This window comes from Brevundimonas sp. M1A4_2e, from assembly GCF_053345555.1.
The window spans coordinates 52464-105571 of record NZ_JBKFAI010000004.1 but is presented as its reverse complement, the minus strand read 5'-3'; the positions used below and the strand labels follow the sequence as shown (position 1 = coordinate 105571).

Sequence of the window (53108 nt, the reverse complement as noted above, 5' to 3'; positions counted from 1 at the left end):
AAGCCGTCGCCACCAAGGCCAAGGACTACATGGGCCTGATCACGCCGGTGCTGAAGGCCTATCTGACCGACAAGGGATTCCACGTCGCCTCGCTGGCGATGCAGGTTCACGGCGGTTCGGGCTATACTGAACACTTCCCGGCGTCGCAGTATCTGCGCGATGCGCGGATCACCATGATCTATGAAGGCACCAACGGCATTCAGGCGCTGGATCTGGTGGGCCGCAAGCTGCCCGCCAACGGCGGCCGCGCCATCATGAGCTGGTTCGCCGACATCGACGCCTTCGTCAGCGAGAACGGCGATGACGAGGCGATCAAGCCCTTCGTCGAAGGCCTGGCCGACGCCAAGAAGAAGCTGCAGGAGGCCACCATGTGGCTGATGCAGAACGGCATGGCCAACCCGGACAACGCGGCGGCCGCCTCGACCGACTATCTGCACATCTTCGGCCTGACGGCCTACGCCTTCCTGTGGGCGCAGATGGCCAAGGCGGCGCAAGGCAAGATCGCCGCCGGGGACGCCGATCCTTACTACGCCAACAAGCTGATGACCGGCCGCTACTTCGTCGAGCGCATCCTGCCCGACGCCGGGGCGCACCTGAAGAAGCTGAAGTCCGGCGCCGAGGTGCTGATGCAGATGCCCGCCGAGGCGTTCTGAGCATGAAACTCTCCCTCCCCTTCATGGGGAGGGTGGTCGGCGCGTAGCGACGACCGGGTGGGGAGGGCATGGCGAAACACACGCCGCGCCCGTCCCTCCGCCACAGAGTTCTGCGTCACCTCGCCGCCCCCACCCGGCTTCGGCCTGACGGCCTCAGCCACCCTCCCCATGAAGGGGAGGGAGAATGCAGGAACGCCTTCCATGAACGTCCTAGGCAGCCCCGACCCCGATTTCATGCGCGAAGAGGAGATCGTCCTCTTCTCCGACTCCGTCGCCAAATGGATCGACGAGCACGCCCCGCAAGAGAAGTTCCAGCAGTGGATCGCCGCCTCCTCGGTGCCGCGCGAGCTGTGGAACGCGGCCGGCGACGCAGGCCTGCTTGGCCTGTCGCTGCCGGAAGAGGACGGCGGCTTCGGCGGCGACTACCGGCACGAGGTGGTGCTGATGCGCCAGCTGGGCTGGAAGGGCGCGGACCACTTCGGCATCTCGCTGCACAACGCCATCGTCATGCCCTACATCTGGCACTACGGCACGGCCGAGCAGAAGGCGCGCTGGCTGCCGCGCCTGCAGTCGGGCGAACTGGTCGGCGCCATCGCCATGACCGAGCCGGGCGCCGGGTCGGATCTGCAAGGCGTCAAAACCACCGCCGTGAAGCAGGGCGACCACTATGTGCTGAACGGCTCCAAGACCTTCATCACCAACGGCCAGCTGGCCAACTTCATCATCGTCGTCGCCAAGACTGACCCGGCCGAGGGCGCCAAGGGCACCAGCCTGATCTGCCTCGAAACCGACGGGGCAGAAGGCTTCGAGCGCGGCCGCAACCTGCACAAGATCGGCATGGAGGCGAACGACACCTCCGAACTGTTCTTCAACGATGTGAAGGTGCCGCTGGAGAACGTCATCGGCGACACCGAGGGCCAGGGCTTCGTCCAGCTGATGCAGCAACTGCCGCAGGAGCGCCTGAACATCGCCGTTCAGGGCGTGGCCGCCGCCGAGCGCGGGCTGGAGGCGACGCTGGCCTACGTCAAGGAGCGCAAGGCCTTCGGCAAGCGGGTCATCGACTTCCAGAACACCCAGTTCAAACTGGCCGAGATCAAGACCAAGCTGACCGTCGCCAAGGTATTCGTCGACCACTGCATCGGTCTGCACCTGAAGGGTCAGCTGGACGCCGCCACGGCGTCGATGGCCAAATACTGGGTGACGGACATCCAGGGCGAGACCATCGACGAGATGCTGCAGCTGTTCGGCGGCTACGGCTATATGACCGAATATCCGATCGCCCAGCTGTACAAGGACGCCCGCGTCCAGCGCATCTACGGCGGGACCAACGAGATCATGAAGCTGCTGATCGCGCGGACGCTGTAATCAGCGTAGCAGCAAGGCCCCCGCGATCAGGGCGCCGGAGAGCACAATCGAAGCGGCGATCCACCGCCCGGCCGAGAGGATCGACCGGGCGGTTTCCTTGTCCGCAGTCGCCGTCGCGGCGGGCTCGGCCGTGAGGCGGCGCGAGGCGGCGCGGATCAGGCGGGGCAGGTCGTCGCTGGCCGCCGACAGGTCCAGAAGGGCGCCGATCAGACGGTTGCGCAGGTCTTCCGGGCTGCGGCTGGAGAAGAGGGCGCGGCTCCAGGCGCCCTTCATCGTCTGGACCAGATCGAAATCGGGGTCGACGCGCGACAGCACCCCCTCGATCGTCACCAGCGCCTTGAGGATCAGCACCAGATCGGGCGGGGCGGCCACCCGTTCCTGACGCATCAGCCCCATCAGATCGGCGACGATGGCGGGCAGGTCGACCACGCCCTGACCGTGGCGGGCGATCAGCCGCTCGGCCCCGGCGGTCAGGCTGGAGCGCGAGACGTCCGTCCCTTCGGTCCAGTCGGCCAGAACCTCGGCCATGCGCGCGCCGTCGCCGGCGGCCAGAGACTGAACGAAGCTGATCAGCTCGGCGCGGCGGCGCGGGGTGACGGTCCCGACCATGCCGAAGTCCAGCAGGCCCACCCGGTCGCCCGGCAGGCCGCGCAGGTTGCCGGGGTGCGGGTCGGCGTGAAAACGGCCATTGACCAGCACCATGTCCAGCACCGCCTCGGCGCCGACGCGGGCAAGCCGGTGCGGATCGACGCCCGCCGCCCTCAGCCGTGCGGCGTCTATGGGCGCCACGCCGTCGAGATAGTCCTGCACCAGCACGCGGTCGGTCGTGTGCTGCCAATAGACGGCGGGGATGACCACGTCGCGGTTTTTGGCGAAGTCGGCGGCGAAGCGGTCGACGTTGCGGCCCTCGGCGGTGAAGTCCAGCTCGTCCAGCATGGCCTCGGTCAGCTGGGCGATCAGGGCGCGCGGGCGATAGCGGGCGATCTCGGCGCTGGACTGTTCGGCGCGGCGGGCCAGTTCGGCGATCAGGCGCAGGTCGGCCTCGACGCGCGGGCGCACGCCGGGGCGGCGGATCTTGACCACCACCTCGGTCCCGTCGTGCAGCGCGGCGCGGTGCACCTGGGCGATGGAGGCGGCGGCCAGCGCCGCCGCATCGAAGCGGGCGAAGACCTGTTCCGGCGGCCCGCCCAGCGCGGCCTCGACCTCGGGCCGCAGCGTCTCGAAGTCGAGGGTGGGTCCGCCGCTCTGAAGCTGTTCGAACTCGGCGATCCAGTCGGCGGGCAGCAGGTCCGAGCGGGTGGACAGGATCTGGCCCAGCTTGACGAAGGTGGGGCCCAGCGCCTCCAGCGCCTGACGGGTGCGGCGCGGCAGGGGCTCCGGCCCGCCCGCCTCGGCCTCGCCGCCGCCCAGGCCGAGACGCAGCAGCACGGCCTCAAGGCCAAAGCGGGCGGCGACGCCGGAAATCTCGGCCAGACGTTTTCGATCGCGCGCCGCAACGGCCAAGGTTGTGAACATGACAGACGAACGCGGGCCGAACACCCGGCGTTCCCGCCAAGCTCAGTCGATCGCCGAGGTTGGTCGTCGCCGTGAAAGCGCGATATGCAGGCGCCATGATCCGTCTTTACGTTCAGGGCGACCTCGCCCCCGGCGCCGCCGTGGCGCCCACGCTCGACCAGTCGCGCTATCTGACGCAGGTGATGCGGTTGAAGGCGGGCGACGAGCTGCTGGTCTTCAACGGCCGCGACGGCGAGTGGCGCGTCAGCGTCGCCGAGGTGCTGAAGAAGGGCGTCATCCTGCGCGCCGAGGAGCAGATGCGGCCCCAGACCTATGGTCCCGATCTGGAGCTGATCGTCGCCGTGGTGAAGAAGGCCCGCGTCGAGACCATTGTCGAGAAGGCCGCCGAACTGGGCGCCAAGCGGGTGCGGCTGGCGCTGACCCATCGCACCAACGCCGACCGGCTGCGGCTGGACCGGCTGGACGCCATCGCCGAGGAGGCCGCCGAGCAGACGGGTCGTCTGGACGTGCCGGTGGTGGATGATCCGGTCAAGCTGGACGCCCTGCTGGACGGCTGGGAGGACGGACGGCGGCTGATGTTCTGCGACGAGACGGGCGGCGCGCCCGCGATCACCGCCTTGACGCCGTTTTCTCCCTCCCCCTTGTGGGGAGGGGCCACGGGGGGCGTGCTGGATCGCCAGGCCCTCCCCACCCGGTCGCGCCTTGAAGGGCTCGACCACCCTCCCCGGGACGGGGAGGGAGAAGGTCGGTGGGCCATATTGATCGGGCCGGAGGGCGGGTTCTCGCCGGAAGAAGGCGAGCGGCTGCGCTCCCTGCCCTTCACCACCGCCGTCTCCCTGGGGCCGCGCATCCTGCGGGCCGACACCGCCGCCATCGCCGCCATGACGCTGTGGCAGGCGGCGGTCGGCGACTGGGATCGTTAGAAGTTTCCGCCGCCCCCTTGAGCCCGGCCGCTGGCTGGCCCATCTAGCCGCGACAGCAGAGGTTACAGATGTCCGACACGGCGCCCCTTTCCAGAGACCAGCTGATCCACGCCATGTCGAAGGGCGAGAAGCCCAAGGACCAATGGCGCATCGGCGCGGAGCACGAGAAGTTCGGCTTCGACAAGTCGACGCTGCGTCGCCCGGCCTATGAAGGCCCCGGCGGCATCAAGGCCATGCTGGACGGGCTGACCCGCTTCGGCTGGACGCCGGTGCTGGAGGGCGATCACGTCATCGCCCTGGAGCGCAAGAACGCCGAGGGCTTCAGCGCCTCGATCAGCCTGGAGCCGGGCGGTCAGTTCGAACTGTCGGGCGCCCCGCTGAAGGACATTCACGACATCTGCAACGAGACCGGCCAGCACCTGATGGAGGTCAAGCAGGTCGCGGACCAGCTGAACCTGGGCTTCCTGGGGCTGGGCTTCGACCCCCTGTGGCGGCGCGAGGACATCCCCGTCATGCCCAAGGGCCGCTATGACGTCATGCGCGCCTATATGCCCAAGAAGGGCAAGCTGGGCCTGGATATGATGCTGCGCACCTGCACCATTCAGGCCAACCTCGACTTCGACAGCGAAGCCGACATGGTCATGAAGTTCCGCACCTCGCTGGCGCTGCAGCCCATCGCCACCGCCCTGTTCGCCAACAGCCCCTTCACCGAGGGCAGGCCGAACGGCTTCGTCTCGGCGCGCGCCAACGTCTGGACCGACACCGACCCGGATCGCACCGGGATGCTGGACTTCGTGTTCGAGGACGGCTTCGGCTATGAGCGCTACGCCGACTATGCGCTGGACGCGCCGATGTATTTCGCCAAGCGCGGCGAGACCTATGTCGACCTGTCGGGCCAGTCGTTCCGCGCCTTCATGGACGGAAAGCTGGACGCCCTGCCGGGCGACCGGGCCACAGTTCAGGACTGGGCCGACCACCTGACCACCCTGTTCCCCGAGGTGCGGCTGAAACAGTATCTGGAGATGCGCGGCGCCGACGGCGGGCCGTGGAGCCGCATCTGCGCCCTGCCCGCCCTGTGGGCCGGGATCCTGTACGACGCGCCGTCGCTGGCCGCGGCCTGGGACCTGTGCAAGGACTGGGACATCGCCGACCACGAGCGCCTGCGCCGCGACGTGACGCGGCTGGGCCTGAAGGCCGAGGTGGGCGGCCGCAGCGCGCGCGACATCGCCGTCGACATGGTCAACATCGCCAAGCAGGGCCTGAAGAACCGCGCCCGCTTCAGCGGCGGCATGGTGGACGAGCGCGGCTACATCACCGAGTTGGAAGACATCGCCGACAGCGGCGTGACCTCGGCCGATCGCCTGCTGGAGTTGTACAACGGCGAATGGGGCGGCGACATCAGCCGCGTCTATCGCGATTACGCCTATTAAAGACCCAGCCAGCCCGCGATCATGGCCCTGAGCGGATTGGCGGGGTCGGACAGCAGCCGCGCCGTCATCGCCAGCGAGATCACCACCAGCAGCGGCCGGATCAGGCGCGGACCGAAGCGCATGGCCGCGTGCGAACCCAGCCGCCCGCCGATGAACTGACCCACCGCCATAATCCCGGCCAGCACCCAGACGATATGGCCGCCGACGGCCAGAACGACGATGCCGACGACACTGCTCATCAGGTTCAGCGCCTTGGTGTGCGCCGTCGCCCGCGTCAGCCCCATGCCCAGCAGCATGACGAGGCTCAACGCGAAGAACGACCCCGTCCCCGGCCCGAAGAAGCCGTCGTAAAAGCCGATCCCGCCCGCCACAAAGGCGTAGGCCAGCGGCGTCAGCCGGGCGTGGGCGTCCTCGTCCGCCGCCTTGGGTCCGAGCAGGAAATACAGCGCGATGCCGATCAGCAGGACCGGCAACAGGATCATCAGCCAGCGCGTATCCACCAGGGTCACGGCGAAGGCGCCCAGTCCCGATCCGATCGCGACCAGCGCCAGCGGCCAGCGGATCAGGCGGAAATCCACCCGCCCCTTGCGCCAGAAGTTCCACAGGGCGCTGGCCGTGCCGACGCTGCCTTGAACCTTGTTGGTGGCGATGGCGGCGACCGGGTTCAGCCCCACCGACAGCAGGGCCGGAAGCGAGATCAGCCCCCCGCCCCCGGCGATGGCGTCAATGAAGCCGGCGATCACCGACGCGACGCCCAACAGGGCGATGATTTCAGGCGTCAGTTCGAACACGCGCACAGCACTCCGGTCAGGCTGGCGCTATAGCCCCGCAGGCGGCGAACCGCCACGCTCTGGCGTTTAAATCGGCGACGAAGCCTTAGGAGCTCGAACCGGCCCTGGCCTGACAGGCGCTGGCGACGCCTTCGCGGATGTCGCGATAGCCGGCGCGCTGGGCCAGGTCCGTCGCCTGACCGCATTCATTGGCGGCGATCAGCTTGTCCAGCTCGTCGGCCAGCAGCCGGCGCTGATTGATCACGGCGGCTTCGTAGTTCTGTCGGACGCGCTCGCGGCGCATCTCGTCGATCATGCGGCGATCATCCATGTCCTGAAAGCGCCACATGGTTGGGTCCGCCCGGTCGGCGCTGGGGCGGATGACCTGATGGTTGGACGGCGGCGCGGGCTGGGCCCCCGTCTGGCCGCCAAACGCCGTAACGCCGTAGAACAGAACCGCCAACAACATGACCGACCTCCGTTTGTCGAGCATCACTATGCACGAGTTGGCGGGGAGGCCAACCTCTTCGCCACGGGGCGCGGCGCCGGGCCCTCATCTTTGGCTTGGACACAGACGCCTAGGCGGGCGCATGGTGGCGGTCCTGCAAGGAGGCTCATAAGCCTGTGTCGTTGATCGCCGCCGTGACCTCCGCCCTGATCGCCGTCGCCTCGCCGCAGGCGGCGACGGCGTCGCCCGCATCGCCAGCCACGACCGAAATGTCCGCCGGCCCGGCGCGGCCCCAGTGGCTGCTGTCGCGCGAGGGGCCGCGCGTGGTGTTTCGCGGGGCCTTCAGCCCGGCCTCGGGCGCCGCCCTGGCCCTGGCCCTGTCGGACGAAAGCGTCGAGGGCCTGGTGATCGACAGCGGCGGCGGCGACGAGAACGCCGCGCTGGACGCGGCCGAGGTGATCCTGGCGCGGCGCCTGCCGGTGACGGTGCGGGGCCAGTGCACCTCCGCCTGCGCCAACGCCATCTTCGCCGCCGGGGCGACGCGCACCATAGAGCGGGCGGGCTTCGTCAGCTTCCACCACTCCTCGCCGGTGATCGAGGCCAACTATCAAACGCTGAACGAGGCCGTTCCGGACGAGATCGCCCGGGGCGCGCGACGGCTGCGCGCCCTTCACGCCGCGCGAGGCGCCGACCCCGGCATTCTGGCGTGCGCCGCCGCCCAGATCGGGCTGTCGGACATTCAGACCCAGGTCACGATCCCCGGCGAGACGACGCCCCGCGCGGCCTGGCTGTCGCGCCATTCGCTGTGGTTGCCGCATGAGGCGACGCTGAGGCGCTACGGCCTGAGCTTCACCCGCTGGGGCCGGCCGCCCAGCCGCCGCGACGTGCTGGCCCGCCTGCGCCCGCCCAATCCGCGCGCGGTGGTCTTCGGCGCGGCGGGAGATTGCGTTTCAGGCTGAGGGGGGCGCGGCCCGTTTGGTTGGTGCGCTCAATGTCCGGAAGCTGGCTTGAGGCGGACTTCGCTGCAAGATCATTTGCGGACTTCCACTACGTGGGCCTTCGCGCCAATGTGATCACAAATCCCCGTCGGCAAAGGTTCGCACATCGCACCCAGCAAGGCTTCAGAGACCTATCTGCCCTGCGCTTCGCTAAGCCTAATTACCAAACATGATTCAACAAACATGAAAAATGACGAAAGTCGCATCGTTAAAAAGAAAGCAATAAAAGCCAAAAATCTCGCGTTTGACGCCCTTATTCCTCTCACTGCTTTTATCATCAGCACTTTTTTCTTTAGTGCAGAAGAGTCGCTGCTAATCGCAATATCCATTTCCATGATCTCGCTCCTCATAGAAACAAACTGGGATATCGCTTTCCATAAATGGTTTATAGCGATTGTAACCGCCACACTAGCGATCAACCTTAGTGCAATATTCCTAATCAAGATGCCCGGACGCATCCAAGCTCCTCTCGCCTTAGCCCCGATTTTTATCGCGGAGTATGCAATCCTGTATTGGATTGTAGAAGCGTTCAAACGACGTAACGCCTCTAGCGGTTGAGGCGAACGTACGCATCGCGTGTAGCCACACGAGTTAAGAGGCTTGGCAGCCTGCAAGTCGCCAACGAGCGGGTGCTCCCCCGAGGACCACCGGTAAGCCATCCTTCTCAAACGCTCCGTCCATCCGCTTCCCATAGCCGCCGCCGGTGATTTCTGCGATCAAAGCGGCCTGCATCAGGAGGCTAGGTCATGGCGGGATCCATCCATATCGGCGTCGGCGGCTGGACGTTCGAGCCGTGGCGGGGGGTCTTCTATCCGCAGGGACTGGTGCAGAAGCGGGAGCTGGAGTTCGCCAGCCGGGCGCTGACCTCGATCGAGATCAACGGCACCTATTATTCGACGTTCAAGCCCGACAGCTGGGCGAAGTGGCGCGACGAGACGCCCGACGGCTTCGTCTTCTCGGTCAAGGCCAGCCGCTATTGCACCAATCGCAAGGTGCTGTCGGACGGCGCCGAGAGCTTCGAGCGATTCCTGTCGCAGGGGCTGACGGGGCTGGGCGACAAGCTGGGGCCGATCAATTGGCAGTTCATAACGTGGGTGACTATTGTTTCACCCATGTTATGAGCGATTATGTCTATGAAACCCAAGGCTTACGCCTACAGCCGAATCAGTTCGCGCGCCCAACTTAAGGGCGATGGCCTTCGTCGCCAGTTAGCGGCGGCGTTGGAATGGTCAGAGAACCATCCCAACGTGGAGTTCGACCCATCCTACTCCGATCCGGGCCTGTCGGCGGCGAGTGGTCTACACCGTGAAACCGGCAAACTCGGCGTCCTTCTCGGTAAGATCGAAGCGGGGACCATTCGACCGGGCGACTATCTTCTGGTCGATGAATTCTCGCGACTGACCCGCGAGATCGAGACCGAGGCTCTTCACCTTCTGACCTCCATCGTCCGCAAGGGCGTGAACGTCGTGACGCTGGTCGATGGCGAGACCTACCACAAACATTCGTCCGCATTCGACATGATGCGCGCCCTCATGGTCATGTCGAACGCGCACCGGGAGAACAAGGAACGGACCCGCAAAGTCGCCATCGCATGGGCGGACAAAAAGAAGAGAGCGCGCGAGACCGGCGAGGTTCTGTCCAAGCGTGGACCGGCTTGGACGATCTACAATCCGACCACCAAACGGTTCGATCTGGACCACGACAAAGCCGACGTGATCCGCCGCATCTTCGCCGAATGTCTGGACGGCCTTGGGATCACCGCCATCGCCCAACGACTGAACTCCACGCCCGTCGAACCCTTCGTCAAAGGGTCGGACGGCTGGCACCAAGGCTATGTCCTGACCATCCTCCGGTCGCCTTCCGTGATGGGGTTCTATCAACCGACCCTGACCAGCCAGCGGGCGCATCAACGGATGCTTCGCCAGCCTGACGGCGATCCGATCCCGAACTACTATCCACCGATCATTGACGAAGCGACCTTCGACCGGGCGCAAGCCGTCATCGCCATGCGGAACAAGCGGGGTGGCGGCGCCGGGCGCAAGGGGAAGAGCTTCCCGAACCTGATCCAAGGTCTCGGCCGGTGTGAGGAATGTGGCGGGACGCTGGTGGTCCGCAACCATCCCAATAGCCGGGCCGTGCGCGCCTTCACCTGCTATCAGGCCGGGCGGAAACACAACTGCGACAACCGTCAGACCTACCTTTGCTCCGAGGTCGAAGAGAAGCTGACCAGCTTCCTCATGGTCGCGCGTCTGGAGGAAGAGCAACCCCTCCCCGATCAAACGGACCTCAACAACAAGATCGCGGCTCGCCATGCGATCCAGATCAAGATCGACGCCTTGCTGGATCAGATCGAGGCGGGTTCGGCGTCACTGGCTGAACGCCTTCGGCTTCGCGAGATCGAGGCGTCGAAGATGGACAAAGAGATCGAGCGTCTACGCCAAGAGTTGAAACACCAGACCCGCGTGGCGGGGACTGACGCCGTGGCCGAAGCCGCCGACTGGTTCGATGGCCTCTCGGACGAAGAGAGCGAAGACCTCTACCGGAACCGGGCGAAGGCCAACGGGATGCTTCTGGCGCTCTACGATACGATCATGCCGTTCAAGGGTGGCCTCTACGTTCTGTCGAACGGCAAAGGCTGGCTGATCAACGACGAAGTGTTCGTGGAACTCGACATCGAGGACAAGCGGCCGGTCATCCGCAAGGAACTGGAAATGACCTCGACGTGGGCGAAGGTGACCATGATTTGAGGGCGCTGGAGCGGTCAGGAAGGCTTGTCGGGTGCTACGGCGTCCGCGAGGTCACCAAGCTTGTCTGACGCCTTCTCAAGGGCTTCTACGGCCTGATCGCGAGTGTCCTCCAACGTCCCCGATGCGCCATTCGGAAGAGTGATGGTCACCTTGTCGAAACCCAACGACGTGACCACGATCACGGCGACCAGCGCGATCATCGCGAGGTTCTGGTTTGATAGAAGCGGGAGGACGGTCGCGGCCACCGGCGTCGTCGGGACGAACATCGCCGCGACCTGAACGACGTAGAGCGCAACGATCAGCGCGCCGAACATGATCCCGGCGGTCGTAGAGGCTCGCTTGGGGTCTCTTAGAAAACAGGTCGCCGCGTCCACGAACCGCTTGGACCACTTGGCGAACCAGCGGGAGATCGATTTCAGCATGAGCCGACCCCGGCCATGCGCTCGGCTCTCTTGCGGTCCCAATAGGCGATCTGACCCGCTCGCAGCTTTGCTTTCTGCTCTTCGGTCATTGGCTTTCCAGCGTTGTGAGATGGCTTTCCCCGGCGGGACGCAGCGGATTTCTCGATGGTCTCGCGAGACGGGCCGGGATGGTTCGCTTGTGCGGCTTTCATCCTTGCTTTGGTCTCTGGAGGCTTGGGGACACCCTTCATCGCGGCGCTGATTTTCGCTTTGTGGTCATCCGACTTCGGGCCTCGCGACCGATTGTTCTCTGAGATTTTCGCTCGGGTCTCCGACGTCAGTTTCTTTCCGGTGTGCGCGGCTGACAGTTTTGCCCGCGTCTCGGGTGATTTCACCACACCAACGCCGTTTGTGTTTCCACACATAGCCTTCGAAATATTCTCGCGATGCTGGTCGGAGAAATTCTCCGGCGACGCGAACCAGCGAGCCATGATGTTTCGATTGAAATAGGCACGGGAGCCATCGGGGAGCGTGGCCTTGAGGACATCGCGGGCGAACTGCTCTTCGACCTCGGCGTAGTTGGTCGCGGCCTTGGTCAGGCAAAAACAGATGATCCGGCGCTCCCAACCATCGTGGCCGTTCGCCTTGAACTCGGCCTTGAGTTCCTTCGAACTGGACCAGTAGCGGCGCCAATCGGACTCCACGGTTTTCTTCCCGCGCTTGGCCTTGAGATACTTCCGGCCGACATACATGCGACCAGTGGCCAGATGTGTGATCAGGTAGACAAAACCAGCGTAGAGCGGGAGTTGGCTTTCATCGAATAGGTCAGGGTAAATCCACGGCGGCACCGAGTATTTAGCCGCATCCGAGATGCGCGATATTCCAGACAAGCAAAACCCGGCCGGAGCCGGGTCTTACCTATTCTGGAGCGGTTGTGATGAATGTCGGGTCGAAAGATCAAAAACTCCCCGACACCCACAATCTACCAGCCGGAGGGTCTGGAGACGATATCTTTCAGAGCCAGAAAAGCTTGAAGAGGGCGGCGTCTTCCTGACGTTCGAACGACCAGTTGTGGAACTCCCAAACTTCGAAAGTCCAATCACCCACGGATCGTTTGCGGCGGATCAAATGGCCTTCGCTCCAAGGGCCGGTGATCGATTCTTCGCACCAATGTTTCAAGGTCTCGGTCGGGCGTTCGACGCTAACCATGATCGGAACAACGTGTGGGAAATCGGTCGGGGGCATACGGTTCATAAGCGCGGCGAACGGCGCGAACTCGCCTTCGTAATCGGTCACTGGCTCGCCTCCCACGCTTCCTTCGCCCGGTCATAATGCTCCCGAAGCTCCGGCCGCTCGATGGTCAGGACTTCGAAGGTGGAGGCGACGATTGGGAAAACGTCGGGGGTCCAGTTTGTGATCAGCCCGACCGTTGCGCGCAAACGATCCATATGGGTGAAAGCGGATCGAGAAAACTGGCGATAGGCTGTCGCACCGTTCGTCTGACCCTCCGGCCCCGGCCAATCCGGCGAGAGGTCCACGATCTTGATATCCGCCATCTTCGCCATGGTCAGGAAGGCTTTCTCGGCGTCGGTCAGGTTGCCCGGCGTGGGCGTGTTTGTGGTTGTCATTTTGGTTGGTCTTCATGGCCGCCATCCGGGCGGCGTTCGGTGTGTTGGGCGGCGGCGTCATCCGTTCCCGCGTAGTCCTAGTTCTCTTTCCTTCGACTGGAGCAATTAGCTCCGCATCGACCGAAGGGAGAGGCGCTAGGCGCGTAGCGCTGAACCCGCCAGAGGCGCATTACGCCAGATCGCGATATGTCGATCTGTAGTAATTAGTTTTAGTGTCTTCAATTACTACAGATCGACAATTTCCTCGAAGTCGTCGGTCGCCCATTCGTCATCGAAACCGATGATGTCGCAACGCGATTGCAGGATGACGTTCCCGCCGTGTTCATTTCCACGGCGGTCAGTCTTCGAGAACCGGGGCAGGACGCGAATGTCGTCACCGAGGAAGAGGACCATCCGTGTGTCCTCTCCATCCAGCCGAACATGGACCATCTGGTCGTCGTAGTAGATCGTCCCGAACTCGGCTTTTTTCTCACACAGAAGGCCGAGATATTCGTTCTGAGCCATGTTCGCCTGAAACTCGATCAAGCGTTCAAGGAAGTCGGCCGAGAGCGGGAACCGGCGCTTGTGGTTGGCGTCGATGGTCCGCTTGAGCCAAGACTTAAGGCCCTTCGCGTCCAGAAGGATCACGTTGGCCTTACGGTCGAAGTTCTTTTTCTTCACGTTGACGTCGGGCTTGGTCCAGAACTCGACGGCCAGCCCGTAGCGTGTCCCCCGGCCCTTGGGTGGACCGTTGTCGAAGACGGCGATCTGGATCGCGGTCAGGTCGCCCATGACCGGGAAGCTCCCGATGGGTTTTTCGTCTCGCAAATCCCGTGCGGCGATGGCCTCGCACAAGCCGACGAACTCCGGGTTCTTGATCTTGAAAGCGTTCAGCAAGGCTTTGTCGCCGGTGATCGTGGCGAGGTGGTTGAGAAGGTCGCGGGTGATCATTTGACGATCCTCCAGACCACACGACCATTCTCGATCCGGCATTTCACCGGCGAGGTGACGAATTTCTTCGCCGGTTCGGGTGGCGTCGGCGCCTTGGTGGAGATCGTGAACTCGTCACTCCAGCGCATCATGAACACCAGAGCTTCCGCGTCTTTCTCGAAGTGGATCGGTTGGCTCAGGATCAGCGGGTTAGGCGTCCCGTCCATCATCGCGTCGCGCAACTCTGTCTCAGTCATCGCGGGCGCCGGGATGACCCCCAACAAGGATTCAAACCAATGTGCAAGGCCAGTCGAAAGAGCGTCGTCTTCGTGACCCGCGTGATAAGCGGCTCGGCCAAAGGGTTTCAGTTCTTCAAGGTAGAGGTTCAGGTAGAGGGTGATCATCGGCCCGCCTCCCACGCTGCGATCTCTTCGACGCTGAACACACGGACGGGTCCACTCAGGCGAGCGGTTTTCGATGCGGACGGGCGACCGGCTTCGATGCGGTCTTTCCAATCCTGAACCCGGTGTTCGGCGTCCGTGGTCAGACGCTCGGCCTTGGTGATCGCGATCCGGTTAGGATCGACCTTGTTGCGGTGTGGGTTCGACCAGTTGAGAGCGCGGGCCATTAGGCGACACTCCCGCAAGCGTATTGCCAGAGATTACCAACCGACTGTTGCGCGACCCCGAAGCGATTGCCGATCTCGGTGAAGGTCAAGTTGGGGTTCGCGGCTGCGATCTCCACGATCTCGCGTCGCTGCGCGTAGGTCAGTTTCCCTTTTCGGGAAGACACGTCCCAACCCGGCTTGAGGTCTGCGGGGTCGCGTTTGATCCCCCCAAAAACGCCGTTGCGGCGGTTGTCGCCGACGTTTTCCGCTCTGGTCGCGTAGCGAAGGTTGAACGGGCCGTTGTTGCTCTTGTCACCATCCCAGTGACAGACCTCCATCCCTTCCGGGCGAGGGCCGAAGAACGTCAGCGCGACCAGCCAGTGAACGGTCTTGCAGATGATCGCCCCATCGAGGACGATTTTGACTTGCCAGTAGCCAGCCTTGTGGGGCTGCGGCTTGAGGATGCATTTCCGTGAGCGGATGCGACCGAACGTCGAAGCCTCGTATCCCTTGCTTCCGGGGATCGGCTTCCAGATTTCTTCTTCCATAATATTCCAAACAATAAGGCCCTGACGTCGAGCAAGAACGTCAGGGCCTCAAGCGTTGGATATTACAGAACGTCGAGTATACAACGATCCGTGGATATTTATCAACTTATCTCGCGGCCCGTCCTGTCGTCTTGCTCACGTCAGAAGCGGGTTACAAGTTATATTTAGGCTAGAAGTGAAAATGCCGTCCATATCTTTCGCACAGTCAAGCGAAAACGACTAAGTATCGACTTCAGACATCGATAAAACCGGCCCTGAACGTCTTGAATAATGCGGTGTGACACGACTTCGGGTATCTTGAATAAATAAAGATAGCTGGTCGAACAACAACACTCTCGACTGGCCGGGAGATATTCAAATGCATTACGACAACATGGCGCATACTCGCCAGAAGAAGACGCGGTTCAACAAACCGGTCAAAGACGTCACGCCCCGTCAGGGCCTTCGCGACATCAAGATCGAGGGGACCAAGATGACCCTCTACACCGACCCGACCAATGTGATCGTCGGCGAGGCCATGGTCTCGGCCTTCCAAGAGGCTCACGCGCTGGCGCTGGCTGGCCTGACTTCCGAGGTGTCGGAATGATCCTCAACGCCATCCGCAAGCTGATCACCGGCATCGATCCGGTGGAACTGAACGCCCGCCTCGCGAACATCGAGAATGGCGGCGCCTACGCCCGTGAAGTCGCCCATGGCGTCCAAGCCGAGGTCGTCCACGCTCGCGGCGGTCAGGAAAGCCTTCTGGACGCTCTGGCCTCCAAGGCGACCCGCGCCGACGTGGCTCAACTGCACACCCGCGCCGACCTGACCGAAGCCGACATTCTTGGTCTTCGTTCGGAGTTGATCGAACTGGCCAAGCCGCCGGTCTCGCCTCTCGAAGCACCGGGGACCACTCGGATCAACGGTCGCCTGATCGATGCTGACGGCAAGCTGGTCACCGACCTTCCGGCCAAGAAGACCGGCGAACCGAACCTCGGGTCCATGGTCTGGGACAACGGAACCCTGACTGTCACGTCTCCAAAGGTCACCAAGGCTCGCAAGCCCCGCGCTCCGAAGGGTGGTGGCAAATGAGCGGCGTCAAAACTACCGCCGAAATCGCGCGGGCCGTCTGTGACGCCTATGCGGTTTACGAACGAACGATCCTCGATTTCCTCAAGGCCAATATCGACCCGTCCCGCGTCCGCCACGGTGTGAGCGAAAGCGATTTGGTGGCGATGGTGGAGGCCCGCGCCCACGTTGAGGCCAACCCGGATCACTACCGCGCCGTCCAAGCGAGGTGTGAACGGGCGACCGTCTACGGACGACCCTACTCTGACGCGAAGCGTGAGGCTCGGGCGATGGAATTCCATGAAGAGAAAATCCGTCAGATCGTCCGTGAACTGATCGCCGAAACGAAGGCTGGTGACCAATGATCGTCCGTCTCCCCAAAGCTTGGAAGCTGATCGAGAAGAACGGTCATCTGGAGCTTCGCAAGATCGACCCGAAGACCGGCGAGGACATCACCGAGACGCCCAAGGCTCAGGCCGAGATCGACGAAATCCAAGGCCGGATCGTGGAGGTGGTGTCGTGAAGATCGCCCCGAACCTTGCGACGTGGATGGAAGGCTTGGTCTTCCTCCTGATCGCCTCGATCCTCTTCACCATCGGCGCTGGGCTGGTGGAAGCACCGGTTCACGGCCTGACGGGTTTCGGCCTCGATCTGGTCGGAGCCGCTTTCTTCGTTGGAGCCGCGTCCGCCCTCGGCGTCGCCGCCAACGATTTCCGCATCACCGCCACGACCGTCGTGTCTGGCGTCAAAACTTTCGGTCGTAAGTCGTGGGGTCACCGCCCCGCGCCGACCGCCAAAGCTCGAAAGGACGCCCAATGAGGACGTCTGCAAACGCCGAACTGGCCAAGAAACTTCTGACCGAGGGGAAGTCCCGCGATGAAGTGATGGCCGCCACCGGCCTCTCCCACTCAACGGTCCAGTATCACGCCGCCAAGCTCGGTCTGACCCGCAAAGTGTGGACCGATTGGAAAGCGGTCCAAGCCGCCTACGACGAAGGTTTTTCTCATGGCGAGATCATGGAACGGTTTGGCCTGTCCTCCAGCAACATTCGGACGGCTCGCCAGCGCGGCCACGTCGTTATGCCGAATAGCTACACGGCCAAGCGCAACCGCCTGACCAACTCAGAGCGGATCGCGATGCTGGAAGACTCGGTGATGAACATGGCGGCCCGCTTGGGCTGGCTTGAAATGAACGGGCTGGAACAATGACCCTTCGAGCCAAACTTGAAGCCGCACTGGCGAAGCCGATCATCCAAGATGACGTGACCTTCGAAGAGTTCGACCCGTGGGAAGACGTGATCGATGGCATCCACGGATGCTACGCCTCCCAAGCCGACGTCGTTTTCATTGCGGCTCTCGAAGCCCTTCGCGATCACACGACCTACGATTTCATCAAAGCCAACGGCTTTGCCGGGGAGTTCGCGCTCTACGTCCTCTCTGGTCATGGTTACACCGATTACGGGACGTCGCCTCGCGCTGGATGGTGGTCATCCGACCTCGACGGCCTTCTCCAACCTCTGATCGACAAGTGGAAAGCTTACTACTGTCACCAGTGGGATGGCGCCCAATGACACCGGCCGAAGAGAAGTTCGTCATCATGGCGAAGATGGCTGGTGTTCAGGATCATCCGCTGGCCGTTGGCTGGACTGGTCTGGACGCCAAGGCGGGATGCGTTTCGTTCAGGCTCGAAGACGCGGGCAATGGGAAGGTGTTGCTGACCAGTTGGCAGATGATCGCGAAGCCGACCGAGGAAGAGGGGGCGACGATCCTCCGAATGCTCCGAGTGTTCGAAAAGATGGACCCCTTCGATTTCGACGCCACCTTCCCCGAACTCTTCCCGTCCATGGCCATCGGTCGGACCCTTCTGGCGATCAGGGAAAACCCGTCGATCTACCCGATGGTCTCCGCAGCGCTGGAGGAACTGGCCGAGGAACAACCGGTCGTCCGCAAGGTCTACGACGCATGTAAGCACCATTGGGAGCTTCACCAATGATCGGTGTCGATCTCGCTTACGAAAAGGCCCGCGCCGAAGAACTCTTCGCCATCGCCCGCGCGATGACCTCCATCAACATGGCTGGAGCCGACCCCGATGAACCGTGGGTCGCTCGCTATCTGGCCAACGCCATCAACGCCACCGGCGGCGATGACGAAGCCCTCGCGGCTTACAATCTCAAGAATTGGAAGGGTCAATAATGCTGACCTTCAAACACACTCACTACGGGACCAGCGTTTTTGTCTACGACGGCGACGAACTGGTTCTCGACACGTCCGTTCGCCCGATCCGGGTGAAGAAAGACGCCAATCTCTCTGGCCTGACCGACAACCATCCGGGCGAAATCGCTGTCTATGATGACGCGGGGATCAAGGTCGTCTGGACTGAGAATGGCCAGACCTACACCGACGAAGCTGGTGATCTGGAGGTGTTCGAATGAACGACCTCAAGCCCAAACTGGCGACCGCCCTGACAGAGAACTACAGCTTCCGCATCAACCGGGCGGAATGGGCTGTCGGCCTGACCGGGGCAATCGACGGCCCGGAGTTCGACGGGATGGCCTACGACGGGATCATCGACCTCGATCACCTGACCTGCGTTGCCACCGACCATTTCCTTGATCGGGAGAAGGTGCGCGCGGCTCTGATCGCGGCCCTCTCCGAGACCATCGAGCATGTGAACAACGGGAGCTTCCGCGAAGGGTCATTCGAAGACCCCGATGAGGACGGTTATGTCGAGATCGAGTGGGGACACTCCGATCACGTCTTGACCCATCCGGCTCTCATGTTCGGCGACGGATACGCTCCGACCGACAAGCTGGTGGACCGTCTGATCGAAGGTCTCGCGGCCGGAGGGTCGGAGGGATGACCAGCGACAATCCCGTCTGTAGCTTCTGTGGGAAGATGGCTCTCGAAGTCAAAGCCATGGTCGCCGCGACATCATCCGACGCCATCATCTGTGACGAATGCGTTGTCCTGTCAGCGACGACGATGGCCCCAACGCTTGATCGGGCCAAGGTTCTCGAAGCCGCGATCTTCCTCGCCACGATCTCAGCCGATCCCGAACGCGCGGCCATGTTCAAGATGTTCTGGTCGGGCGAATGATCCGGGTTGATAGCGGCGGCTCGCACGTCCTGTCTTCCGAGGTTCAGAAGTGGATCGTGGAAGCCCATCGGCTGGCGATCATGAACGCCAAGATGACACCTAACCAAGCTCGCAAGGCCATGAACCGGTTTAAGATGGACCACCAGCGTTCCAAGGATCAGGCCGCGCCGTGGTGGAAGAGGTTCACCGGCTAACGGGGGTCCATCGAAAGGGCCTCCAGAAGCCAGCCTAAATATGGGCATGAACTGCACTGATACGCGAGCCATCCACGTCCAAGGCGAGGTCGCTGAAATCTTCAAAATGCTCGGCTGGCTGGCCGACAACACCCGGTCTTACCGAGTGACCGTGATGACCTACGAAGACGAACGGGATGCTCATATCACCGCGTTGGTCAGCTTCACGGACGACAACGAAGCCCTACTCTTCAAGATGGCTTGGGCTGGTTCTTGAGCCGGTCAGCCGCCGCCACGGAATGGCGCAAGCTCTACTCTCTGGCCGCATGGAAACGCGGCCGACTGGAGTTCCTAGCTGAACACCCGCTCTGTCAGTTGTGCAGCACTGACGACCACCCGGAACAAGCCACAGTGGTCGATCACGTCCAGCGCCATGAAGGCGACCGAACTCTCTTCTTCGACCGGTCCAACTGGCAATCTCTGTGTGGCAACTGTCACGACCGACACAAGCGCCATATCGAACTGCACGGCTATCATTGCATCGCAGGGCCTGACGGCTGGCCTATCGACAAGAACCACCCGGCTAACCGGTGGACCCCACGATGACCAAGCGCCGATCACCCGACAAACCCCTTCCGGCAATCGCCCGGATCAACGAGACCGAACGCTACCTCCGGGTTAAAGCGCAACTCGAAGACCCGACCATCAACACGATGGAGAAGAACAAGAGGTCGAAGACTAAGACCCTTTGCCTCCGACCTGATCTAGTATGTAACAATATGTGATCAGTATAAGGCCAGATCAGTCAATGTAGACCATCCCGTTAAACTAAATATGGGATGAGCAACAAACCCATCAACGACCGAACATACGAAGAAGTCGCCAGCCGATATTCTTACGATCCAATCACTGGAAACATCTACTACCGTCAAACGGATTACCGCAATCGAGCGGATGGCCGAGGCGACTACACCGCCGGGATTTACCGGCATGTGTGGTTCCCCGCCTCCAAGGGTCGTCGGTCCTCCTACATGGCGCACCGGATCGCTTGGCTTCTCCATTATGGAGAATGGCCGACCGATCAGATCGATCACATCGACGGTGATCCACACAACAACGCGATCACCAACCTTCGAGTGGTGACGATGACCCAGAACCTTCGCAATCGTCGGACCTTCAAGAACAACAAGCTCGGCGTCAAAGGTGTTTGCGTGACCCCTTACAATACCTTCCGCGCCCAACTCTGGAAGGATGGGAAGTTCATCCTTCAGAAGTCCTTCAAGACCTTGGCCGAGGCTACCGCCGCCTACGAAGAAGCTGCGCTCGCGGCCTTCGGTGACTACCATCGCAAAACCACCCCAAAAGCGGTCTAAGACTAAATATTAGCATGAGGCGGCGTCGGGTGATCCCGGCGTCGCCATCGTGCGGTCGGCGCCCTCGCCATGACCCCGGAGGGGGTGGTTTGAGGACGAAAAGTTCATCGGTCCACCGACCGCTGGCCCACTCAGCACACGTCTCCGCGAAATTCAGACCTGTTTTTTGGAACGGGGTTTGCCCGCCTCCGGCGGGAGCCGACGCCCGGCTAGGGCCGGTCGCGGACTAAATATTGGCATGAACCAACCCCTCGATCCCGCCGTCCTTCATGCCGTCCTGAACGATCTGGCTGAACGTCTCGAAGCCCTTGAGAACGCCAACGCCCCGGTCTCCCCGACCTCGCTCAGAACCATGATCCGAGAGGCCAACGAGCGAGCAATCGCCAACGCCCGCCTACTTTCAGACCAAGACGAACAACGCTGATCCGGCCGACGCCTCCACCATCCGCCTAAATATTGGATGACACGAGGAAGACCCGCGACACCCACGGCGATCAAGATTGCAGATGGCAATCCCGGTAACCGTCCGCTGAACATGAATGAGCCGAAGCCCAAGGGCGTTCTGACGGCTCCCAAAACCCTGTCCAAAGCCGCCAAGGCTCACTGGACGCGGATCGCCTTCTCGATGGACGACGGCGTGTTTGCGCCACCCGACGAAGGCTTGCTGGCCGCATGGTGCGAAGCTCGCGCCAACCACGACGAAGCCACCTTCCACCTCAAGACCAACCCTCTGGTGGTCCCCGGATCGACCGGTCAGGCGACCGTCTCCCCATGGCTGAAAATCCAGTCGGACATGACCCGGCTGATGATCTCTCTGGCGCAACAACTCGGGTTCAACCCGGCCGCCCGCGCGAAGCTCCACGCGCCTGTCTCCGACGATGAAGACACCGGCGGCCTGACCTTCAACTGATCATGGCCGAGACCGTCACGCGGAACATCGTCCGCGATCTCGCTCGCGCTGAACGCAACTGCGCTTGGATCGAAAAATATCTCAAGGTCACCAAGGGCGGCGGGGTCGGTGAACCCTTCCGGCTACGCCAGTGGCAACGCGACTTCATCTTCGACGTCTACGCCCCGATCTATGAAGACACCGGGCGCCGCGTGGTCCGTCGCGCCGTGTTCTCAGTCGCCCGTAAGAACGGGAAGACCGAGTTGTCGGCCGCCCTGATCTTGCTCCACCTGATCGGCCCGGAGGCCGAGGTGAACGGCGAACTCTACTCGGCCGCCAACGACAAGGAACAAGCCGCCGTCGTGTTCGAAGCGGTCGCTCAGATGATCGAACTGACCCCGGCGTTCAAAAACGTCCTCAAGGTCATTCCGAACGCCAAGCGCATCCGCGTCACGATCTCCCGTGATCCCGCGACCGGCAAGTTGCTCCCCTATCGCGGGTCGAAATTCCGCGCCCTGTCCAAGGACGCCAAGTCGAAGCACGGCCTGAACCCGACCTTCGTCCACTACGACGAACTGGCTCAGTCCAAAGCCCCCTTCGAACTCTTCTCGACACTCTCCACGTCCATGGGCGCCCGGCTGGAGCCTTTGCTTCTGGTCACGTCCACACAGAACGACGAACCGACGCACCGCCTGTCGGAAATGATCGACGTCGGGATCGCCGGTGATGACCCCACGCGCGTCTGTCACCTCTACGCGGCCGACGATGATTGCGATCTTCTGGACGAAGAACAGTGGCGCAAAGCGAACCCGGCGCTCGGTGATTTCCGCGACTACGACGACCTGAAATCCTACGCGCTGGAGGCGGTGAAACTCCCCTCGCTGGAGCAAGAGTTCAGGCTTCTCTATCTGAACCAGCGCGTCAGCCTCTACGCGCCCCTGATCCCCCAAACGACGTGGAAGAACCTCCGCTCGGACAAAGGTCTGGTCGCCAAGGAAGCGATCTATCTGGCGCTCGATATGGCCGACGCCGGGCTGGACCTTTGCGCTCTTGTGGCCGTCTCGGCGACCAACGGGACGCGGATCGGTGCGTGGTTCTGGAAACCAGCCGCACACCTCAAGGAACACACCAAACGGGACGGCTTCGACTACGTTCTGGCCGCCAAGAACGGCGAGCTTCTGACGTGCGACGGTGTGGCCATCAACCCGGAGGACGTGGCCACCAAGATCGGTGAACTCTGTGTCGAATACCAAGTCCTCGGCATGGCTTACGACCAGTGGCGCGTCTCTGGCGTCCTTCGCCATTTCGACAAGATCGGCGTCTTCGCCCACACCGATGAAAAGCGGAAGACCGGCCTTCGGATCATCCCTTGGTCTCAGTCCCTCAAGGACATGGCTCCGGCCACCGACGCTTTCGAACGCGACGTCCTGACCGGCGATCTCCAGCACCCCGGCAACACCCTCCTGACGTGGAACATCGCCAACGCGATGGTGACCAAGCCGAACTCCAACGGCGAGCGGAAGATCGACAAAGGGGCCGTCAGGTTCCGCATCGACGGCGCCGTGGCTCTGGCGATGGCCTGTGGCTTGAAGCATCGCGAGCGCGGAAGTCTGGCTCAGAAACCCGCCTATGAGAAGGAAGACTACGCTTTCGAGGCGTTTTGACCCCCTTGCCTAAATATTGGCATGTCTACGTTTGGTCTGTTTTCTCGCGATGAAACGCGAAATCTTGGCGATAATCTCGTCAAACTGAGTGATTTCGCCGGAATGTCGGCTTTGTTCGGCGCGGGTGGAACCTCCCACGCTGGCGAGAGCGTCACCGCCCGGTCTGCGCTCGAAGTCCCCGCCGTCTCGGCCGCCGTGTCCTTCATCGCTGGCCAGATCGCCAGCCTCCCGGTCCAACTCTACCGTCGCAAGGGCCTCGGCCGTGTGAAGGCCGAGAAGGAAGGTCTGTATCGGATCGTCCACGACGTCGTGAACAACGAAGGTCTGACCAGCTTCCAATGGCTGAACCAGACGATCCGCTCGCTGATCCTCAAGGGTCGCGCCGTCACCTTCGTAGAGCGTGATCTGACCGGCCGGATCGTCGCCATGTGGCCGCTCGATCTGGACCAACTGACGATCCAGCGCGTCGGTCACCGCAAGGAATACGTCTACACCTTCCATGAGAGCCTTCGGACGGTCACCTACGGCGCCAACGAAGTCCTCGATTTCGTTCTCATGCCGTGCGGCGACGGGATCAGCCACGAAAACCCGGTCCACCTGAACCGCCACACCATCGGTCTGGCGCTGGCCGCTGACCGTTATGCGTCGGGCCTCTTCTTCCATGGCGGAATGCCTCCGCTCCAGCTTCTCCAGACCGGCGGCGATGAAATCGAAGCCGCGTCCACGCGCGCTCAGGAAATGGCCGCGAACGGCCTCCACTCGGTCCTGAAGAAGATGGCCGCCGAGAGGAAAATGATCCTCCCGATGGAGAAGGGCTTCAAGCTCGACAAGATCGGCCTGAACCCCGCCGAACTCCAGATGCTGGAGTTGAAGAAGTATCTGGTGATCGAGATCGCCCGAATGTTCAACCTTCCGCCGGTGTTCCTCCAAGACCTGTCGAACGGGACTTATTCGAACACTGAACAGCAAGGGATGATGCTGGTGAAGCATTGCCTCATGCCGCTGGTGAAGCTGATCGAGCAAGAGATGAACGCGAAGCTCACGACCAAGAGCCTCTTCATCGAAATCAACATGGACGGCCTCCTTCGCGGTGATTTCGCGACCCGGATGACCGGCCACGCGACCGCGATCAACAACGCGATCATGACGCCGAACGAAGTCCGCTCGCTCGAAAGCCTTCCGCCCATGGAAGGCGGGGACAAGCTCCGCATTCAGGGCGCCAACGTCGCCATCGAGGACCAAGCCGCACTGGCGAAGGCCGCGACCGAGACCAACCAACCCAATCAAGAGGAAGAGCCGGATGAACCGGCCGACGACGACAATGATGACTGACGAAATCCGCTATTTCGAAGCCTCCGAAATCCGTTTCAGCCAGACCCAAGGCGAGGCGGGTGAAGCTGGCGCGGCCACGCTCAACGAAGAGCGGATGGAAGGCTACGCCATCGTCTTCAACAGCCCCTCCCAACCGATGCTGGCTCAACGCGATGGTCGGACGGTGATCTTCCGCGAGTTCATCGCGCCCGGCGCCGCGCGCCGGAGCGTGGAGGACGCCGAACGCGGCGCCCACATGATTTTGGCGCTCTGGAGCCACGACAAGAACCAGCCGCCCATCGGTTCGACCAAGGACGGCCTTCGGATCGAGATCGATGAAATCGGCGTCCGGTTCTCGCTCGATATCAAGCGCATGGACCCGCAACAGATCGCCACGGTTCGCGCCGGTGAACAGCAGATGTCGTTCGGTTTCCGCACGAACAAGGAAGACGACCAGTGGGTCCGTCAGCCTGACGGCACCTACAACCGCACCGTCCACAACATGGCACTCAACGAGATCAGCGTCGTGATCACGCCCGCCTATCAGGCGTCCAGCGTCGGCATCCGTGCGGCTGACGAAGCGGCCCTCGATAGCCTTGAGGCATGGGAAGCCCGCCAAGCCGAAGGCGAAGCTGAATCCGCCGGTGGCGAACCCGAAGCGGCTCCCGTCGATGAAGAGCCGACCGAGACCGTCCAGATGAAGAAACTGGAACGATTGAAGAAACTCGCCGAGTTCCACGCCAAGTAAATCAAGACATGGAGGCTGGAACACCGGGCAAAACCGGCCAAATCCAGCCTCCAAAATAAATACTCCGAAACCACTCTACTTCGGAGATTTAGAATAATGGCTAACGCCCAAGACCTTTACAAAGACGCGCTGGAAATCGCCAACAAGGCTCAGCTTCGTCTCAACGACATCACTGGCAAGGACGCCGTTCGCGACGCCGAGATCGAGGTCGAGTTCGACCGCATGATCGCCGAGGCTACCTCGAAGCGCTCGCTGGCCGACAAGATGAAGGCGGCTGACGAAATCACCGCCGCTCTGACCGCCGCTGACTCGCGTCGCCCCATCGAAAGCCGCTCGGCTCAAGCCAACGCTGGTCTGTCCGATGAAGAGCGTTCGATGAACGCCCTGAACGACTACCTCCGCTCCGGCTACGTCTCCGACGAACTCCGCGACGGTCAGGTTGTCGGCACTCCGACCGCCGGTGGCCACCTCGTTCCGGTGACCTACGCCAACGAGATCATCAAGGCTCAGAAGTATTACGGCGCTCTGTGGAACCCGGAGATCGTGAACTTCATGTCCACGCCGACCGGCGAAGCGATCATCTACCCGACCTTCGATGACACGGACGGTGACTCCCAAGTCGCACCGTGGCCGGAAGTCACGGAAGCCGGTGAAGCTGAACTGACCTTCGGCAACCTGACGCTCCGCAGCTACGACCTCGGCTCGGGCATCTTCAAGGTTTCGAACCAGCTTCTGCGCGACGCCCACTTCAACGTCCCCGGCCTGATCTCGCAAGCCATGTCGGAGCGCTTCGGCCGCAAGCTGAACAAGCTCCTGACGACCGGCACCGGCACCAACGAAGGCCAAGGCGTCCTGACCGGCGTCACCGGCACCGTCGCTTCGGCCTCGGCTCTGGCGATCACGGCTGACGACGGCCTGAACCTGATCCACGGCGTCGATCTGGCTTACCGCTCGAACGGTAAGTTCATGGCCTCCGACACGACCCAACTGACGCTCCGCAAGATGAAGAACGCCAATGGCGATTACGTCTGGCAAGAGTCGGCCCGCGTCGGCGAACCCTCGAAGCTCTTCGGCTACGATGTTCTGACGAACAACGACATGTCGGCGGCTCTCACGGCCAACGCCAACCCGCTGATCTTCGGCGATTTCAAGCGTTTCGGCGTCCGTCAGGTCGGCGGCGTTTCGATGCAGCGCCTGAACGAAAAGTATGCCGAGTTCGGTCAAGTCGGCTTCCTCGGTGGCATGGCTTACGACTGCCGCGTCCTCGACGGCAAGGCATTCAAGAAGCTGGCGATCAAGGCTTCGTAAGATGCGCGCCAAGCTGATCTGCACACTCGGTTTCGAGGGCTATGTCCTCGATTCCGGGGCGATCATCGAAGACCACGACGACGCCGTTCGCTTGATTGCGGATGGTGTCGCCGTCGCCATCGAAGAAACCGCTCCGAAGGTGGAAAAGAAGCGGGCAACCGCCGTCCCTACCGAAGCGAAGACGAAGTAAGGTTGCGGCCTTCTTCGTGACCTCGAAAGCCCCGGCGTTCTCCCGCGTCCGGGGCTTTCGTTTGCCTAAATATTGGCATGAAGCACTGGACCAACCTCACGCGCCTGACGGCGGCAAATCAGACTTTCTTGGAAAACGAGAAGGTGATCGCATTCCTCCGCACGACCGAGGAAGACGACGAACTGGTCACTGACCTGATCAACGCGGCCATCGATTTCGTGGAAGGCCCGGATGGGATCGGGGTCGCGCTGCGATCTTCGACGTGGCGCATGTCGTTCGACGCTTTCCCGTCGAATATCTCCATCGCCCTGTCGCCGGTGAAGTCCGTGGAGGCGATCACCTATCTGGACGCGGCTGGTGACGTTCAGACGCTCGATCCTGACCTCTACCATGTGGACGTGGACCAACGCCCGGCTCTGGTCGCCTTCCATCATCGCCCGACCACCAAGGCCGTCCCCGGCGCCGTGAAGGTCGAGTTCACCGCTGGCTATGAGACGGTCCCGGCCGACCTTCGTCAGGCCATGCTCTTGCTGATCGGTCACTGGTTCGAAAACCGCGAAGCCGCTCTGGTCGGCAATGTGAAGACGATCCCACTCGGTGTGGACCGCATTCTTCGCAAGTATCGGGTCGCCGCCTTCCTCTGAGCCGCCCTGCCTAAATATTGGCATGGAAACGAACACATGCCGAAAATGCGACGCGACACTGGATGAAGACAACTGGTTCGCCAGTTTCAGGAAAGCCAACAACCGGATTTGCTCACCTTGCCAAAGGGAGGCTGGTCGCGAGGCTCGCGCCAAATATCAGGCCAGCTACCAACGGAAGCCGCGCAAGAATCCGCCCGGCAACGCGGAAGCCGTTCGCCGATACTGCGAAAGCCACCCGGATCGAAAGCGCGAGGCTGCTCTAAAGTATCGGAACGCCAATCTGGAATCGTGTCGCCAATATGCGCGCGATTACGCTCGCCTGAACCCAGAGAAGGGGCTTGCTCGCGCGGCCAGACGCCGCGCCGCTTGCCGGGTTGACCTCACTCCAGAAGAGCAATCTCGCGTTCTTGCTCTCTACGATCTAGCCGCCCGGTTGAAGGCGCTGACGGGCGACGATTACCACGTCGATCATATCGTCCCTTTGGCCAAGGGTGGTCTCCATCACCCCGACAACATGGTGGTCATGCTGGCTGATCTGAACCGGCGCAAACACGCCCGGCGTTGGCCCGCCCTCGAACGCCACTTCCTCGCTTTGGCCTAAATATTCAAATGGAAAAGAGAGTTCATTTTTTCGAGGATTACTTCTGGAAACCCCTCGACGGTCGTCAGACCCAAATCTTCTACCGCGCCGGTTGGATCGGCGAGGTTGACGGCGTTTGCGCCCTTCAAGCCATCAACGCCGGTGTCGCCCAATACGAAGAAGTCCTCTTCGCCCTGAACGAAGAGGCTGACGCCTACCAGCCCGACGACGAAGGCGAAGAGTAAGCCTTGGCCGTCGTCCCGCGCATCGGCGAGCTTCGTCACCGCGTCCAGATCGTGGCGCTTCGACCCGTCGTGGAAACCAACGAAGTTGGTGACCCGGTGGAGGTCAAACGCGCGTCCGCAACCGTCCCCGCCCGGATCGAAATGACCAAGGGTGGGGAAGAGGTCATTGCCGGTCGAATGAGCGGGATGCGGAGCTTCGTCATCACCGTTCGATCCACGCCGACGACCCGCGCGATCTCGACCGGCGACACGCTGGTCAACGACGCCACCAAAGAACGAATGAACGTCCAGTGGAACGGCGACCTCGAAGGTCGCGGTCGTTTCCAGACGATCCACGCCGAAGCCGGAGGCCCGAACGATGGCTGATGGCTGGACCGGTCTCAACGAGTTCAACGACCTCTTGGAGCGCGCCAAACGCGACGCCGAGGCCGAAGCCATGCGCGCTTGCGAGGTATCGGCCAAGGAACTGGAGGCTCTGGTCAAAGCCACCCTCGGTCGCGGCGATCCTCGCAACGGTCACCTGATCGATAGCGTCGTCGCCTACCGCGTCGATGACACGACGTGGGGCGTAAAGGTCGGCTCCGAGGCCCTGAAATATGCGGCGCCTCTGGAGTTCGGCCACGGCAACGCGGACGGCTCGCGCACCCCGCCGAGGAAGTTCTTCTTCCCGGCCGTGAAGATCATGAACAAGAAACACGGACGCCGCATTCGCCGCTGGTTCCGCAAAGCAATCAAAGACAGTGGAGCGCTCTAATGGCTGAACCCTCGCTCGCGCTTGCGACGGCGGTTCGATCCGCCCTGACCAGCGCCAACATTTTCGGCATCGCGGCGACCAAGCCGAACGAAGCGTCGAAGATCATGACCCGCATCCCGCAAGGGACGAAGCTTCCGTATCTGGAGATCGGGGACAACCAGATCGTCGGCCGCGACGACTTCGGCGAAGCCTTCGAATGCAACGTGGAAGTCCGCGCCCACGCGGCCACGACCAAGGAACTCCACGTCATCGCAGGGGCCGTTTACGCCGCCCTGAACCGCCTTCTCCCGGTGGAGGGCTTCGTCACGCATGAGGTCCATTACGGCGGACTTTTGCCGATGACAGAGACTATTGGCTCAACAATCACCGAAACGGCGGTCATTACTTTCGAGTATCTGATCGAGACCAGACAGTAAGCCGGTCCTTTTGGGGCGCCCAAAATAAATACGGGAGCAACGCCTCATAAGGAATAACAATAATGGCTTACAATGAATCCGTGCGCGGTCACGAAATCCTCGTCCAGATCAAAAATGGCTCCACTTGGACCCATGCCAACCTGATCAACGCCAGCCGGGGCATCACGTTCTCGACTGAAGTTGAGACGGACGATCTGGTCGATCTGGCTGACCAATCGGCTCCCGCAATGCGCGCCCGCACCGTCACCACGCTTGACGTGAAGATCGACGGCTCCGGCAAGATCGTCCCCGAAGAGACCATCGAATGGCTGAACCGCTGGAAGGCTGGCAAGTCGTTCGAATGCCGCGTCACTGACGGCTATGTCGTCATCGAAGGCAAGTTCGTCCTGACCAACTTCGCCCTCTCGGCTGACCGCACCAAGCTCGGCGAGAACACGATCACGCTGGAACAAGACGGCGAAGTCACCGTGGCCGAGGTCGCCCCGTAAGGTGACTTGAGAGCCGTCCTAAATATTGGATGGAACTCAACGATACCAATCTTAGAACTGGCAAGCTCACCGAGTTTGTCGGAAACGACGACTACCCGCTCCAACTTCGTATTGGGGAGCTTCGCGCTCTTCAAGCCGAAGTTGGAGTTGGACCTTCCGCCCTTCTGAACCGGCTCCAGTTCGGTGAATGGACGGTGGACGACGTGATCGAAACGATCCGTCTCGCCCTGATCGGTGGCGGCATGTCTCAAAAAGACGCCAAGAAACTGGTCACTCACTACATCACTGACGGCTATCTGGTGGACTACTCGCTGGTCGCCCTTCGTTGCATGTTCGCGACGATGCACGGGAACCCGGAGGACGCCGTTCCGCCGGGGGAGACGACGGATCAGGCGATGACGACCCCCGACGCCTGATCAAATGGGGAAGCTATCTCCAGCGAGCGGGCGCCATGGGCCTGACCTCGATGGAGGTGGACCGAATGACCCTTTGGGAGTGGGGACACCTCTCTCACGGTTGGGGCATCTTCAACGAGAAGAGCGACGGGACACCGAAAGCTCCGACCAACGACCGTCTGGCCGAACTCACTGAGAAGTGGGGAGCCTAAGAACTAGCCGCCTTTCGGGGCGGCTTTTTCTTGCCCGTCCTAAATATTGGCATGTCTACAGTTGCCAACATTGAGGCCCGTTACTCGGCGAAAATCATCGACTTCGAACGTGAAGTCAAACGGATGCAGACCCTCAACAAGCGGGTCGCAGACAAAATCCTCAATGACCAGCGAGCCGCCGTTCGGGACGTGAATGGCGCGTGGGCGAAGGCCGATATCGGCGGCGCCCTGAACCGGTCGCTTGGCAACGGCCTCGGCTCTCTCCGCACCCAACTCATGGCGTCCATCGCCGCGATCACCAGTGGCGCGGGTATCGCAGCCGCCGTAGGTCTGGCCGACACCTACAACCGCTTCACCAACTCGCTGAAGGTCGCCGGGGTCGAAGGCGCAAACCTCGCCACGGTTCAGGGCCGTCTCTTCGAGAGCGCCAACCGGAACGGCGTGGCCGTCGAAAGCCTCGGCCAGCTTTACGGCCGGGTCACGTCGGCTTCGAAGGAACTCGGCGTCAGCCAGAACGAAGTCCTCAAGGTCACGGACGCGGTATCGGCTGCGATCCGGGTCTCCGGTCGTCCGGTCTCCGAAGCCTCCGGTGCAATGCTCCAGATGGCTCAGGCCCTCGGCGGCGGAACCGTCCGCGCCGAAGAGTTCAACTCGATGGTCGAAGGGATGCTTCCGCTTGTCCAAGCGGCGGCTGGCGCGTCCACGAAATACGGCGGCTCGGTCGCAAAGATGCGCGAAGACGTCCTCAAGGGGAAACTGTCCTCGAAGGAATTCTTCGACCTGATCCTCGCTGGTTCGGCGTCTCTGGAGGCCAAGGCCGCGAAGGCTCCGCTGACGGTCGCTCAGTCGTTCGAAGCCCTCAAAAACAAGATGATCGAGGCCATCGGCACCACCAACGAAGCGTGGGGCATCACCGACCGTCTGAGCGAGGCTCTGGCCTATCTCGGCAACAACCTCGATCAGGTTGGCGCGGCGCTCGGGATCATCGCCGTGGCCATGGCCGCAACCCTCGCTCCGGCGGTCGGCAAGGCGGCAATCGCGGTCACCACGAACACGGTGGCCATGGTCGCCAACGGTGCGGCGGCCGTTCGCGCCATTCCGGCTCAACTGGCATTCGCGGCGGCTTTGAACGGAACCACGCGCTCGGCGGCGGCGGCCACTTTCGGTCTTCGCCTTCTCATGTCTGCAACCGGGATCGGTCTGGCGATCACCGCCATCACCGTCGCCCTCGGCCTCTTCGCTGCTCAGTCCTACAAGGCGGCCGAAGCTTCCCGTGATGCGGCGGATCGCGTCTCTCAAAAGAAGGCGGCGCTGGATGAAGCTCGCGCGGCGGCTGACAAAGCCCGCGTCGAGACCGGCAACCTGTCCAAGGCCGAAATGGAGGCGCTGACCAAGACGGCGGCTCTGACCGGTCAGGTCGATATCCTGACGACCGCTTATGGTCGTCTGGCCGCCGAGGCTAAGCGCGCCCGTCTGGAAATCCTCGCGACCGAGGCCCGTCAGGCAACCGCCGACCGGAAGACCCTCGAAAGCGATCTCAACCGCGCTCGGACCACTGAAACTCGCCGCGCCCGTGGACCCGGTTCCTACGGCGGCGCCGATGGTCGTCAACCGAACCCGGCTGGCTTCGATGATCTGGCCACGCGCGTCGCCAATGAACGTCTGGCAGCCAATCCCCTGACCGGTCAGGTCGCGGACGCTCGCGCCGTCGAAGCAGCGGCCTACAACGCCTACAACACGGCCCGCGACGAACGCATCACGGTCGAACAACCTCGCACGAACACGACTTCCGGCGGCCCTCGCCGAAGCGGCGGCGGCGGGGGTGGTAGCGGGACTTCGCCTGAACAGCGCGCCAAGAACTCCGAGGAAGCGATCCTTCAAGCGGAGCGCGCCCTTCGTGACGCCACCCGCGCCCAAGCCTTCACGGCGTCCGAACGACACGCTGTCTCGCTCGCGGCTCTCGAAGACGACAAGGCCATGGCCATCGCCGCCGTCGAGAAACGGGTCAAAGACAACGAGATCACCGCTGTCGCTGGCGCCCGCCTGACCGAACTCGAAACCCAGACCTACGAAGCCCGTGTCGCGGCGGTCGCGGCCTCACGCCAGCGCGAGTTGGATGAAGCGGCCATCGAACTCCAGACCTACCGGAACAACAATCTGGTGGAGGCTGCACGTCTCGACGCCGAGGAACTGACCGACAAGGCTGGTCTGGCGACGACCCGCGAAGAGCGTCACGACTACGAACGTCAGGCTCTGGAGGCTCAACAGCGCGCCGACCGCCTTATGTTCGACGCCGAACAAGCCGCGCTCCGGCTCCAGCTTGAGCGCAACGGTCACGAACGCGCGGCCATCGACCAGATCATCGCCGACAACGAAGCCCGTTTCTCGCGTGGCCAGTCCAACGCCCGCACCAACCAGACCGGTCAGCAGAATCGCGAGAATGGTCCGCAGTCGATCCAAGAGTGGATCACCGGGATGACCCAAGCCGAGGCGGCTGGAGAGAGCTTCAACCAGAAACTCTTCGGCATCGCCGAGGGTGGATTGAACGCGATCACTTCCGGTCTGACCGACGCCCTCATGGGCGCGAAATCGTTCGGGGAAGCCTTCGGGGACATGGCCAAGGGCGTGGTCGCCGCGCTGATCGAAATGGGGATCAAGTTCCTTGTCTTCGAAATGCTCGGCCGGGCCTTCGGTATGCCGGGTCTCGGTAAAGCGGCCATCGGCATGACGACCGGCGGGGGAGGCAAGAAAGGCTTCGCCAGCGGAACCGATTTCGTTGGTCAGGATGGTCTCTACAAGGTCGGCGAGAAAGGCGAGGAAGTCGTCGCGCTTCCGCGTGGCGCTCAAGTTCTCCCGAACAACCTTCTCCGCAACGCCGCCAAGGTTCCGAACGGTGGAGGCCAAGGCGGTCAGACCATCGTCAATCAAATCCGGGTGGACGCCTCGGGTGCGGTCCTGACCCAAGAGGTCAAGGGCTGGATTTACGAAGGCGTGACCAAGGGGATGATCGCGACCAAACAGATGATCTCGCAGGATCAACAGAAAGCCGGTCGCAACCGGCTCATGTAGGGGTTCACCTAAATATGGGATGGCTCTTCTACCATCCCTTCCCCTCGGTTCTCAGACCCGGCTGAACCTCAAATCGAACGCCAACATTCTGGAATCCAATTTCGGTGGACCGTCTCAACGGAACGCCAAGATGGGCGACAAATGGCATTTCGAATCCGTCTGTCGGCCGATGCAAGCGGCTCAGGCCAACCCGGTCATCACGGCTCTTCTGGATGGCCTTTCTGAGAAGCTGATCGCGGAAATTCCGCAGCCCGGTTTCGAGATCGGAAACCCCGGCAACCCGACCGTCGCCAGCGCTGGCCAGTCGGGGTCGTCGGTGACGATGACCGGTTTCGCGCCCGGCTACCAAATCCGCAATGGTCAGTTCTTCTCCATCGTCGCCAACGGCGTCCGATACCTTCACCGCGCCCGCGCCGACGTAACCGCGAACGGTTCCGGTGCGGCGGTCGTCCCGATGCGCCCGATGCTCAAGGTCAGCCCTCCGGCTGGCTCAGTGTGTGAGTTCGCTTCGCCGAAAATCGAAGGGTTCGTGGAGGGTAACGAACAAGGCTGGACCGTGGGTCTGGTCGCCAACGTCGGCCTGACTTTCAAGATCATCGAGGCTCAGTAAATGGCCTTGGATGCTGCAATGAACGCGGCGCTCGGCGCCCACACGATCCGGTCGTTCATGGCGATCCGGGTAGAGTTCCCCGACGACCTGACGGTCAACCTGATCACTGGCTCCGGCTTCGTCACGTTCGCCGTCGATGGCGTCGCCACGACTTTCACCGGCAAAGACCCGATCTTCGGTGTCCTGTCGTCGGTGTCCAGTGTGACCGAAGCTTTCGCGACCTCGGCTCCACACCTTGGGATCACTTTCCTCCCGCCGACCCCTGACGCCATCGGAGCGTTGTCCGCGCCCTTGACCCAAGGCTCGCGGGTCCGCGCGTGGGCGGGCCTCGTGAACGAAGAAACTGGTCTGGTGATCGGCAAGCCGGAGCTTCTGTGGATCGGTCGATTGGATACCGCCAAGACCACTTTGGACAACAACAGCCGCGTGGTCGATCTGGACGCCGCGTCTGTGTTCGAACGCCTTTTCGCAGCGCTCGAAGGCGAGCGTCTGAACAAGGTCTGGCATCGATCCTTTCACCCGAATGAAAGCGGCATGGACTACAATATCGCAGCCATGACCGATCCCCTCTGGGGCGCCGATGCTGGCAAGCCTCAACCGTCCTCTGGGCCGATTGCGGGTGGCGGGAACTATGGCGGCGGCTCTTCCGGCGGCTCTGGTGGGGGTGGTGGTTATGGCGGCGGTGGGGGCGGTCGCGGTGGAGGCATGAACTACGACCTCCAACTCTACTGATCAGACCACTCGCCTAAATATTGGATGATTTCCAATCCTCTGATCGTCAGGGTCCAAGCCGCCGAACTCGCCCATCGTAGCTTCAATGAACAGCCCTTCGTTTGGGGCCGGAACGATTGCGCGCATCTGATCGCCACCGTCCTGATCGGCGTCGGTCACGACGATCCGATCAAAGGCTTCCGCAAATACTCGACTGAGGCTGGAGCCAAGCGCGCCCTTCTCCAGAAGGGTTATGAGACCGTCGAAGACGTTCTGGACAACACCCTCAAGCTGGAGCGGATCGCTCCAGCTTCGACGCTCCCCGGCGACATCGTGGCCATCCCCGGCGAAGGCGACACGGGACACGCTCTTGGCGTGGTTCTCGATGCTGACCGCATCCTCGCGTTCTGCGATCTCGGCCAAGGCGTCCGTGGCGAGATCGGTTCACTGACCGCCGCGACTTTCGCTTGGAGGTCTCTGTAATGCCTCCCGTTGCAATGATCGCCGTGGCCGCATTCGGTGCGATCTCGGCTGGTGCGGCCATCGCTGGCGCCATCGGCGTCACCGCCTTCCTCGGAATGTCCGTCGCCACTTGGGCGGCCATCGGCGCCGTGGGGATGCTGGTGTCTGGTCTGGCTCTCGCCGCGACCATGCCGAAGCCCAAGACCCCGGAGAGCGCGGGTCAACAACTGAACATGAAGCTCAGCGCCGACAACGCCTTGCCGGTCGCTTACGGCCGAACCGCGACTGGTGGTTCGATCTACTATCGAGACACGTCGGGACGGTCGAACAAGACGCTCGCCATGCTGGTCGCTCTGAGCGTCGGTGGGGCTATCGGCGGGGTCTCGGAGGTCCGCGCCAACGACTACCAACTGAGCCTGTCAGGCGGCTTCGGAGGCGGCAAACAGACCACCATCGCGGCCATCGGTGACACCGATTCCAAGTCCAAGATGTTCAAGAAGAACAGCTTGCACTTCTGGCACCTGAACGGCGCCGATCCGCAGCCCCAAACCTTCGCTCAGGTCTCCGGTCTTCCGATCCCGGCCGACCGTGCTTCGGGCGTCGCCACGGCGATCATCCAAGCCGACTACGACCAAGAGGTCTTCCCGCAAGGTCTCCCGAAATTCACTTGGGTCGTCAACGGCCAGCGCGTCTACGACCCTCGCAAGGACTCGACATATCCCGGCGGCTCCGGCTCGCATCGGATCAGCAATCCCGCAACTTGGGAATGGTCTCAGAACCCGCACCTTTGCGCCCTGAACTGGACGCTCGGTCGCTGGTCTGGTGGCAAGAAACTCTTCGGCATCGGCGCCCCGCCGGAAGAGGTCGATATCCCGGCGTTCGTCGCCGGTGCGAACATCGCGGACGCTCTTGGCTGGACCGTGGGCGGCGTCGCTCAAACGACCGACGACAAGTTCTCGGTCCTCGGAACCTTGCTCCAAGCGGGCGGGGCGATCCCGCTTGTCCGTGGCGCTCAGATTTCGGTCCTGACCTACACGGTCAAACCGTCGATCTACACGATCACCAAGGACGACGTGATCGGCTCGGCCAGCGTCATGAACACGGCTCCCCATCGGGACCGTAAGAACCGCATCACGCCGACCTATCGCGAAGAGAGCCAGTTCTGGAATCTGGTCCCCGGCGAAGCCGTGTCGGCCGCTCAGTATGTCGCCGAAGACAGTGGAGAGGTCCGCTCCAGCGAGATCAATCTTCCGTTCGTCCAGAAGGCCAGCCAAGCGCACCAGCTTGCGACCTACGATCTGGTCAACACTCGCGAGTTCCTGACTTTCGAGATCACGGCGAAGCCCAAGCTTCTGGCCGTCCGCGTCGGCGATTGCGTGAACGTCACGCTCCCCGACATCGCCGTGAACAACCAGAAATGCATGGTCGTTCAGCGGGATTTCGACCCGAACACCTTCCAAATCAAGCTGACGCTCCGCTCGGAGACCGACGCCAAACACACCTTCGCGCTCGGCCAGTCTCAGGTCGCCCCGCCGTCGCCGTCGCTGTCCACGTTCGACCCGTCGAACCCGGATGGACCGGGACCGAACGCTTGGACGATCTCGGCCAACTCCATCGAGGTTCAGCCGACCGAAGAACAGATCGAAGCCGGGATGACCAACACGGTCATCATGCCCGCGCTGGTGGTCGAAGGTGCGAACGACGATCCGACGACCGCTCAGGTGATCTTCGAGTGGCGCCGCCCGCTGGTGTGGGAAAATGGCGTCACGCCTCCGACCCAAGAAGTCCAAGCCGAGATGGGTTGGATCGGAGCGGCCGAAGGCCACAAGGCGATCACTCGCGCCGAACTGGCGAACGTCCTTCCCGAAACCGACTACGAAGTCTCGGTCAGCTACCGGACGGTCCTCGGCATCAAATCGCCCCGGATCATCCTCGGCCCGATCACGACCAGTGGTCAGCGGGTCGGCGGCGTCCAAGACGGCGGGATCGACTGGACGTCGAACACCATCGTCAACGTCCCTCCGATCCTTCGCGATCTGGACACCCTGACCGAACTCCAAGCGCTGGCTGACGCCAAGATCACCGACGCTTTGGAAGACCTGTCGAATGCCGTCGCCGATCTCGGAAACGTGGTCGTGGACGTGGACGGCGCTGTCGCCAACGCCACGGCTGATCTGGTCATTCGGATCGGTGACGCCGAGGACATGGCCGAAGCCGCTCGCAACCGTGCGGACGGTCTCTGGACCGTGGTCGGCGAGAACGATGGCTCCGGTCTTCGCGCGACCGTTCTGGCTCTCCAGAACTCGCAAGTCGGCGACCTGACGGCGGTCACGAACCGGGTCACCGGTCTGGAGCAAGTGGTCAACGCCACCGGCGCCCAAGCGCTCGCTCGCCAAACCGATCTGGACGAACTCGAAGTCGCGCTTGACGGCACCTACGCCAAGGCGACGGACCTGTCTGACCTGACGACCCGTGTCACCACGGCCGAAGGCGTGAACTCGGCTCAGAACACGCGCCTGAACACCGCCGAGACCAACATCGCGGGCAAGGCTTCGGCCACCGACCTGACCGCCCTGACGACCCGCGTCACCAACGCCGAGGGAACGGTCTCCAGCCACAACACCCGTCTGAACACGGCGGAAAGCGACATCGCTGGCAAGGCTTCGGCCACGTCGGTCGGCAACCTCCAGAGCGAGGTCACCGGCGCCCGCAACGGGTCGGCCAATCTTGCCGCTCAACTTGGAACCATGCGTCAGACCGTCTCCGATGGTCTGGCTGGCAAGGCGAGCGTCACCGACGTCACCAGCCTGACCAGCCGCGTCGGAACGGCCGAGACGAACATCACCGGGGCGAACACCCGGATCGACAACGTGGTCACCGATCTCGCCGGAAAAGCTTCGACGTCTTCGGTCACCACTCTGGCCAACGAGATCACCGGCGCCCGCAATGGCTCGGCGAACCTCGGCGCTCAACTGACGACCATGCGCCAGACGGTCACCGATGGTCTGGCTGGCAAGGCTTCGGCCACGGCTATGACGAACCTGACCACGCGCGTCGGGAACGCCGAGACCACGATCACCAGCCACAACGGGCGCCTCGATGCGGCCGAGAGCGATATCGCTGGCAAGGCTTCGTCTTCGTCCGTCACCACGCTCTCCAACGAGATCGTGGCCGCTCGCAATGGCGGGACGACCCTCAAGAGCCGGATCGACGGTCTTCAAACCAGCCTGACCGACGCCATCAACCTCAAGGCTTCCGCCCAATCGGTGCTGGACCTGTCCAGCGAGATCGCGAACGCGCGTGGCTCCGGTAACGCGACGCTCTCGGCGCGCTTCACTCAGGTCAACAACACCATCGTTGACGGACTGGCTGGCAAGGCTTCGGCATCGTCGGTTTCGACGCTCTCCACCAAGGTTGATGGCTTCGATAGCCGCATCACCACGGCTCAGAGCGTGGCGGCTTCGGCTGACGGCAAGGTCAACGCCAAGATCGGCGTGGTCCTCGACGTGAACGGGCTGGTCAGCGGCTATTCGTCGGTGAACAACGGCTCCACCTCCAGCTTCAATGTGAACGCCAACACGTTCAACCTTCTGACGCCCGGCAACCCCGGCGACCGGATCGAACTGAGCGGAACGACCGGGTTCAAAATGTATAAGGCGGGCGTCCGCCGCATCTTCTTCGGGTTCCAATAATGGAACCGGGTCTGTGGATTTTCGGGACGGACGGGACGACCGTTCTCTTCGGGCCGGGGACGTCCAACGTGACGGTCCTCGGCACCGTCACCACTGGCAAGACTAACGGGTCGGTCAGCCACCCGTTGTTCGCCCGTGGTCGCCCGGTCGTGGTCAGCGTCCTTCCGGCCGAGGGGACAAGCTGGACGATCCCTGACGTGGTGATCAGCGGGAACTCGATTTCATGGTCCTTCACGGTCAGCGGGGCCAACTACAACCAGCCCGTCCGCATCGCCTACGGGGTCCGCGCCTAAATATTGGGTGGCTGACGCAGTAATCGAAATCCTGTCCAACTCTGGACACCTACAAGTCACCGGGACCGGCGGGATCGGCTACGGCCTTTCCGCCACCGGTGCGATCTCTCTGGTCAACGACGGCCAAACCCATCCCCAACCGATGGTCGTGGGATCGGTGTCTGTGACCGGCGTGAACCCGGTGTTCGCCTACAAGGCCAACGGCAACATTTGCGTTGAGCGAGTGTCGGTCAGCGGATCGACTTTCACCTTCCGCGTTCGCGCTCAATCGAGCGTGGCCATCGGTCTCCAGTATTGGATTTTCGACACCGCAGCCGCGTCCGTGAAAGACCCGACCATGGCCGGGATCGTGGCCGAGATCAGGGACGAATATGGCGTCGTGACCTTCGACGCGACCATGGCGGCCATGAGGATCGCGGAAGCCGTCGAGATCGCCAAGACACCGGCCATTCTTCCCGAAGGTCGCTTCGTCAGCCTGACGGACACTACTGACATCGCGGTCCCTTCCGGCAAGGTTTACGCCGTCGTTCAGGCCACGCCCGCCTTCGTTTTTCTGACCCACGATTCCGGCGGCTATTCGTCCTCGCCGACCCGCCCCAACCAGCAACAGGTCGATGATGGCTCAGGACCGGGACCGGGGACGCGCTGGCGTGAACAGTCCCTCCAGTCCTACCAATCGACCGGCGGCTACACCGGGGGATCGACCATCCGCGTCGGCCTGACCCGCTTCGAACAGTTCTACCAAGGCTGGCAACCGGCGAGTTCCGAACCCTTCATCAACGTCTACGGCCAAGCCCGCTTCCTGATCGTGGACGTGACGAACTTCACGTCGGCGGGCGGCATTTCTCCGACCATCGTCAACGTGGGCGTCAACGCCTCCACGCGATCCGTCTCGAACGGCGGCGCGAGTGTGATCAGCCAGTCCACCACACCGGCCGTGACGGCTTCGGTGTCAGGTGGAACCGCCCCCTATAGCTACCTCTGGCAGTTCGTCAGCGGCAACGATCAGGTCTCCGGCGCTGGCATGTATAACGGACAAGCGTTCTCCACGACCACGCTGAACCAACCGGCGGGATCGACCCGTTCGGCGCTCTTCCGTTGCCGGGTCACGGACGCCAACGGTTTCGTCGGCTATTCGCCAGACGTGACGTTCGAACACGTCGCCCAAGCCTACAGCGTGGACGTCACGCCTGACCCTCTGTCGCTGACCAATATCGCTCTCGTTACCAACGAACCGTCTGGCTACACGAACGACTGCGACTTCCGGGTCTGGGGCATCAACCAGACGATCAATCTCCAGTTCACGCGCGGCAATCAGTGGGATTCCGGCGGCATCTTCACGCGCCGTCTCTTCATCTACCACTCGGTCAACAATGGCGCGTCGTGGACCGAATATTTCATCGGCGCTGGCACCCAAGGCGTCGCCAATATCGCCGTGAACAACGGCGACCGCATCATCATGCGCGGCTATTTCGACACGTCCGCCGGGCGAGGCGATTCCAGCTACACCGCCTACATCACCAACACGACGGCTGGCGCCAGCCTTGGCTCCATCACGGTCGGCGGGACGGTGGACCTCGACAACAATTACAACGTCGTGGACACAACGCCTGACACAATCACGAACTGGCCTTCGATCAACGGCGTGGTCAACGAGAACGATTTCTCTTGGTCCACTTCGTCCTATGGCGAGCATTACGTCACCGGCATCAACCAGCCGATCACGCTTCGGGCCGAGGTCTATGACTACTCCGGCAATCTCGACGCGCTCTACATGGACGTCTTCACATGGCCTCCGGGCGCCGCTGGATGGACGCACCACGGTTATTTCGCGGCTCACACCAATGGACCTGATGGCCTTCGCAAGTTCGACGTCGGGAACGTCGTCAACGGGACGCGCGTCGCGGTGAATCCTCACGCGATCACGAACTCTGGCCGCAAGAGCGCGACCTGTCGTCTGGTCCTCTGGAGCATCACCGGGACGGGTGGTCAGTTCGCTTCCGCCACCCAATCGTTCGTCGTGGACAACGACAACAATCACAACGTCGGAAACGGTGTCTCGCCGCGTGATTGGAACGATTTCTGGGTCTATTCGAACAACACCAACGGTGGCTCAAGCTCCCCCAACTGGAACCAGAACGGAGCCATGACCATCGCCGGTCTCGCGCCCGGCCAGACCGCGACCTTGAGCCTGTCAGGCTATGCGAACGGTGACGCCCTCATGGGCGCGGGCTTCATCAAGAACGGCGCCTATCAAGGCGATGCGGTGGTTTCGAACCACTACGATTCCGCTGTCCAATCGTCCTACGCCAACTCGGTGACCGTCCAGAATGGTGACACCATCGCCATCCGGGCTTCGGTGGTGGGTTTCGCGGCCGATCAGTTCACGACCTACACCAGCGCTTACAAGACCCTCTACCTGACGGTTTCGGCGTCGGTGGGTGGGGTTCTGGACACGCTCCAGATCGAAGGCACTTACACCGACCAGTGGCAATCGGGCGGTGGTGGCGGGCCGATCATCCTCGATCCCTACTGAGACTAAATATTGGCATGACAGACACCCCAAACCCGTCCTCGAAAGAGGTGAAGCAAATCCACGGCGCGGAAATCCGCGACGCTCTGATGAACCTGAAGACCGTTCTGGCCAGCCGTCCCGAAACTTGGTTCGGCGGTCTCCCGATGGTCTTGGATGAAATCGACCGTCACGCGACGCACCGCATCGCCGAGATCAATCGTCTCTTCGAACTTGCGACCGATCCAGAGGACTAAGACCGGTCGAATGTGGGTCGCGGATAAATACTCCGAAACATCCTTTCGGAGAAAATACTAATGGCCGCTGGCACTTTTACCGTTCTCGACATCGCCAAGAAGAAACTTGTCGATGGCACGTTCGATCTCGACACTCACACCTTCAAGGCCGCTCTGGTCACCAACGTCCAAGCGCTGGCCGCTTCGTTCGCTGGCACGTCCACGGACGGTCGCTATGCTGACCTGACGGCTCAAGTCGCTTCCGGCAACGGCTACACCACGGGCGGCGCTACGTTGACCGGCGTGACGCTGAACCGTTCGGGCGCAACCGTCACCTTCACGTCCTCGGCGCCGTCGTGGTCGAACGCGACGTTCACCGCCAAATATGTCGTGGTCTACGATGACTCCGACGCCAACAAAGGCATCCTCGGTTTCATGGACCTTGAGACCGGCAACGGTTCGGGCGTCTCGCCTTCGAACGGCACCCTGACCGTCAACTGGAATGCTTCGGGCATGTTCACCCTGAACTAAGCCTCGGCTCCAGATCGAGACATTGAAAGGCCGCTCCACGCCGGGGCGGCCTTTCGTCTGTTTGGGGTAAATATGGGATGGCCACGACCACCCTGAATACCGCCCAAACTCTCTTCCTATCGTCGGCTTCGACCACCTATTCGATGGCGCGCGAAGGCACGGGTCCAGAAATCTATGAGAGCGAGTTCGGTTGGGTTGGCCAATACCTCGGCGGATCGCGCCATGAGGTGAACCAAGTCTTCGCTCGGTTTGATCTGTCGTCCATCCCGGTTTCTGCGCCCATCACCAGCGCGGTCCTCAAGGTGACCATGGCCGAGAGCTATGGAACGTGGGCGATGGAGGCTCGCGCCGCTTCCGGCGTGGGTCCGTTCGTGGCTGGCTCTTCGTTGGCCGGTCGGACGCAACTTGGCTCTTATCTGGTGACGGGCAACTTCCTCGGCACGACCAACATCGTGCTTTCGAATTTCACCCGCGCGAACCTCCAGAATATCGTCTTCGCTTCGGCTCCCCAACGCACCGGCACGGCTACGACGAATGATGACACGGCGCGGATCACGTCGGTCCAACTTGAAGTGACTTACACTCTCCCGACGACGACCGTGAACATCACCACTCCCGGCGCCGGGACGTGGACTGTCCCGGCTGGTGTGACCTCGGTCAAAGCCGTCGTCTTCGGCGGGGGCGCGGGGATGAGCCTCAGCTACGGCGCCGGAGCCGGTGGCGCGCGATCCGAATCCACGCTCGCCGTCACACCGGGGCAGGTGATCAGCTACGTCGTCGGAGCCGGTGGTGTCGGCAACTCAAGCGGCAATGAACACGGGAAAAACTCGTGGTTCGTGAACGCTACGACCGTCATGGCCGAAGGCGCGCATATGATCGGGGCGAACAACGTCGCACCGGTGAACAACGGTGGCATCGGCAACTCGGGCGGGCGGGCGGCCTTTGGCTACGGTCAGATCAAATCGTCAGGTGTCTCCGCTCGCGACTATGGTTCGGGCGACAACGGCGCCGACGCCGCTTCTCCCGGCGGTGGTAAGGGTGGCCTTGGCAATTTCAGCGGCAACCCTCCCCAACCCGGCGGTCAACCGGGCGGTGGTGCGGGTTGGAGCTACAGCGGTGTTGCTAACGGCGGCGACGGCCAGATCAGCCTGACCTATGAAGTCGCGCCTATCGAGATCAACGTCACGGGTGGTCGCCAAACCTTGGCGATCACTGGACGCCAAGGCTCGGTCTCAAGCGGCATCCCCGCGACGGCGACGGGCCTCGCTGGTGTCCTTTACGCACTCGGCCTTACCGGCGGTGTCGGTTTCTCATCTGCGACCACTGGTGGCGGATCGGGTCAAGCGACCGTCGAGAAATACAAAACGCCCGGAACGATCAACTGGACCGTTCCTGCCGGTGTGACCTCGGTCACCGCGAAAGTGTGGGGACCGGGCGGCAACGGTGCTTCTGGTGTCTCTGGAACACGCGCGGGCGGTGGTGCTGGTGGTGGTGGTTTCCGTCAGGCGACCGCCTACCCGGTCACGCCCGGTCAGGTGATCACGATCCGCGTCGGCTTCCCCGGCCTATCCAGCTATTTCGTCTCAGAATCGGTCTGTCAGGCCAACCCCGGCGGTAATGGTGCGGGACAAGGCCCCGGCGCGGCGGGCACTCACTCGGGTTCGGCGGCGGGGTTCGGCTTCAACGGCGGTCCCGGCAATTGGGGCGGTGGTGGCGCGAGCGCGAACGGTGGCTCGGCTGGTTCATCCGGCTCGCCTACCAGCAACGGCACGGCCAACGGTCCCGGCGACGGCGAGAACCGTGGAGTCGGTGGCGCTTACGGTATGTTCGCCCCTCCGGGCGCGGCTGGTGCTGGCTCCCAACCCGGCGGTGGCGGCGGCGGTGGCGCGTCCGATGGTGGAGGCGGTTTCGGCGGCAACGGTCAGGTCTTCCTTGAATACCAAATCGCAGCCGGGCCTTCCGCCACGAACTACGTCGTCGGGGCCGTGGGCGAACATCGCCTGAAAACCCTCGGCTTGGTCGGTGCGGTCGCGATCACGAACGACATCACCGCAACCGGCCAGAAAGGCGCGCTCGCGCTCAACACCGGCTTCGGTAGCGTTGCGGCCAACGTGACCGGGACCGGTTCCAAAGGATCGCTGGCATTCTCCGGCTATCCGGGGAGCGTTGTCCTCTCGACCGCCGTCACGGGTGGCGTGGGGTCGATTACGGTCGCCGGTGACGTCGGCTCTGTCTCGGCTCAGTCGAATGTCATCGCTACCGGCCAAGCCGGTCAGGTGGTCATCGGTGTCCTGAACGGCTCGGCAATCGCAGATGCGTCGGCAACGGCTGGCGCTGGCTCCCTGACGGTCGCTGGCTACCCTGCAACAGTCGCGGTGAACCTCTCGGTCCAATCGGCGGGCAACGCCTCCCTGACGCTCTCCGGGGCGTCTGGAGCCTATCGCGTGGATCACTCGACCACGGGCAACCTCGGCGGTCTGGTGATCGCTGGCTACGCCGCCTCGGTGATCTCGACGGACAATGTGTCGGTGGCTGGCTCCAACGCTGTCCTGACCATCACCGGTCGTCAGGGGACGATGGTCTTCACGTCCAACCCGACCGTCTCCGGCGGTAAGGGTGCGATCTCGATCAACGGTCACCAAGGATCGGTCGGGACCAACACTCAGGTCCAAGGCTCGGCCTCGGCTCTCCAGATCAACGGGCTGGCCGGATCGGTCACGTCCACCGTCCAGATCGACGGCACGGCTCAGAGCGTCGCCCTGACCGGTCGCTTCGGCGCGGCTCGCATCGACCACACGGTCACCGGTGGACGCCAGTCCCTGACCGCTCTCGGCCGTCAGGCAACGGTCGGCTCCACGGTCTCGGCGACGGGTGGAACTCAGGCTCTCCAGATCGTCGGTCATGCCGCTTCGGTCTTCGAAAGCGATAACGTCAGCGTCGTCGCCAACGGTGCGGCTCTGACCGTCACTGGCTACGCTGGCTCCATCGTCAACAACATCAATCTGGACGCTGGCTTCGACACCCTGTCGATCTCCGAGTTCGAAGGTCGGACGGACGCTTCGGTCAACCTGACCGCTGGCGCTCGCCAGAGCCTCCAGATCACCGGCTACAGCGCCGAGGTGGATAGCCGTGTCGTGGTCCCGGTGTTCGGCTTCACCGGCGCCCTGACGGTCACTGGACGCCAAGGCGAAGTCTCGACTTCTGTGGCCGTGGAGAGCGTCGGCCAGAGCCTGTCGATCACCGGTCGCGTCGGTGACACCAACGCCGAGGTCACGGTCCTCGGAGCGTCCACGGGGACGGTCACCACGACCGGTCGCCAAGGATCGGTCAACTCCGGCGCCGAGATCATCGCCTTCCCCGGCAATGTCTCGATCACCGGCCACAACGCCTCGATCTACGAAGAGGACAATTTCGCCCTGACCGGCGGGACCGGCGCGATGACCGTCACGGGTCACGCTGGCCGCACCGACACCGACGTCATCCTGACCGGAGCCAACGACAACGTGGCGATCACCGGCCATGCGGGAACGGTCCAAGCGACCGTCTCGGTGACGGTGGCTGGCCAGACGGGTCAGATCGGCATGAACGGTCTGGTCGGATCGTATGGCTTCGGCGCTCTGGTCGATGGTGGCGCTGGATCGATCTCGATCACCAGCTACCCGGCGTCGGTCATCGTCAGCCATAACCCGGTCGGCGAGAGCCAAGACCCGCTCCAGATCGTGGGTCACGTCGGTCGTGTGGAACAAGCCGTCTACGTCTTCGGTCAGACGGGAACGGTCACTCTGATCTCTCTGACGGGCGATCTGTCGATCTTCGACACGATCTCACACGTCGAGAGCGCCCATCGCTACACCGTCCGCGCCGACAAGCGGAAGGCCGAGGTCAACGCTCAGAAGCGGGTCGCCACGATCCTCGCCGAAGCGCGCCGCGTGAAAGCGGGTTGAGGCTAAATATCGAATGGCTGACCACACTTTCCCTCCAAAAGACCCCGCCGAGAAACTTCCCTATTCCTTCGATTGGGCGCGGGAGTTGAAGCAAGTCGCCGACACCATCGCGGGCAACGCTCGCGTGACCTCCAGCGACCCGGCTCTGACTGTCGCGGCGATCCAGACCGTGGGTTCGGAGGTTCGCTTCATCCTATCCGGCGGGATCGTGGGCGCGACCTACACGGTCCAATGTGAGATCGACACGACCAAGGGCTACGTCTTCAACCGTGCGGCCGAAATCTCGGTTGAGGATCGGTAATGACCACCTCGGCCAAAGCCCCGGCGCAAACTCTCGATGTCCAACTCGCCGTCCTGAACACCAAGCTGGACGGGATCAAGGACACTCTCGATGTCCGCCTGACGAACATGGACACGCGGATCAACGACAACGCGGCGGCTATCAAACAAGTGGAGCGCCACTCGGACGCGGCGGTGATCGCCCAAGGCGAGGCCATGACCAAGGCGCTCGAAAAGAAAACCGATCAGCGCCAATCCGAAGAACGCTACAGCGGGATCAACGAGCGGATCGGCAAGATCGAGAGCCACATGAAGTGGGTTGTCTATCTAATCGTTGGCGCGGTCATCACCGCCGTTCTGGCCATGGTCGTGATCAAGCCTGACCGACCGACCAACCCGACCGCTCAGTTGACGGTCCCGGCTATCGTCCAGCAACACGCGCCCGTTCAGAACCATCCCCCGGAGGCTTCGAAGTGATCGGCTTCCTAACTAACCGCTACGTCCTCGCGGGCGCTGCGATCCTTGTGATCATCGGCTCCGGCGTCTGGTGGATGAAGAGCCACGATGAAGCGATCCGCGCGACCGTGGTGGCCGAGTATCAGCCGAAGATCGACCAGCTTGAAGAGAGCGTCGCTAAGGCAGAGGGCAACCTTCGCTTCGAGCGTGAACAAGCGGCCAAGAACAGCCGTGCGGCTCAGAGCTTCGCCACCGAACGGACGGTGATTTACCGTCAGGTTGAAGCGGCCGATCAGACGATCCAGCGCGAGATCGCCACGGGCGTTCTCCCGAACCCGGCGATCAGTCCGGTGAAGGTGGCGACCATCGACGCCATCGAAGCGATGGAACGCGAGAGGCTTTCGGCCGAGGATAAGTAAGGGATGACCGGAAAAATCACCCGTATCGTCTACCGCGTGGCCTTCGAAGGCGACAAAGCCACCGTCCGCGACGCGATCAATTGGCTCTTCGACAATTGCTCCGAGGATTTCGAGATCGAGCGCGTCAGGGTGGACGAAGAGTTCGACGCCATCCCTGCGATCTCGCTTTGCGACCGCGACACCACTGACATGGCGATCCTGTTCTACGGCGACCGTGACATGGTTCTCTTCAAGACGTTCTGGAACGACCGATGATCCGCGCCATCCTCTTCGCCACCATCGCCCTGACCCTCGCCGGGTGTGGAACGACCCGCACTGTCACCGAGACGGTCTACGTCCCCGTGACCATCGACCAGTCGTTCTTCGACCCGGCTCTGTGTCCATGGCCGAAGAAGGCCGACTACATCGTCCAAGGGACCGAGAGCGAGGTCGCCAGCTATGATCTGGCCGCATACGCGAGCTACCGTTGCGAACGCGCTGGCCGTCTGGGCGCCGGGCAGCGCCAGCGCGAGATCATCCGCGACGTCGAGAAACGCTCCGACTGATTTTCGGCAAATATGGTTGCGGGATTCCGCGCCTATGAGAAACTTCATTTGTAGTCAGGGCCGCAAGATACGGGGTCGTCGCTAGGCCAGCGGCGCACCCACGGCGGAACGGTCCTGATCAACGGCCGAATAGACAATTTATTTTCGAAGCAACGATGGCTCGCGAGTATTTCGCGGGGTCGATGAAACTCGCCCAAATCCGGGTCGAGTAGTTGCAAGGATTCAGGCTCAAGACCGTGAGGATTTGGCAAGCGCTCGCATCCGGCCAACCGGCCGAGGGCTTGTAATCCCTCATGTTTTCGGAGAGTCTAGGTCCATCGGAAACGGGCGTTGGAGACGCGATGAACTGAACATCTGAATGAAGGAGACCTTTCAACCATGACCAACCACGACCTCTCTTCAACTCTGGCGAAAACCATCGCCGAACACGGGCGCACCGACCGTCTCCCGTGGCATTTCCAAAGGGCGCTTGGCGTCCAGTCCACGATGAACCTTCACGCTGACCGTCAGACGGCGGTTTACGGTCTGATCATCGACGGCAAATTCGCCGAGGCGGTCACGCTTCTGATCCCGGCCGATGGCGAGCCGCGCGCTTTCGTCGGTGTTCCGGCATGAGCCGCTATCGCATCTCCGACTTCGGTCTCCCCGGCGCTGAAATCGTCCTCGAAATGGATGACCGGCTTCTCATGCTCAGCGACGCCCAAGGCATCTTCGCGCCGGAGGATCGGATCGTGGTCGAAGCTCAGATGGTGATGGAAGCCATGACGGCTTTCCACGAATGGCTGGGGTCGAATGTCATCGACACCATCACGTCGGAAAGGCTGGACGACTGATGCGCGTCCTGATCCTCGAAGACGAACCCCTGATCAGCATGGCCATGACCATCATCCTCGAAGAGGCTGGTCACCGTGTCACAACCGCCGAGACCGCCGAGGGCGCCGAAGCGATCAACCGGGTCGATCCCCATGATCTGGCGATCTGCGACTACAACCTCGGCAAAGGTCGCCGGGACGGTGTGGACGCGGCTCTGGCCATGACCCGCGACAATCCCAAGACCCGGATCATCTTCCAATCCGCCTACAGGGATCAGGTCAGCCTTGGCCGGATGGTCGCGGCCATGCCGGAAGCGATCCTCTCCAAACCGTTGAACGAAGCCAAGCTCTTGCGAGCGGTCGTCGGCCACCCTCTGTCGGAGGTCGCGTGATGCAAGTTTCCGATCTCGCTCTGGCTCGCGTCTACGATGCGACTGGCCACGACTTCCCCGTGGACGCCGCGTTCATCGCGGATAAGACGAAGCTGTCCCGACGATATGCCAGCGCCGTGTTGGCCACTCTGGTTGAGAAAGGTGTCTTGAAACGCGAAGGTCGCGACGCCCGGTGGCTCTACAGTCGCGTCAAGCCAAGCGACGCCGAACCGACCGTCTACGAATGCTACCTGATCGACCTGATCCACGGAGCCGGGGAACCCGACGTCATCATGGGGTTGGAGGAAACCTCCGAGGTTTGGGGGAAGGCCGTGGAGGCGAACGACGGCTCAGAGGGTGCTCAGACGAAAGTGTGGGTCGGCTATGCCCGCATGTTCATCGCCCAAGCCCGCGCCGCGACCAGCCAACAAGAGGCTGACGAACTCGCCGAGGGGCTGGCCGAAACGATCATGATGGTGGCCGACCAATGACCCATCGTGTCCCATGGTCTGACGACGACCTCCGCGACCTCAAGAGCCTTCTGGCCGAAGACAAATCCTACGCCGAGATCGCGGCGATCTTCACCCAAGCCGCTGGTCGGCCGATCACCAAGGCGTCGATCAAGAGCGCGGCCCGGCGGTTGCGCGAACGTGAACGCGAGGCGACCGAGGGCTTGGACGAAACGATTGTTGTGGAGATGACGACACCGATCTCTGACCGGGAGGCCGTCCAGTCATTGGCCGCTCGGCCCGATTGGGAGGACACCCGCGACGGCTGCGATCTCTGGTCGATCCGCGTCTACGATGTCGATCAAGCGTGGAAGTGGATGGCTCTTCAGCCGATCAAGTTCACCTTCGCCACGGCGTTCCGAGAGGTCACCGATTGGTCGAAGAACCCTTCCGGCGACACGATCAGTTCCGTGGAGTTCGATCCACGATGACCGAGATCATCCCGGTTGATCGTCTGGCCATCGCCATCGCCAAGAGCCGGTCGTGGAGGGGCGTCGCCCGCTACCTCTACCTCCGGCCCTCGGCGAGGGTCCGCAATACCTTGATCGAGGCGGCTGACCGCCACGGTCTGGACCACTCTCACTTCACCACCAGCCACAACGCCGGGACGACGACACGCGGCCTGATCATCGGAGACTGACCATGTGCGAACGGACAACCGTCGAAGACATCATGAAGGCCATGGCTGACGAAGTTCAGCGTCGGGAGAGCGAGCGTCGGTCGATGATCGCCAAGGAAGCGTGGAAGAAGCGCAAGGCTAAGCCGAAGCCACCGGCTCCAGCGAAAGGGGATAACTAAGCCATGAAGAGAATGATCATCCCGGCGCTGGTCGCCATGTCGTTGGCCGGTGCGGCTCAGGCTCAAGAACGTCCCTATGAACAGTCGGCTCAGTGTCTGGCCGAGATCGGCATGTTGACCAATGATCGTCTGGATTTCGGCGATCCTGACATGGTGGATCGCGCCAAACGTAAGGGCGACGCTCTCTATGCGGCCTTCCAAAGGATCATCGACGCGAGAGCCAGAACCGACGAACTTCACGTCGAGTTCGTGGAGAGCCTTCGTCGGCAAGAGGCGGAAGGGACAAGCCCGCGAGGCGCGGCCGAGGTCACCGCCGCTCAGTTTCAGCGGGAGCGCGCCGTGGACGATGCGGAAGACCAGATGCTGGTGAACCAGACACCGAACTGTCGCTGGCCGTCAGCGCCGACCGAACACTGACGCGACTGTATCGGGAGCCTTGCTCGCGTCAGGTCTGAGCCGGGTCGCTCCCGACCGTTTTGGCTCAGAATAAATATCCCCGGTGGATCGTTGGCGCGATCCAGTCGGACCATCGGACGTGACGGGTGACCTTTGCCCCGGCTTTCCCGGTGGTCCGCGCCTGACTTTCCTAAATATGGGATGGTCAGCCTCCCATGGATTAACACCGCCCGCTCTCTGATCGGCACCCGCGAGATTCCGGGTCCGAAATCCAACCCCACGATCCTCGCATGGGCGAAGGCCCTCGGCCGCAAGGTTGGGATCGCTTTCACAGACGACGACACCCCTTGGTGTGGTCTTTACATCGGTCATGTCATGAGCGTGAACGGCTACACGCCGCCCGACATTCTGGTCAGGGCGTCGGAGTGGTCCAAATTCGGCGTTGCCGTCCCTGTCGGCCTGACGCCCTTCGGAGCCATCGCCGTGTTTACCCGGAAAGGTGGAGGCCATGTCGGCTTCATCGTCGGTCAGGATGCGACCACGCTCCACATTCTCGGCGGCAACCAGTCGAACGCGGTGAACGTGACCCGGATCGCCAAGGATCGTCTGAGCGCCGTCCGCTGGCCAGCCGGGGTCGCTATGCCGAAGACCAGCGTCGCGAACTCGGTCTTCAACGGTCAGATCAGCACGAACGAAGCCTGATCATATGTCGATGGTTTCGTTCGGTCCCGGCGCATAGGCGCGAAGCCGCATCCTCCCGCCGCAATGTAGCGCGGGACACTTCGCGCTCTTTCCCCACGGACTGAAATCCCGGCCGCGTTCTCGGATGATCTTTTGAGCGTCGGCGTAGGTCGCAAATCGGCATCGGCTACAATGAAACGTCAGGCTCCAGCCTCTGCGGTCCATGTCATGGATCGTCGGGGCGTAGCCATGCCAGTTCTCGCGCGTCCACATGCGGTAGCGAGGGTTGTGACCCACAAGGAAACTCTGAACCAGACGCCACGACCCGTGGCTCTGATAATCGATTCGCCAGCCGGGCGTTCCACTTTTGTTCTACTTTCCACAACAAGGGCAGACGGGCGCCGGGGGCTTCCAAGCGATCCCGTTGATGATGTTGCTGACCATGGCCTGACTGATCCCAAACTCGGTGGCCAGATGGGCATAGGAAGCTCCAGAGAGACGCTTCGCTCGAAGATCGTCGGCTCTGGTCTGGTTCATCTTGTTGGACCGGCGGTTCTTGTTCTGCTCCGACCGCGCAATCCAGAGACAGTTCGCCGGGTTGTAGCCGACGTCGTTGTCTCGACGCTCAAGGCTCAGATGGTCCGCGTAGCCATTCGCTTCCGACCATGCCTTGAAGTTCTCGAAGACCAGCCAGTCAGGATCGGGTTTGATCCCGCGTCCACCATAGTTCTCGAAATGAGCGTGGGTCGGCTTGGTCGTCCGACTGATCATGTTCGTCCAGACGGAATAGAGGCGCGTCTTCGATTTCGCGTTGGGGTCAGACCGCGCGCACCCGCAGCTTTTAGCGAACGGGAACGTGGTGACGTTCATCTCTTTCGTCGCCCCGCAATCACATTCGCAGATCGCGAATGTGTAGGACCGCTTGGGGTTTGGGGACGGTTTTTGAAAGGTGGAACGGATCGTGAGTTTGCCGCTTCGGCGGCCGGTGTAGGTGGAGGTCATCCCTTATTTATTCAGGGAAGTTCACCCTCCGATGGTGGTTGATTAATAGTCAGGCATGTCATGGGAACCAAGACATTCCAGCCTGAGGACTTCGAGGGCTTTCTGAAGCTGTTGCCGAAGGAGAAGGACGGGGTGCGGCTGCGTCACGCGCTGGAGGTGCGCAATCCGACCTTCGCCACCGAGCAGTTCTATGATCTGGCGCGCAAATATGGGGCGGCCATCGTCTACGCCGACGAAGAGCCGACCTGGCCGCAGATCGACGAGGCGACGGCGGACTTTACCTACGCCCGGCTGATGTCCAGCCGC

General features: G+C 62.2%; 73 protein-coding genes and 2 pseudogenes (2 of these 75 cut by a window edge). 62 read left to right on the top strand and 13 right to left on the bottom strand.

Annotation, left to right across the window (positions count from 1 at the left end; translation table 11 throughout):
* Positions 1-653, top strand: the 3' end of a protein-coding gene (locus tag ACLBV5_RS09920; protein WP_447605576.1) for an acyl-CoA dehydrogenase C-terminal domain-containing protein. Its footprint begins 1129 nt before the window's first position; 653 of the gene's 1782 nt are visible here — the last part of the coding sequence; its start codon lies off the left edge, out of view; its stop codon occupies positions 651-653.
* A gap of 201 nt (positions 654-854) precedes the next feature.
* Positions 855-2018: an acyl-CoA dehydrogenase family protein gene (locus tag ACLBV5_RS09915; protein WP_025977734.1), complete on the top strand. Its 1164-nt coding sequence runs from the start codon at positions 855-857 to the stop codon at positions 2016-2018.
* Here ACLBV5_RS09915 and ACLBV5_RS09910 read toward each other — a convergent pair whose 3' ends face one another.
* On the bottom strand, positions 2019-3533 hold the full coding sequence (locus tag ACLBV5_RS09910; RefSeq protein ID WP_447605575.1) for an ABC1 kinase family protein: 1515 nt from the start codon (positions 3531-3533) through the stop codon (positions 2019-2021).
* A 95-nt stretch (positions 3534-3628) separates the two neighbouring features.
* Here ACLBV5_RS09910 and ACLBV5_RS09905 point away from each other — a divergent pair, with 95 nt between their 5' ends.
* Positions 3629-4456, top strand: coding sequence for a 16S rRNA (uracil(1498)-N(3))-methyltransferase (locus ACLBV5_RS09905; RefSeq protein WP_191743585.1), 828 nt, complete (start codon positions 3629-3631; stop codon positions 4454-4456).
* Positions 4457-4524: 68 nt separating this feature from the next.
* Positions 4525-5886, top strand: coding sequence for a glutamate--cysteine ligase (locus ACLBV5_RS09900; protein ID WP_447605574.1), 1362 nt, complete (start codon positions 4525-4527; stop codon positions 5884-5886).
* Here ACLBV5_RS09900 and ACLBV5_RS09895 read toward each other — a convergent pair.
* The gene (locus ACLBV5_RS09895) at positions 5883-6677 is read right to left on the bottom strand and encodes a TSUP family transporter (RefSeq protein ID WP_447605573.1); all 795 of its coding nucleotides are present in this window, start codon (positions 6675-6677) and stop codon (positions 5883-5885) included. The genes ACLBV5_RS09900 and ACLBV5_RS09895 overlap by 4 nt on opposite strands.
* Before the next feature lie 85 nt (positions 6678-6762).
* Positions 6763-7125, bottom strand: coding sequence for a hypothetical protein (locus ACLBV5_RS09890; RefSeq protein WP_134581616.1), 363 nt, complete (start codon positions 7123-7125; stop codon positions 6763-6765).
* 155 nt (positions 7126-7280) lie between these two features.
* On the opposite strand from ACLBV5_RS09890, the gene ACLBV5_RS09885 reads away from it, so the two are divergent.
* The 4 genes and pseudogenes from ACLBV5_RS09885 (at position 7281) to ACLBV5_RS09870 (ending at position 10849) form a co-directional block, all read left to right on the top strand.
* The gene (locus ACLBV5_RS09885) at positions 7281-8063 is read left to right on the top strand and encodes a hypothetical protein (RefSeq protein ID WP_447605572.1); all 783 of its coding nucleotides are present in this window, start codon (positions 7281-7283) and stop codon (positions 8061-8063) included.
* A gap of 222 nt (positions 8064-8285) precedes the next feature.
* On the top strand, positions 8286-8660 hold the full coding sequence (locus tag ACLBV5_RS09880) for a hypothetical protein (RefSeq protein WP_447605571.1): 375 nt from the start codon (positions 8286-8288) through the stop codon (positions 8658-8660).
* A 188-nt stretch (positions 8661-8848) separates the two neighbouring features.
* A pseudogene (locus ACLBV5_RS09875) lies at positions 8849-9190 on the top strand (DUF72 domain-containing protein); the annotation flags it as partial.
* Between the two features lie 45 nt (positions 9191-9235).
* Positions 9236-10849: a recombinase family protein gene (locus ACLBV5_RS09870; RefSeq protein WP_447605570.1), complete on the top strand. Its 1614-nt coding sequence runs from the start codon at positions 9236-9238 to the stop codon at positions 10847-10849.
* Between the two features lie 14 nt (positions 10850-10863).
* Here ACLBV5_RS09870 and ACLBV5_RS09865 read toward each other — a convergent pair whose 3' ends face one another.
* The 8 genes from ACLBV5_RS09865 to ACLBV5_RS09830 form a co-directional block, all read right to left on the bottom strand.
* Entirely contained in the window at positions 10864-11271 is a 408-nt protein-coding gene (locus ACLBV5_RS09865; protein WP_447605569.1) for a hypothetical protein, read from the bottom strand.
* Positions 11265-12140 (bottom strand): NUMOD3 domain-containing DNA-binding protein, encoded by an 876-nt coding sequence (locus tag ACLBV5_RS09860; protein WP_447605568.1) that lies wholly within the window; start codon positions 12138-12140, stop codon positions 11265-11267. Before ACLBV5_RS09860 ends, ACLBV5_RS09865 begins: the two co-directional genes overlap by 7 nt.
* Positions 12141-12264: 124 nt before the next feature.
* Positions 12265-12546, bottom strand: a complete 282-nt coding sequence (locus tag ACLBV5_RS09855; protein ID WP_447605567.1) for a hypothetical protein — start codon at positions 12544-12546, stop codon at positions 12265-12267.
* A complete protein-coding gene (locus tag ACLBV5_RS09850) occupies positions 12543-12878 on the bottom strand; it encodes a hypothetical protein (protein ID WP_447605566.1) in 336 nt (111 codons plus the stop codon). The genes ACLBV5_RS09855 and ACLBV5_RS09850 overlap by 4 nt, the downstream gene beginning before the upstream one ends.
* A gap of 225 nt (positions 12879-13103) precedes the next feature.
* The gene (locus ACLBV5_RS09845) at positions 13104-13808 is read right to left on the bottom strand and encodes a hypothetical protein (RefSeq protein ID WP_447605565.1); all 705 of its coding nucleotides are present in this window, start codon (positions 13806-13808) and stop codon (positions 13104-13106) included.
* Positions 13805-14191, bottom strand: coding sequence for a hypothetical protein (locus ACLBV5_RS09840; protein ID WP_447605564.1), 387 nt, complete (start codon positions 14189-14191; stop codon positions 13805-13807). The genes ACLBV5_RS09845 and ACLBV5_RS09840 overlap by 4 nt, the downstream gene beginning before the upstream one ends.
* The gene (locus tag ACLBV5_RS09835; RefSeq protein WP_447605563.1) at positions 14188-14415 is read right to left on the bottom strand and encodes a hypothetical protein; all 228 of its coding nucleotides are present in this window, start codon (positions 14413-14415) and stop codon (positions 14188-14190) included. Before ACLBV5_RS09835 ends, ACLBV5_RS09840 begins: the two co-directional genes overlap by 4 nt.
* Positions 14415-14942, bottom strand: a complete 528-nt coding sequence (locus ACLBV5_RS09830; RefSeq protein ID WP_447605562.1) for an NUMOD4 motif-containing HNH endonuclease — start codon at positions 14940-14942, stop codon at positions 14415-14417. The genes ACLBV5_RS09835 and ACLBV5_RS09830 overlap by 1 nt, the downstream gene beginning before the upstream one ends.
* A gap of 358 nt (positions 14943-15300) precedes the next feature.
* On the opposite strand from ACLBV5_RS09830, the gene ACLBV5_RS09825 reads away from it, so the two are divergent.
* The 25 genes from ACLBV5_RS09825 (at position 15301) to ACLBV5_RS09705 (ending at position 27985) form a co-directional block, all read left to right on the top strand.
* Positions 15301-15528 (top strand): hypothetical protein, encoded by a 228-nt coding sequence (locus ACLBV5_RS09825; protein ID WP_447605561.1) that lies wholly within the window; start codon positions 15301-15303, stop codon positions 15526-15528.
* The gene (locus ACLBV5_RS09820; protein ID WP_447605560.1) at positions 15525-16013 is read left to right on the top strand and encodes a hypothetical protein; all 489 of its coding nucleotides are present in this window, start codon (positions 15525-15527) and stop codon (positions 16011-16013) included. The genes ACLBV5_RS09825 and ACLBV5_RS09820 overlap by 4 nt, the downstream gene beginning before the upstream one ends.
* The gene (locus tag ACLBV5_RS09815; protein ID WP_447605559.1) at positions 16010-16354 is read left to right on the top strand and encodes a hypothetical protein; all 345 of its coding nucleotides are present in this window, start codon (positions 16010-16012) and stop codon (positions 16352-16354) included. Before ACLBV5_RS09820 ends, ACLBV5_RS09815 begins: the two co-directional genes overlap by 4 nt.
* Positions 16351-16512 (top strand): hypothetical protein, encoded by a 162-nt coding sequence (locus tag ACLBV5_RS09810; RefSeq protein WP_447605558.1) that lies wholly within the window; start codon positions 16351-16353, stop codon positions 16510-16512. Before ACLBV5_RS09815 ends, ACLBV5_RS09810 begins: the two co-directional genes overlap by 4 nt.
* Entirely contained in the window at positions 16509-16808 is a 300-nt protein-coding gene (locus ACLBV5_RS09805; RefSeq protein WP_447605557.1) for a hypothetical protein, read from the top strand. Before ACLBV5_RS09810 ends, ACLBV5_RS09805 begins: the two co-directional genes overlap by 4 nt.
* Positions 16805-17197: a hypothetical protein gene (locus ACLBV5_RS09800; protein WP_447605556.1), complete on the top strand. Its 393-nt coding sequence runs from the start codon at positions 16805-16807 to the stop codon at positions 17195-17197. Before ACLBV5_RS09805 ends, ACLBV5_RS09800 begins: the two co-directional genes overlap by 4 nt.
* Positions 17194-17559, top strand: a complete 366-nt coding sequence (locus tag ACLBV5_RS09795) for a hypothetical protein (RefSeq protein ID WP_447605555.1) — start codon at positions 17194-17196, stop codon at positions 17557-17559. Before ACLBV5_RS09800 ends, ACLBV5_RS09795 begins: the two co-directional genes overlap by 4 nt.
* Positions 17556-17981, top strand: a complete 426-nt coding sequence (locus ACLBV5_RS09790) for a hypothetical protein (RefSeq protein ID WP_447605554.1) — start codon at positions 17556-17558, stop codon at positions 17979-17981. Before ACLBV5_RS09795 ends, ACLBV5_RS09790 begins: the two co-directional genes overlap by 4 nt.
* Positions 17978-18181 carry a hypothetical protein gene (locus ACLBV5_RS09785; RefSeq protein WP_447605553.1) on the top strand — a complete coding sequence of 68 codons (204 nt, stop codon included), beginning with the start codon at positions 17978-17980 and terminating at the stop codon, positions 18179-18181. The genes ACLBV5_RS09790 and ACLBV5_RS09785 overlap by 4 nt, the downstream gene beginning before the upstream one ends.
* Complete coding sequence (locus tag ACLBV5_RS09780; protein WP_447605552.1) at positions 18181-18420, top strand: hypothetical protein; 240 nt, start codon at positions 18181-18183, stop codon at positions 18418-18420. Before ACLBV5_RS09785 ends, ACLBV5_RS09780 begins: the two co-directional genes overlap by 1 nt.
* Positions 18417-18848 (top strand): hypothetical protein, encoded by a 432-nt coding sequence (locus tag ACLBV5_RS09775; RefSeq protein ID WP_447605551.1) that lies wholly within the window; start codon positions 18417-18419, stop codon positions 18846-18848. Before ACLBV5_RS09780 ends, ACLBV5_RS09775 begins: the two co-directional genes overlap by 4 nt.
* Positions 18845-19084: a ClpX C4-type zinc finger protein gene (locus ACLBV5_RS09770; protein ID WP_447605550.1), complete on the top strand. Its 240-nt coding sequence runs from the start codon at positions 18845-18847 to the stop codon at positions 19082-19084. The genes ACLBV5_RS09775 and ACLBV5_RS09770 overlap by 4 nt, the downstream gene beginning before the upstream one ends.
* The gene (locus ACLBV5_RS09765; RefSeq protein WP_447605549.1) at positions 19081-19278 is read left to right on the top strand and encodes a hypothetical protein; all 198 of its coding nucleotides are present in this window, start codon (positions 19081-19083) and stop codon (positions 19276-19278) included. The genes ACLBV5_RS09770 and ACLBV5_RS09765 overlap by 4 nt, the downstream gene beginning before the upstream one ends.
* Before the next feature lie 46 nt (positions 19279-19324).
* Positions 19325-19534, top strand: coding sequence for a hypothetical protein (locus tag ACLBV5_RS09760; protein ID WP_447605548.1), 210 nt, complete (start codon positions 19325-19327; stop codon positions 19532-19534).
* A gap of 134 nt (positions 19535-19668) precedes the next feature.
* Positions 19669-19863 carry a hypothetical protein gene (locus ACLBV5_RS09755; RefSeq protein ID WP_447605762.1) on the top strand — a complete coding sequence of 65 codons (195 nt, stop codon included), beginning with the start codon at positions 19669-19671 and terminating at the stop codon, positions 19861-19863.
* Between the two features lie 233 nt (positions 19864-20096).
* The gene (locus ACLBV5_RS09750) at positions 20097-20630 is read left to right on the top strand and encodes an HNH endonuclease signature motif containing protein (RefSeq protein WP_447605547.1); all 534 of its coding nucleotides are present in this window, start codon (positions 20097-20099) and stop codon (positions 20628-20630) included.
* A gap of 238 nt (positions 20631-20868) precedes the next feature.
* Positions 20869-21054 carry a hypothetical protein gene (locus ACLBV5_RS09745; RefSeq protein ID WP_447605546.1) on the top strand — a complete coding sequence of 62 codons (186 nt, stop codon included), beginning with the start codon at positions 20869-20871 and terminating at the stop codon, positions 21052-21054.
* A gap of 111 nt (positions 21055-21165) precedes the next feature.
* Positions 21166-21540 (top strand): phage terminase small subunit P27 family, encoded by a 375-nt coding sequence (locus ACLBV5_RS09740; RefSeq protein WP_447605545.1) that lies wholly within the window; start codon positions 21166-21168, stop codon positions 21538-21540.
* 2 nt (positions 21541-21542) lie between these two features.
* Positions 21543-23183 carry a terminase TerL endonuclease subunit gene (locus ACLBV5_RS09735; RefSeq protein ID WP_447605544.1) on the top strand — a complete coding sequence of 547 codons (1641 nt, stop codon included), beginning with the start codon at positions 21543-21545 and terminating at the stop codon, positions 23181-23183.
* A gap of 21 nt (positions 23184-23204) precedes the next feature.
* Positions 23205-24515 (top strand): phage portal protein, encoded by a 1311-nt coding sequence (locus ACLBV5_RS09730; RefSeq protein ID WP_447605543.1) that lies wholly within the window; start codon positions 23205-23207, stop codon positions 24513-24515.
* On the top strand, positions 24508-25242 hold the full coding sequence (locus ACLBV5_RS09725; protein ID WP_447605542.1) for an HK97 family phage prohead protease: 735 nt from the start codon (positions 24508-24510) through the stop codon (positions 25240-25242). The genes ACLBV5_RS09730 and ACLBV5_RS09725 overlap by 8 nt, the downstream gene beginning before the upstream one ends.
* A gap of 96 nt (positions 25243-25338) precedes the next feature.
* Positions 25339-26550, top strand: coding sequence for a phage major capsid protein (locus tag ACLBV5_RS09720; protein WP_447605541.1), 1212 nt, complete (start codon positions 25339-25341; stop codon positions 26548-26550).
* A 1-nt stretch (position 26551) separates the two neighbouring features.
* The gene (locus ACLBV5_RS09715; RefSeq protein WP_447605540.1) at positions 26552-26740 is read left to right on the top strand and encodes a hypothetical protein; all 189 of its coding nucleotides are present in this window, start codon (positions 26552-26554) and stop codon (positions 26738-26740) included.
* A gap of 143 nt (positions 26741-26883) precedes the next feature.
* Positions 26884-27384 carry a head-tail connector protein gene (locus tag ACLBV5_RS09710; protein ID WP_447605539.1) on the top strand — a complete coding sequence of 167 codons (501 nt, stop codon included), beginning with the start codon at positions 26884-26886 and terminating at the stop codon, positions 27382-27384.
* Positions 27385-27406: 22 nt separating this feature from the next.
* The gene (locus ACLBV5_RS09705; protein WP_447605538.1) at positions 27407-27985 is read left to right on the top strand and encodes an HNH endonuclease signature motif containing protein; all 579 of its coding nucleotides are present in this window, start codon (positions 27407-27409) and stop codon (positions 27983-27985) included.
* Here the strand turns inward: ACLBV5_RS09705 and ACLBV5_RS09700 are convergent.
* Positions 27982-28248, bottom strand: coding sequence for a hypothetical protein (locus ACLBV5_RS09700; RefSeq protein ID WP_447605537.1), 267 nt, complete (start codon positions 28246-28248; stop codon positions 27982-27984). The genes ACLBV5_RS09705 and ACLBV5_RS09700 overlap by 4 nt on opposite strands.
* Positions 28249-28260: 12 nt before the next feature.
* Between ACLBV5_RS09700 and ACLBV5_RS09695 the strand changes: the two genes are divergently transcribed.
* The 28 genes from ACLBV5_RS09695 to ACLBV5_RS09560 all read left to right on the top strand — a co-directional run bounded on the left by ACLBV5_RS09695 (position 28261) and on the right by ACLBV5_RS09560 (position 51821).
* Positions 28261-28575, top strand: a complete 315-nt coding sequence (locus ACLBV5_RS09695; RefSeq protein WP_447605761.1) for a phage head completion protein — start codon at positions 28261-28263, stop codon at positions 28573-28575.
* Entirely contained in the window at positions 28568-28963 is a 396-nt protein-coding gene (locus ACLBV5_RS09690) for a hypothetical protein (RefSeq protein WP_447605536.1), read from the top strand. Before ACLBV5_RS09695 ends, ACLBV5_RS09690 begins: the two co-directional genes overlap by 8 nt.
* The gene (locus ACLBV5_RS09685; protein ID WP_447605535.1) at positions 28963-29379 is read left to right on the top strand and encodes a hypothetical protein; all 417 of its coding nucleotides are present in this window, start codon (positions 28963-28965) and stop codon (positions 29377-29379) included. The genes ACLBV5_RS09690 and ACLBV5_RS09685 overlap by 1 nt, the downstream gene beginning before the upstream one ends.
* Positions 29380-29441: 62 nt before the next feature.
* A complete protein-coding gene (locus tag ACLBV5_RS09680) occupies positions 29442-29867 on the top strand; it encodes a phage tail tube protein (protein WP_447605534.1) in 426 nt (141 codons plus the stop codon).
* Positions 29868-29896: 29 nt separating this feature from the next.
* Complete coding sequence (locus ACLBV5_RS09675; protein ID WP_447605533.1) at positions 29897-30283, top strand: gene transfer agent family protein; 387 nt, start codon at positions 29897-29899, stop codon at positions 30281-30283.
* A 221-nt stretch (positions 30284-30504) separates the two neighbouring features.
* Complete coding sequence (locus ACLBV5_RS09670) at positions 30505-33543, top strand: tape measure protein (RefSeq protein WP_447605532.1); 3039 nt, start codon at positions 30505-30507, stop codon at positions 33541-33543.
* A 130-nt stretch (positions 33544-33673) separates the two neighbouring features.
* Positions 33674-34153 carry a hypothetical protein gene (locus ACLBV5_RS09665; RefSeq protein ID WP_447605531.1) on the top strand — a complete coding sequence of 160 codons (480 nt, stop codon included), beginning with the start codon at positions 33674-33676 and terminating at the stop codon, positions 34151-34153.
* 18 nt (positions 34154-34171) lie between these two features.
* Positions 34172-34885 carry a hypothetical protein gene (locus ACLBV5_RS09660; protein WP_447605530.1) on the top strand — a complete coding sequence of 238 codons (714 nt, stop codon included), beginning with the start codon at positions 34172-34174 and terminating at the stop codon, positions 34883-34885.
* 24 nt (positions 34886-34909) lie between these two features.
* Positions 34910-35347 (top strand): DUF6950 family protein, encoded by a 438-nt coding sequence (locus ACLBV5_RS09655; protein WP_447605529.1) that lies wholly within the window; start codon positions 34910-34912, stop codon positions 35345-35347.
* Positions 35347-39018: a hypothetical protein gene (locus ACLBV5_RS09650; RefSeq protein ID WP_447605528.1), complete on the top strand. Its 3672-nt coding sequence runs from the start codon at positions 35347-35349 to the stop codon at positions 39016-39018. Before ACLBV5_RS09655 ends, ACLBV5_RS09650 begins: the two co-directional genes overlap by 1 nt.
* Positions 39018-39311: a hypothetical protein gene (locus ACLBV5_RS09645; RefSeq protein WP_447605527.1), complete on the top strand. Its 294-nt coding sequence runs from the start codon at positions 39018-39020 to the stop codon at positions 39309-39311. The genes ACLBV5_RS09650 and ACLBV5_RS09645 overlap by 1 nt, the downstream gene beginning before the upstream one ends.
* Before the next feature lie 7 nt (positions 39312-39318).
* Complete coding sequence (locus ACLBV5_RS09640; protein WP_447605526.1) at positions 39319-41847, top strand: hypothetical protein; 2529 nt, start codon at positions 39319-39321, stop codon at positions 41845-41847.
* 14 nt (positions 41848-41861) lie between these two features.
* A complete protein-coding gene (locus ACLBV5_RS09635) occupies positions 41862-42080 on the top strand; it encodes a hypothetical protein (protein WP_447605525.1) in 219 nt (72 codons plus the stop codon).
* A 60-nt stretch (positions 42081-42140) separates the two neighbouring features.
* Entirely contained in the window at positions 42141-42590 is a 450-nt protein-coding gene (locus ACLBV5_RS09630; protein ID WP_447605524.1) for a hypothetical protein, read from the top strand.
* A gap of 77 nt (positions 42591-42667) precedes the next feature.
* On the top strand, positions 42668-46534 hold the full coding sequence (locus ACLBV5_RS09625; RefSeq protein WP_447605523.1) for a beta strand repeat-containing protein: 3867 nt from the start codon (positions 42668-42670) through the stop codon (positions 46532-46534).
* A 13-nt stretch (positions 46535-46547) separates the two neighbouring features.
* On the top strand, positions 46548-46835 hold the full coding sequence (locus ACLBV5_RS09620; protein WP_447605522.1) for a phage fiber-tail adaptor protein: 288 nt from the start codon (positions 46548-46550) through the stop codon (positions 46833-46835).
* Positions 46835-47290: a hypothetical protein gene (locus tag ACLBV5_RS09615; RefSeq protein WP_447605521.1), complete on the top strand. Its 456-nt coding sequence runs from the start codon at positions 46835-46837 to the stop codon at positions 47288-47290. The genes ACLBV5_RS09620 and ACLBV5_RS09615 overlap by 1 nt, the downstream gene beginning before the upstream one ends.
* Complete coding sequence (locus ACLBV5_RS09610; protein ID WP_447605520.1) at positions 47287-47688, top strand: hypothetical protein; 402 nt, start codon at positions 47287-47289, stop codon at positions 47686-47688. Before ACLBV5_RS09615 ends, ACLBV5_RS09610 begins: the two co-directional genes overlap by 4 nt.
* A 3-nt stretch (positions 47689-47691) precedes the next feature.
* Positions 47692-47943, top strand: coding sequence for a hypothetical protein (locus tag ACLBV5_RS09605; RefSeq protein WP_447605519.1), 252 nt, complete (start codon positions 47692-47694; stop codon positions 47941-47943).
* Complete coding sequence (locus ACLBV5_RS09600) at positions 47940-48233, top strand: hypothetical protein (RefSeq protein WP_447605518.1); 294 nt, start codon at positions 47940-47942, stop codon at positions 48231-48233. Before ACLBV5_RS09605 ends, ACLBV5_RS09600 begins: the two co-directional genes overlap by 4 nt.
* A 378-nt stretch (positions 48234-48611) precedes the next feature.
* Entirely contained in the window at positions 48612-48848 is a 237-nt protein-coding gene (locus tag ACLBV5_RS09595) for a hypothetical protein (protein ID WP_447605517.1), read from the top strand.
* Positions 48845-49066, top strand: a complete 222-nt coding sequence (locus ACLBV5_RS09590; protein ID WP_447605516.1) for a hypothetical protein — start codon at positions 48845-48847, stop codon at positions 49064-49066. The genes ACLBV5_RS09595 and ACLBV5_RS09590 overlap by 4 nt, the downstream gene beginning before the upstream one ends.
* Positions 49066-49437: a response regulator gene (locus ACLBV5_RS09585; protein ID WP_447605515.1), complete on the top strand. Its 372-nt coding sequence runs from the start codon at positions 49066-49068 to the stop codon at positions 49435-49437. Before ACLBV5_RS09590 ends, ACLBV5_RS09585 begins: the two co-directional genes overlap by 1 nt.
* On the top strand, positions 49437-49907 hold the full coding sequence (locus ACLBV5_RS09580; protein ID WP_447605514.1) for a hypothetical protein: 471 nt from the start codon (positions 49437-49439) through the stop codon (positions 49905-49907). The genes ACLBV5_RS09585 and ACLBV5_RS09580 overlap by 1 nt, the downstream gene beginning before the upstream one ends.
* Positions 49904-50356 (top strand): hypothetical protein, encoded by a 453-nt coding sequence (locus ACLBV5_RS09575; RefSeq protein ID WP_447605513.1) that lies wholly within the window; start codon positions 49904-49906, stop codon positions 50354-50356. Before ACLBV5_RS09580 ends, ACLBV5_RS09575 begins: the two co-directional genes overlap by 4 nt.
* The gene (locus ACLBV5_RS09570; RefSeq protein ID WP_447605512.1) at positions 50353-50565 is read left to right on the top strand and encodes a hypothetical protein; all 213 of its coding nucleotides are present in this window, start codon (positions 50353-50355) and stop codon (positions 50563-50565) included. The genes ACLBV5_RS09575 and ACLBV5_RS09570 overlap by 4 nt, the downstream gene beginning before the upstream one ends.
* Before the next feature lie 161 nt (positions 50566-50726).
* Complete coding sequence (locus ACLBV5_RS09565) at positions 50727-51140, top strand: hypothetical protein (RefSeq protein WP_447605511.1); 414 nt, start codon at positions 50727-50729, stop codon at positions 51138-51140.
* 180 nt (positions 51141-51320) lie between these two features.
* Positions 51321-51821, top strand: a complete 501-nt coding sequence (locus ACLBV5_RS09560) for a TIGR02594 family protein (protein ID WP_447605510.1) — start codon at positions 51321-51323, stop codon at positions 51819-51821.
* Positions 51822-52172: 351 nt separating this feature from the next.
* Here the strand turns inward: ACLBV5_RS09560 and ACLBV5_RS09555 are convergent, their stop codons facing one another.
* The gene (locus ACLBV5_RS09555; protein WP_447605509.1) at positions 52173-52802 is read right to left on the bottom strand and encodes a hypothetical protein; all 630 of its coding nucleotides are present in this window, start codon (positions 52800-52802) and stop codon (positions 52173-52175) included.
* A gap of 60 nt (positions 52803-52862) precedes the next feature.
* On the opposite strand from ACLBV5_RS09555, the pseudogene ACLBV5_RS09550 reads away from it, so the two are divergent.
* Positions 52863-53108 (top strand): annotated as a pseudogene (locus ACLBV5_RS09550) (DUF72 domain-containing protein); its annotated part runs 162 nt beyond the window's last position; the annotation flags it as partial.

Coding starts and splice junctions, on each gene's coding strand:
- ACLBV5_RS09900 (WP_447605574.1), top strand. CDS start 4,525: ATGTCCGACACGGCGCCCCTTTCCAGAGACCAGCTGATCCACGCCATG.
- ACLBV5_RS09750 (WP_447605547.1), top strand. CDS start 20,097: ATGAGCAACAAACCCATCAACGACCGAACATACGAAGAAGTCGCCAGC.
- ACLBV5_RS09560 (WP_447605510.1), top strand. CDS start 51,321: ATGGTCAGCCTCCCATGGATTAACACCGCCCGCTCTCTGATCGGCACC.
- ACLBV5_RS09730 (WP_447605543.1), top strand. CDS start 23,205: ATGTCTACGTTTGGTCTGTTTTCTCGCGATGAAACGCGAAATCTTGGC.
- ACLBV5_RS09775 (WP_447605551.1), top strand. CDS start 18,417: ATGAACGACCTCAAGCCCAAACTGGCGACCGCCCTGACAGAGAACTAC.
- ACLBV5_RS09630 (WP_447605524.1), top strand. CDS start 42,141: ATGGCCGCTGGCACTTTTACCGTTCTCGACATCGCCAAGAAGAAACTT.
- ACLBV5_RS09725 (WP_447605542.1), top strand. CDS start 24,508: ATGACTGACGAAATCCGCTATTTCGAAGCCTCCGAAATCCGTTTCAGC.
- ACLBV5_RS09665 (WP_447605531.1), top strand. CDS start 33,674: ATGGGCGACAAATGGCATTTCGAATCCGTCTGTCGGCCGATGCAAGCG.
- ACLBV5_RS09620 (WP_447605522.1), top strand. CDS start 46,548: ATGGCTGACCACACTTTCCCTCCAAAAGACCCCGCCGAGAAACTTCCC.
- ACLBV5_RS09690 (WP_447605536.1), top strand. CDS start 28,568: ATGGCTGATGGCTGGACCGGTCTCAACGAGTTCAACGACCTCTTGGAG.
- ACLBV5_RS09790 (WP_447605554.1), top strand. CDS start 17,556: ATGACACCGGCCGAAGAGAAGTTCGTCATCATGGCGAAGATGGCTGGT.
- ACLBV5_RS09605 (WP_447605519.1), top strand. CDS start 47,692: ATGACCGGAAAAATCACCCGTATCGTCTACCGCGTGGCCTTCGAAGGC.
- ACLBV5_RS09870 (WP_447605570.1), top strand. CDS start 9,236: ATGAAACCCAAGGCTTACGCCTACAGCCGAATCAGTTCGCGCGCCCAA.
- ACLBV5_RS09845 (WP_447605565.1), bottom strand. CDS start 13,808: ATGATCACCCGCGACCTTCTCAACCACCTCGCCACGATCACCGGCGAC.
- ACLBV5_RS09660 (WP_447605530.1), top strand. CDS start 34,172: ATGAACGCGGCGCTCGGCGCCCACACGATCCGGTCGTTCATGGCGATC.
- ACLBV5_RS09800 (WP_447605556.1), top strand. CDS start 16,805: ATGAGGACGTCTGCAAACGCCGAACTGGCCAAGAAACTTCTGACCGAG.
- ACLBV5_RS09850 (WP_447605566.1), bottom strand. CDS start 12,878: ATGACAACCACAAACACGCCCACGCCGGGCAACCTGACCGACGCCGAG.
- ACLBV5_RS09785 (WP_447605553.1), top strand. CDS start 17,978: ATGATCGGTGTCGATCTCGCTTACGAAAAGGCCCGCGCCGAAGAACTC.
- ACLBV5_RS09595 (WP_447605517.1), top strand. CDS start 48,612: ATGACCAACCACGACCTCTCTTCAACTCTGGCGAAAACCATCGCCGAA.
- ACLBV5_RS09765 (WP_447605549.1), top strand. CDS start 19,081: ATGATCCGGGTTGATAGCGGCGGCTCGCACGTCCTGTCTTCCGAGGTT.
- ACLBV5_RS09835 (WP_447605563.1), bottom strand. CDS start 14,415: ATGGCCCGCGCTCTCAACTGGTCGAACCCACACCGCAACAAGGTCGAT.
- ACLBV5_RS09645 (WP_447605527.1), top strand. CDS start 39,018: ATGGAACCGGGTCTGTGGATTTTCGGGACGGACGGGACGACCGTTCTC.
- ACLBV5_RS09600 (WP_447605518.1), top strand. CDS start 47,940: ATGATCCGCGCCATCCTCTTCGCCACCATCGCCCTGACCCTCGCCGGG.
- ACLBV5_RS09820 (WP_447605560.1), top strand. CDS start 15,525: ATGATCCTCAACGCCATCCGCAAGCTGATCACCGGCATCGATCCGGTG.
- ACLBV5_RS09720 (WP_447605541.1), top strand. CDS start 25,339: ATGGCTAACGCCCAAGACCTTTACAAAGACGCGCTGGAAATCGCCAAC.
- ACLBV5_RS09580 (WP_447605514.1), top strand. CDS start 49,437: ATGCAAGTTTCCGATCTCGCTCTGGCTCGCGTCTACGATGCGACTGGC.
- ACLBV5_RS09915 (WP_025977734.1), top strand. CDS start 855: ATGAACGTCCTAGGCAGCCCCGACCCCGATTTCATGCGCGAAGAGGAG.
- ACLBV5_RS09795 (WP_447605555.1), top strand. CDS start 17,194: ATGACCCTTCGAGCCAAACTTGAAGCCGCACTGGCGAAGCCGATCATC.
- ACLBV5_RS09635 (WP_447605525.1), top strand. CDS start 41,862: ATGACAGACACCCCAAACCCGTCCTCGAAAGAGGTGAAGCAAATCCAC.
- ACLBV5_RS09745 (WP_447605546.1), top strand. CDS start 20,869: ATGAACCAACCCCTCGATCCCGCCGTCCTTCATGCCGTCCTGAACGAT.
- ACLBV5_RS09650 (WP_447605528.1), top strand. CDS start 35,347: ATGCCTCCCGTTGCAATGATCGCCGTGGCCGCATTCGGTGCGATCTCG.
- ACLBV5_RS09675 (WP_447605533.1), top strand. CDS start 29,897: ATGGAACTCAACGATACCAATCTTAGAACTGGCAAGCTCACCGAGTTT.
- ACLBV5_RS09575 (WP_447605513.1), top strand. CDS start 49,904: ATGACCCATCGTGTCCCATGGTCTGACGACGACCTCCGCGACCTCAAG.
- ACLBV5_RS09815 (WP_447605559.1), top strand. CDS start 16,010: ATGAGCGGCGTCAAAACTACCGCCGAAATCGCGCGGGCCGTCTGTGAC.
- ACLBV5_RS09735 (WP_447605544.1), top strand. CDS start 21,543: ATGGCCGAGACCGTCACGCGGAACATCGTCCGCGATCTCGCTCGCGCT.
- ACLBV5_RS09625 (WP_447605523.1), top strand. CDS start 42,668: ATGGCCACGACCACCCTGAATACCGCCCAAACTCTCTTCCTATCGTCG.
- ACLBV5_RS09830 (WP_447605562.1), bottom strand. CDS start 14,942: ATGGAAGAAGAAATCTGGAAGCCGATCCCCGGAAGCAAGGGATACGAG.
- ACLBV5_RS09565 (WP_447605511.1), top strand. CDS start 50,727: ATGAAGAGAATGATCATCCCGGCGCTGGTCGCCATGTCGTTGGCCGGT.
- ACLBV5_RS09655 (WP_447605529.1), top strand. CDS start 34,910: ATGATTTCCAATCCTCTGATCGTCAGGGTCCAAGCCGCCGAACTCGCC.
- ACLBV5_RS09880 (WP_447605571.1), top strand. CDS start 8,286: ATGAAAAATGACGAAAGTCGCATCGTTAAAAAGAAAGCAATAAAAGCC.
- ACLBV5_RS09890 (WP_134581616.1), bottom strand. CDS start 7,125: ATGTTGTTGGCGGTTCTGTTCTACGGCGTTACGGCGTTTGGCGGCCAG.
- ACLBV5_RS09570 (WP_447605512.1), top strand. CDS start 50,353: ATGACCGAGATCATCCCGGTTGATCGTCTGGCCATCGCCATCGCCAAG.
- ACLBV5_RS09740 (WP_447605545.1), top strand. CDS start 21,166: ATGAATGAGCCGAAGCCCAAGGGCGTTCTGACGGCTCCCAAAACCCTG.
- ACLBV5_RS09715 (WP_447605540.1), top strand. CDS start 26,552: ATGCGCGCCAAGCTGATCTGCACACTCGGTTTCGAGGGCTATGTCCTC.
- ACLBV5_RS09760 (WP_447605548.1), top strand. CDS start 19,325: ATGAACTGCACTGATACGCGAGCCATCCACGTCCAAGGCGAGGTCGCT.
- ACLBV5_RS09555 (WP_447605509.1), bottom strand. CDS start 52,802: ATGACCTCCACCTACACCGGCCGCCGAAGCGGCAAACTCACGATCCGT.
- ACLBV5_RS09865 (WP_447605569.1), bottom strand. CDS start 11,271: ATGCTGAAATCGATCTCCCGCTGGTTCGCCAAGTGGTCCAAGCGGTTC.
- ACLBV5_RS09585 (WP_447605515.1), top strand. CDS start 49,066: ATGCGCGTCCTGATCCTCGAAGACGAACCCCTGATCAGCATGGCCATG.
- ACLBV5_RS09705 (WP_447605538.1), top strand. CDS start 27,407: ATGGAAACGAACACATGCCGAAAATGCGACGCGACACTGGATGAAGAC.
- ACLBV5_RS09770 (WP_447605550.1), top strand. CDS start 18,845: ATGACCAGCGACAATCCCGTCTGTAGCTTCTGTGGGAAGATGGCTCTC.
- ACLBV5_RS09910 (WP_447605575.1), bottom strand. CDS start 3,533: ATGTTCACAACCTTGGCCGTTGCGGCGCGCGATCGAAAACGTCTGGCC.
- ACLBV5_RS09590 (WP_447605516.1), top strand. CDS start 48,845: ATGAGCCGCTATCGCATCTCCGACTTCGGTCTCCCCGGCGCTGAAATC.
- ACLBV5_RS09615 (WP_447605521.1), top strand. CDS start 46,835: ATGACCACCTCGGCCAAAGCCCCGGCGCAAACTCTCGATGTCCAACTC.
- ACLBV5_RS09810 (WP_447605558.1), top strand. CDS start 16,351: ATGATCGTCCGTCTCCCCAAAGCTTGGAAGCTGATCGAGAAGAACGGT.
- ACLBV5_RS09780 (WP_447605552.1), top strand. CDS start 18,181: ATGCTGACCTTCAAACACACTCACTACGGGACCAGCGTTTTTGTCTAC.
- ACLBV5_RS09840 (WP_447605564.1), bottom strand. CDS start 14,191: ATGATCACCCTCTACCTGAACCTCTACCTTGAAGAACTGAAACCCTTT.
- ACLBV5_RS09685 (WP_447605535.1), top strand. CDS start 28,963: ATGGCTGAACCCTCGCTCGCGCTTGCGACGGCGGTTCGATCCGCCCTG.
- ACLBV5_RS09680 (WP_447605534.1), top strand. CDS start 29,442: ATGGCTTACAATGAATCCGTGCGCGGTCACGAAATCCTCGTCCAGATC.
- ACLBV5_RS09825 (WP_447605561.1), top strand. CDS start 15,301: ATGCATTACGACAACATGGCGCATACTCGCCAGAAGAAGACGCGGTTC.
- ACLBV5_RS09905 (WP_191743585.1), top strand. CDS start 3,629: ATGATCCGTCTTTACGTTCAGGGCGACCTCGCCCCCGGCGCCGCCGTG.